General features: G+C 52.2%; 56 protein-coding genes and 2 pseudogenes (2 of these 58 running past the window's edge). 34 read left to right on the forward strand and 24 right to left on the reverse strand.

Annotated elements, in window-relative coordinates; genetic code table 11:
• On the forward strand, positions 1-54 hold the 3' end of the coding sequence (locus DYU11_RS26670; RefSeq protein WP_119670787.1) for a hypothetical protein. It extends 1,299 nt beyond the left edge of the window; only the last 54 of its 1,353 coding nucleotides appear in the window; its start codon lies off the left edge, out of view; it ends in the stop codon at positions 52-54.
• 160 nt (positions 55-214) lie between these two features.
• On the opposite strand, the gene DYU11_RS26675 is transcribed toward DYU11_RS26670, so the two are convergent.
• The 9 genes from DYU11_RS26675 to DYU11_RS33380 form a co-directional block, all read right to left on the reverse strand.
• On the reverse strand, positions 215-1,534 hold the full coding sequence (locus DYU11_RS26675) for an aspartate aminotransferase family protein (RefSeq protein WP_119670788.1): 1,320 nt from the start codon (positions 1,532-1,534) through the stop codon (positions 215-217).
• 31 nt (positions 1,535-1,565) lie between these two features.
• Positions 1,566-2,933: an NAD-dependent succinate-semialdehyde dehydrogenase gene (locus tag DYU11_RS26680; protein WP_119670855.1), complete on the reverse strand. Its 1,368-nt coding sequence runs from the start codon at positions 2,931-2,933 to the stop codon at positions 1,566-1,568.
• Between the two features lie 11 nt (positions 2,934-2,944).
• Positions 2,945-4,417: an aldehyde dehydrogenase family protein gene (locus DYU11_RS26685; RefSeq protein WP_119670789.1), complete on the reverse strand. Its 1,473-nt coding sequence runs from the start codon at positions 4,415-4,417 to the stop codon at positions 2,945-2,947.
• A 96-nt stretch (positions 4,418-4,513) separates the two neighbouring features.
• A complete protein-coding gene (locus tag DYU11_RS26690; RefSeq protein ID WP_199736801.1) occupies positions 4,514-5,620 on the reverse strand; it encodes an ABC transporter ATP-binding protein in 1,107 nt (368 codons plus the stop codon).
• 12 nt (positions 5,621-5,632) lie between these two features.
• Complete coding sequence (locus DYU11_RS26695; protein ID WP_199736803.1) at positions 5,633-6,502, reverse strand: ABC transporter permease; 870 nt, start codon at positions 6,500-6,502, stop codon at positions 5,633-5,635.
• The gene (locus tag DYU11_RS26700) at positions 6,499-7,362 is read right to left on the reverse strand and encodes an ABC transporter permease (RefSeq protein ID WP_119670791.1); all 864 of its coding nucleotides are present in this window, start codon (positions 7,360-7,362) and stop codon (positions 6,499-6,501) included. Before DYU11_RS26700 ends, DYU11_RS26695 begins: the two co-directional genes overlap by 4 nt.
• A 3-nt stretch (positions 7,363-7,365) precedes the next feature.
• A complete protein-coding gene (locus tag DYU11_RS26705) occupies positions 7,366-8,484 on the reverse strand; it encodes an ABC transporter substrate-binding protein (protein WP_119670792.1) in 1,119 nt (372 codons plus the stop codon).
• An 18-nt stretch (positions 8,485-8,502) separates the two neighbouring features.
• Positions 8,503-9,003 carry an Lrp/AsnC family transcriptional regulator gene (locus DYU11_RS26710; RefSeq protein ID WP_119670793.1) on the reverse strand — a complete coding sequence of 167 codons (501 nt, stop codon included), beginning with the start codon at positions 9,001-9,003 and terminating at the stop codon, positions 8,503-8,505.
• Positions 9,004-9,012: 9 nt separating this feature from the next.
• Positions 9,013-9,198 carry a hypothetical protein gene (locus DYU11_RS33380; RefSeq protein ID WP_158600369.1) on the reverse strand — a complete coding sequence of 62 codons (186 nt, stop codon included), beginning with the start codon at positions 9,196-9,198 and terminating at the stop codon, positions 9,013-9,015.
• 118 nt (positions 9,199-9,316) lie between these two features.
• Here DYU11_RS33380 and DYU11_RS26715 point away from each other — a divergent pair, with 118 nt between their 5' ends.
• From DYU11_RS26715 to DYU11_RS26735, 5 genes are all read left to right on the forward strand, one after another.
• A complete protein-coding gene (locus tag DYU11_RS26715; RefSeq protein WP_119670794.1) occupies positions 9,317-11,380 on the forward strand; it encodes an alpha-1,4-glucan--maltose-1-phosphate maltosyltransferase in 2,064 nt (687 codons plus the stop codon).
• 132 nt (positions 11,381-11,512) lie between these two features.
• Positions 11,513-13,180, forward strand: coding sequence for a putative maltokinase (locus DYU11_RS26720; RefSeq protein ID WP_119670795.1), 1,668 nt, complete (start codon positions 11,513-11,515; stop codon positions 13,178-13,180).
• Between the two features lie 282 nt (positions 13,181-13,462).
• Positions 13,463-14,296 carry an SDR family NAD(P)-dependent oxidoreductase gene (locus tag DYU11_RS26725; protein WP_119670796.1) on the forward strand — a complete coding sequence of 278 codons (834 nt, stop codon included), beginning with the start codon at positions 13,463-13,465 and terminating at the stop codon, positions 14,294-14,296.
• A gap of 106 nt (positions 14,297-14,402) precedes the next feature.
• Complete coding sequence (locus DYU11_RS26730) at positions 14,403-15,773, forward strand: M24 family metallopeptidase (RefSeq protein ID WP_119670797.1); 1,371 nt, start codon at positions 14,403-14,405, stop codon at positions 15,771-15,773.
• Positions 15,774-15,902: 129 nt separating this feature from the next.
• A complete protein-coding gene (locus DYU11_RS26735; protein ID WP_158600370.1) occupies positions 15,903-16,352 on the forward strand; it encodes a hypothetical protein in 450 nt (149 codons plus the stop codon).
• A gap of 37 nt (positions 16,353-16,389) precedes the next feature.
• Here DYU11_RS26735 and DYU11_RS26740 read toward each other — a convergent pair whose 3' ends face one another.
• Both DYU11_RS26740 and DYU11_RS33995 read right to left on the reverse strand, forming a co-directional pair.
• Positions 16,390-16,863, reverse strand: coding sequence for an anthrone oxygenase family protein (locus DYU11_RS26740; RefSeq protein WP_119670799.1), 474 nt, complete (start codon positions 16,861-16,863; stop codon positions 16,390-16,392).
• A 128-nt stretch (positions 16,864-16,991) separates the two neighbouring features.
• Positions 16,992-17,261: a hypothetical protein gene (locus DYU11_RS33995; RefSeq protein WP_374756004.1), complete on the reverse strand. Its 270-nt coding sequence runs from the start codon at positions 17,259-17,261 to the stop codon at positions 16,992-16,994.
• A gap of 359 nt (positions 17,262-17,620) precedes the next feature.
• Here DYU11_RS33995 and DYU11_RS26750 point away from each other — a divergent pair, with 359 nt between their 5' ends.
• The 9 genes from DYU11_RS26750 to DYU11_RS26800 all read left to right on the forward strand — a co-directional run bounded on the left by DYU11_RS26750 (position 17,621) and on the right by DYU11_RS26800 (position 25,901).
• On the forward strand, positions 17,621-18,184 hold the full coding sequence (locus tag DYU11_RS26750; protein WP_119670800.1) for a Crp/Fnr family transcriptional regulator: 564 nt from the start codon (positions 17,621-17,623) through the stop codon (positions 18,182-18,184).
• Positions 18,185-18,285: 101 nt separating this feature from the next.
• A complete protein-coding gene (locus DYU11_RS26755) occupies positions 18,286-18,747 on the forward strand; it encodes a RidA family protein (RefSeq protein WP_229366065.1) in 462 nt (153 codons plus the stop codon).
• Between the two features lie 516 nt (positions 18,748-19,263).
• The gene (locus DYU11_RS26760; protein ID WP_158600371.1) at positions 19,264-20,349 is read left to right on the forward strand and encodes a sensor histidine kinase; all 1,086 of its coding nucleotides are present in this window, start codon (positions 19,264-19,266) and stop codon (positions 20,347-20,349) included.
• Positions 20,346-21,098 (forward strand): LytR/AlgR family response regulator transcription factor, encoded by a 753-nt coding sequence (locus DYU11_RS26765; RefSeq protein WP_119670802.1) that lies wholly within the window; start codon positions 20,346-20,348, stop codon positions 21,096-21,098. The genes DYU11_RS26760 and DYU11_RS26765 overlap by 4 nt, the downstream gene beginning before the upstream one ends.
• A gap of 200 nt (positions 21,099-21,298) precedes the next feature.
• Positions 21,299-22,177 (forward strand): hypothetical protein, encoded by an 879-nt coding sequence (locus tag DYU11_RS26770; protein ID WP_147368043.1) that lies wholly within the window; start codon positions 21,299-21,301, stop codon positions 22,175-22,177.
• Between the two features lie 379 nt (positions 22,178-22,556).
• The gene (locus DYU11_RS26775; protein ID WP_119670804.1) at positions 22,557-23,159 is read left to right on the forward strand and encodes a porin family protein; all 603 of its coding nucleotides are present in this window, start codon (positions 22,557-22,559) and stop codon (positions 23,157-23,159) included.
• 198 nt (positions 23,160-23,357) lie between these two features.
• Positions 23,358-23,720 carry a nuclear transport factor 2 family protein gene (locus DYU11_RS26780; protein WP_119670805.1) on the forward strand — a complete coding sequence of 121 codons (363 nt, stop codon included), beginning with the start codon at positions 23,358-23,360 and terminating at the stop codon, positions 23,718-23,720.
• A gap of 5 nt (positions 23,721-23,725) precedes the next feature.
• Positions 23,726-24,769 (forward strand): hypothetical protein, encoded by a 1,044-nt coding sequence (locus DYU11_RS26785; protein WP_119670806.1) that lies wholly within the window; start codon positions 23,726-23,728, stop codon positions 24,767-24,769.
• 706 nt (positions 24,770-25,475) lie between these two features.
• Positions 25,476-25,901 carry a hypothetical protein gene (locus DYU11_RS26800; RefSeq protein WP_119670809.1) on the forward strand — a complete coding sequence of 142 codons (426 nt, stop codon included), beginning with the start codon at positions 25,476-25,478 and terminating at the stop codon, positions 25,899-25,901.
• Between the two features lie 640 nt (positions 25,902-26,541).
• Here the strand turns inward: DYU11_RS26800 and DYU11_RS26805 are convergent.
• From DYU11_RS26805 to DYU11_RS26825, 5 genes and pseudogenes are all read right to left on the reverse strand, one after another.
• Positions 26,542-26,688, reverse strand: a pseudogene (locus tag DYU11_RS26805) (GntR family transcriptional regulator); the annotation flags it as partial.
• A 361-nt stretch (positions 26,689-27,049) separates the two neighbouring features.
• The gene (locus tag DYU11_RS26810) at positions 27,050-28,510 is read right to left on the reverse strand and encodes a TlpA family protein disulfide reductase (RefSeq protein WP_119670810.1); all 1,461 of its coding nucleotides are present in this window, start codon (positions 28,508-28,510) and stop codon (positions 27,050-27,052) included.
• Between the two features lie 179 nt (positions 28,511-28,689).
• Positions 28,690-29,574, reverse strand: a complete 885-nt coding sequence (locus DYU11_RS26815) for an IS3 family transposase (protein ID WP_119670811.1) — start codon at positions 29,572-29,574, stop codon at positions 28,690-28,692.
• A 23-nt stretch (positions 29,575-29,597) separates the two neighbouring features.
• The gene (locus tag DYU11_RS26820) at positions 29,598-29,780 is read right to left on the reverse strand and encodes a hypothetical protein (RefSeq protein WP_119670812.1); all 183 of its coding nucleotides are present in this window, start codon (positions 29,778-29,780) and stop codon (positions 29,598-29,600) included.
• 341 nt (positions 29,781-30,121) lie between these two features.
• Positions 30,122-30,937, reverse strand: a complete 816-nt coding sequence (locus DYU11_RS26825) for a hypothetical protein (RefSeq protein WP_147368044.1) — start codon at positions 30,935-30,937, stop codon at positions 30,122-30,124.
• Between DYU11_RS26825 and DYU11_RS26830 the strand changes: the two are divergent.
• A pseudogene (locus tag DYU11_RS26830) lies at positions 30,869-32,317 on the forward strand (IS1182 family transposase); the annotation flags it as partial. The gene DYU11_RS26825 and the pseudogene DYU11_RS26830 overlap by 69 nt on opposite strands.
• Positions 32,318-32,374: 57 nt before the next feature.
• On the opposite strand, the gene DYU11_RS26835 reads toward DYU11_RS26830, so the two are convergent.
• The gene (locus DYU11_RS26835) at positions 32,375-33,205 is read right to left on the reverse strand and encodes a CvfB family protein (protein WP_119670814.1); all 831 of its coding nucleotides are present in this window, start codon (positions 33,203-33,205) and stop codon (positions 32,375-32,377) included.
• Between the two features lie 242 nt (positions 33,206-33,447).
• Between DYU11_RS26835 and glgB the strand changes: the two genes are divergently transcribed.
• Positions 33,448-35,514, forward strand: coding sequence for a 1,4-alpha-glucan branching protein GlgB (gene glgB / locus DYU11_RS26840; protein WP_119670815.1), 2,067 nt, complete (start codon positions 33,448-33,450; stop codon positions 35,512-35,514).
• Positions 35,515-35,651: 137 nt separating this feature from the next.
• Positions 35,652-36,425: a hypothetical protein gene (locus DYU11_RS26845; protein WP_119670816.1), complete on the forward strand. Its 774-nt coding sequence runs from the start codon at positions 35,652-35,654 to the stop codon at positions 36,423-36,425.
• Between the two features lie 127 nt (positions 36,426-36,552).
• On the opposite strand, the gene DYU11_RS26850 is transcribed toward DYU11_RS26845, so the two are convergent.
• On the reverse strand, positions 36,553-37,515 hold the full coding sequence (locus tag DYU11_RS26850) for an alpha-E domain-containing protein (protein WP_119670817.1): 963 nt from the start codon (positions 37,513-37,515) through the stop codon (positions 36,553-36,555).
• A gap of 139 nt (positions 37,516-37,654) precedes the next feature.
• Positions 37,655-38,329, reverse strand: a complete 675-nt coding sequence (locus DYU11_RS26855) for an HAD family hydrolase (protein ID WP_119670818.1) — start codon at positions 38,327-38,329, stop codon at positions 37,655-37,657.
• Positions 38,330-38,378: 49 nt separating this feature from the next.
• Between DYU11_RS26855 and DYU11_RS26860 the strand changes: the two genes are divergently transcribed.
• The gene (locus DYU11_RS26860) at positions 38,379-39,167 is read left to right on the forward strand and encodes an NIPSNAP family protein (protein ID WP_119670819.1); all 789 of its coding nucleotides are present in this window, start codon (positions 38,379-38,381) and stop codon (positions 39,165-39,167) included.
• Between the two features lie 240 nt (positions 39,168-39,407).
• Here the strand turns inward: DYU11_RS26860 and DYU11_RS26865 are convergent, their stop codons facing one another.
• A complete protein-coding gene (locus tag DYU11_RS26865) occupies positions 39,408-40,721 on the reverse strand; it encodes a hypothetical protein (protein ID WP_147368045.1) in 1,314 nt (437 codons plus the stop codon).
• Positions 40,722-40,870: 149 nt separating this feature from the next.
• Between DYU11_RS26865 and DYU11_RS26870 the strand changes: the two genes are divergently transcribed.
• From DYU11_RS26870 to DYU11_RS26880, 3 genes are all read left to right on the forward strand, one after another.
• Positions 40,871-42,262 (forward strand): Gfo/Idh/MocA family protein, encoded by a 1,392-nt coding sequence (locus DYU11_RS26870; protein ID WP_119670858.1) that lies wholly within the window; start codon positions 40,871-40,873, stop codon positions 42,260-42,262.
• Positions 42,263-42,379: 117 nt separating this feature from the next.
• Positions 42,380-43,306, forward strand: a complete 927-nt coding sequence (locus DYU11_RS26875; RefSeq protein WP_119670821.1) for a sugar phosphate isomerase/epimerase family protein — start codon at positions 42,380-42,382, stop codon at positions 43,304-43,306.
• Positions 43,307-43,794: 488 nt separating this feature from the next.
• Positions 43,795-44,439, forward strand: a complete 645-nt coding sequence (locus tag DYU11_RS26880; protein ID WP_119670859.1) for a carbonic anhydrase — start codon at positions 43,795-43,797, stop codon at positions 44,437-44,439.
• 36 nt (positions 44,440-44,475) lie between these two features.
• On the opposite strand, the gene DYU11_RS26885 is transcribed toward DYU11_RS26880, so the two are convergent.
• A complete protein-coding gene (locus DYU11_RS26885) occupies positions 44,476-46,332 on the reverse strand; it encodes an ABC transporter ATP-binding protein (protein WP_119670822.1) in 1,857 nt (618 codons plus the stop codon).
• A 211-nt stretch (positions 46,333-46,543) separates the two neighbouring features.
• On the opposite strand from DYU11_RS26885, the gene DYU11_RS26890 reads away from it, so the two are divergent.
• The 3 genes from DYU11_RS26890 (at position 46,544) to DYU11_RS26900 (ending at position 49,129) form a co-directional block, all read left to right on the forward strand.
• On the forward strand, positions 46,544-47,917 hold the full coding sequence (locus DYU11_RS26890) for a thioredoxin domain-containing protein (protein WP_119670823.1): 1,374 nt from the start codon (positions 46,544-46,546) through the stop codon (positions 47,915-47,917).
• 191 nt (positions 47,918-48,108) lie between these two features.
• Positions 48,109-48,615, forward strand: a complete 507-nt coding sequence (locus tag DYU11_RS26895) for a low affinity iron permease family protein (RefSeq protein ID WP_119670824.1) — start codon at positions 48,109-48,111, stop codon at positions 48,613-48,615.
• 37 nt (positions 48,616-48,652) lie between these two features.
• A complete protein-coding gene (locus DYU11_RS26900; protein ID WP_119670825.1) occupies positions 48,653-49,129 on the forward strand; it encodes a thioredoxin family protein in 477 nt (158 codons plus the stop codon).
• Here the strand turns inward: DYU11_RS26900 and DYU11_RS26905 are convergent.
• Positions 49,126-50,241 carry an AAA family ATPase gene (locus DYU11_RS26905; RefSeq protein ID WP_119670826.1) on the reverse strand — a complete coding sequence of 372 codons (1,116 nt, stop codon included), beginning with the start codon at positions 50,239-50,241 and terminating at the stop codon, positions 49,126-49,128. The genes DYU11_RS26900 and DYU11_RS26905 overlap by 4 nt on opposite strands.
• A gap of 80 nt (positions 50,242-50,321) precedes the next feature.
• Complete coding sequence (locus tag DYU11_RS26910) at positions 50,322-51,236, reverse strand: PorP/SprF family type IX secretion system membrane protein (RefSeq protein ID WP_119670827.1); 915 nt, start codon at positions 51,234-51,236, stop codon at positions 50,322-50,324.
• Positions 51,237-51,636: 400 nt separating this feature from the next.
• On the opposite strand from DYU11_RS26910, the gene DYU11_RS26915 reads away from it, so the two are divergent.
• The 7 genes from DYU11_RS26915 (at position 51,637) to DYU11_RS26945 (ending at position 55,792) form a co-directional block, all read left to right on the forward strand.
• Positions 51,637-52,974 (forward strand): NAD(P)/FAD-dependent oxidoreductase, encoded by a 1,338-nt coding sequence (locus DYU11_RS26915; RefSeq protein WP_119670828.1) that lies wholly within the window; start codon positions 51,637-51,639, stop codon positions 52,972-52,974.
• 88 nt (positions 52,975-53,062) lie between these two features.
• Positions 53,063-54,016, forward strand: a complete 954-nt coding sequence (locus DYU11_RS26920; RefSeq protein WP_158600372.1) for a type 1 glutamine amidotransferase domain-containing protein — start codon at positions 53,063-53,065, stop codon at positions 54,014-54,016.
• Between the two features lie 35 nt (positions 54,017-54,051).
• Positions 54,052-54,357: a hypothetical protein gene (locus tag DYU11_RS26925; protein WP_119670830.1), complete on the forward strand. Its 306-nt coding sequence runs from the start codon at positions 54,052-54,054 to the stop codon at positions 54,355-54,357.
• Positions 54,312-54,569, forward strand: coding sequence for a hypothetical protein (locus DYU11_RS26930; RefSeq protein ID WP_119670831.1), 258 nt, complete (start codon positions 54,312-54,314; stop codon positions 54,567-54,569). Before DYU11_RS26925 ends, DYU11_RS26930 begins: the two co-directional genes overlap by 46 nt.
• Positions 54,570-54,577: 8 nt before the next feature.
• Positions 54,578-54,907 carry a hypothetical protein gene (locus tag DYU11_RS26935; protein WP_119670832.1) on the forward strand — a complete coding sequence of 110 codons (330 nt, stop codon included), beginning with the start codon at positions 54,578-54,580 and terminating at the stop codon, positions 54,905-54,907.
• A gap of 36 nt (positions 54,908-54,943) precedes the next feature.
• Positions 54,944-55,258 carry a hypothetical protein gene (locus DYU11_RS26940; RefSeq protein ID WP_119670833.1) on the forward strand — a complete coding sequence of 105 codons (315 nt, stop codon included), beginning with the start codon at positions 54,944-54,946 and terminating at the stop codon, positions 55,256-55,258.
• Between the two features lie 3 nt (positions 55,259-55,261).
• On the forward strand, positions 55,262-55,792 hold the full coding sequence (locus tag DYU11_RS26945; protein WP_119670834.1) for a hypothetical protein: 531 nt from the start codon (positions 55,262-55,264) through the stop codon (positions 55,790-55,792).
• A 62-nt stretch (positions 55,793-55,854) separates the two neighbouring features.
• On the opposite strand, the gene DYU11_RS26950 is transcribed toward DYU11_RS26945, so the two are convergent.
• Entirely contained in the window at positions 55,855-56,259 is a 405-nt protein-coding gene (locus tag DYU11_RS26950; protein ID WP_119670835.1) for a globin domain-containing protein, read from the reverse strand.
• A gap of 286 nt (positions 56,260-56,545) precedes the next feature.
• Here DYU11_RS26950 and DYU11_RS26955 point away from each other — a divergent pair, with 286 nt between their 5' ends.
• Both DYU11_RS26955 and DYU11_RS26960 read left to right on the forward strand, forming a co-directional pair.
• A complete protein-coding gene (locus DYU11_RS26955) occupies positions 56,546-57,319 on the forward strand; it encodes a LytR/AlgR family response regulator transcription factor (RefSeq protein WP_119670836.1) in 774 nt (257 codons plus the stop codon).
• Positions 57,304-57,671 carry the beginning of a ligand-binding sensor domain-containing protein gene (locus DYU11_RS26960; protein WP_119670837.1) on the forward strand. 2,674 nt of this gene lie beyond the right edge of the window, so only the first 368 of its 3,042 coding nucleotides appear in the window; it begins with the start codon at positions 57,304-57,306; its stop codon lies beyond the right edge, outside the window. Before DYU11_RS26955 ends, DYU11_RS26960 begins: the two co-directional genes overlap by 16 nt.

A 57,671-nucleotide genomic window follows, 5' to 3' on the forward strand; every position in this document is an offset into this window, starting at 1 on the left:
TCGTTCTCGTTGAAAGACCTGAAAACAGGGAAGGCGTTTGCGGGCAATTTTTAGACTGCCAACGCACGTAGAGAGGGCTTTGGCTTCGTCTATCCAGTTCCCAGTGCGGCATTCGTACGAGCGCCGATCCAGCAGAAATGCCTTCACCAGGTCAGCGAATGCTCACTACAGCTAAACTTCCCGTACGTATTCCTTGTAACCATTTCCTGGGTGCTCACACCCCCGCGAGTACACTCTGCTCCCGGTACAATCGCAGTAATTCCTCGCGCAGAATTCCCAGCCCTTTGTGCAGCAGCTCGTCACTGATCACCAACGGGCTCAGCACCCGAATGACGTTGCCATACACGCCCGCACTGATCAGAAACAGGCCACGCTGGGCACAGGCCCCAACGAGTCGGCTGGTCAGGACGGGATCGGGCTGATTGGGATCGCCGTTTTTAACCAGTTCGAGGCCCACCATCGCGCCCAGACCACGAACGTCGCCGATGGCCGAGCAGTCGCGCTGCAGGTCCTTGAAGAAAGCGTACACCGTTTTGCCCACTTCCTCGCCGAGCCGGTTAATATCGATTTGCTGCATGTATTCGATAGTCGCCAGGGCGCCGGCGCAGGCCACCGGATTACCCGCGTACGTACCGCCGATGGTGCCCGGTTTAGCCTTATCCATAACCTCGGCCTTACCCATGACGCACGCAATGGGAATGCCCGATCCCATCGACTTGGCCCAGGTAGAGATATCCGGCACAACCCCGTAGTGCTCATAAGCCGCCCACCGACCCGTCCGGCCGAAACCCGACTGCACCTCGTCCAGAATGAGCAGGATACCGTATTCGTCGCAAAGCTGGCGAAGGCCCTGCAGGTAGCGTCTGGGCGTTACGTAGAACCCCCCTTCGCCCTGCACCGGCTCCAGAATCACGGCCGCTACGTTCTCCGGTGCCACAACGCTGCTGAGGTACTTGCGGAAGTCGGCCAGTTCCTGCTCCACAAACTCGTCGACATCCAGCCCCCGGCCGTTGTGGTAATAATCCGGGAAAGGAATGCGGTAGACCTCCGGCGCAAACGGCCCACAGCCCAGTTTGTAGCTGACTTTCGACGTGAGCGTCATGCCCATCATCGTCCGGCCGTGGAAACCGCCGGTATAACAGATAATGCCCTGCCGCCCGGTGGCCTGCCGGGCTATCTTGATGGCATTTTCGACGGCTTCGGCTCCGCTGTTAACCATCATTACCTTCGTAGCCTCGCCATGCGGCAAGATTTCTACCAGCTTTTCGGCCAGCAGTACGTACGGCTCATGCGTCAGCAGGTTGAAGAACGTATGCATGAGTTTACCCGCCTGCTCGCTGATCGCCCGCACGACCGGCTCGGGACAATGGCCCGCATTCAGCACACCAATTCCGCCCGAAAAGTCGATGAATTCCCGGCCGTCGTGACTGACAAACGTAGCCCCCTGTGCATACGCAGCGTCGAGGGGGGCGCTCATTACCATCGCCTTCGGAACGACCGCGTTCCGACGTTGGAGAAGTTCCTGTGAGGTCATGGTTGTTGACTGGATAAGTAGCCTGGCCGGGCTATGAATGGCCAATGTACACCGTCTTTGTATGGCAGAAATCCTTGATACCGGCTTCGGAAAGCTCCCGACCGTAGCCGGACTTTTTGACCCCGCCGATCGGCAGGCGCGAATCGGAACGCACAATGGCGTTGACGAACACGCTGCCTACTTCCAGCCGACGGCTCAGCCGGTCTGCTTTGGCCAGATCCTGCGTCCAGATGGCGGCACTCAGGCCATAGCGGGATTGATTCGCCAGCCGGACAGCTTCGGCTTCGTCGGCCACTTCGGTGATGGTCGCCAGCGGGCCGAAGGTTTCTTCGCGAAACACCACCGACTCCGGCGATACGTTGTCCAGCAGCGTCGGCTGGAAATTAGCATCGTGGCGCTCACCACCCGACAGCAACGTAGCACCCTCATCCAGTGCCGTTTGCAGTTGTCGTTCAAGCTGTTCGGCCAGATCGACCCGCGCCAGTGGGCCTATTTTGGTATCATCCTGCGTTGGGTCGCCTTGTTTCATGGCGTCAATCAACGCTTTCACTTTCTCCGTAAAAGCCGCTTTGACCGGTTTTTCGACCAGGAATCGTTTGGCGGCAATGCACACCTGACCGGCATTGCTCATCCGCGACTGCACGGCGGCCTCGGCGGCTTTGTCCAGATCAGCATCGCTTAGAACGATAAGCGCATCGCTGCCGCCCAGCTCCAGCACTGACTTCTTGATGTTCCGTCCCGCCAGACTGGCTACCGTCGAGCCGGCGCGTTCGCTGCCCGTCAGCGTAACCATACCCACGCGGTCGTCGGCCAGCAAGCGCTCTACGGCGTCGACGTCGTTGATCAGCGCCTGGAATACGCCCGCCGGAAAACCCGCAGCCCGATACGCTTCTTCAATCGCCTGCGCACAGCCAAACACGTTCGGCGCGTGCTTCAGCAGCGTTACGTTGCCCGCCATCAGGGCCGGCACCGAGTAGCGGAATACCTGCCAGAACGGAAAATTCCACGGCATAATAGCCAGTACCACTCCCACCGGCTCATACACCACCCGGCTTTCCTGCGCATCGGTCGGGATGCGTTCGGGCTCCAGCAGGCGTTCGGCATTGTCGGCGTAGTAGTCGCACTGTCCGGCGCATTTATCAACCTCACCCAGCGACTCCGACAGGATTTTACCCATCTCGGCCGTAATGCGTTCGGCTAACCGTTGCCGATTTTCGCGCAGGTACGTGCCCAGTTGGTGAAACAGCTCACCCCGTTCAGCAAACGAGCGGTCGGCCCACTCCCGCTGGGTTTCGGTCGCCCGGGCGAGTTTGGCCTCAACCTGCTCCGGCGTTTCTTCGGTGAATTCCTGAATAACGTCGAGCGTGTATGGATTGATGGATTGAAACGTCTTTGGCATAATCACTTTGTTCAAACGTACCAGCCGAGCGGGGCTTCGTCGAGATTGATGTTGATCTGCTTGGTTTCCAGATACGCTTCAATACCATACTTGCCCAGTTCCCGACCGATACCACTTTTCTTATACCCACCCCACGGCATTTCGTTGAAGGTTGGGTGGTAGTTATTGACCCACGTAATGCCCGCCCGGATTTTTTTAATGACCCGGTTGCCCCGGTTGATGTCGCGGGTGAAAACGCCGGCCGCCAGCCCGTATTCGGTATCGTTAGCCAACCGAACGGCCTCCTCCTCCGTATCAAACGGAATAACGGCCAGAACGGGCCCAAAAATCTCTTCACGGGCAATGCGCATGCCGGGGGTCACATCCGTGAAAATGGTGGGTTCAACGAAGTTACCTTTTGCAAACTCCTCGCCTTCCGGCCGTTTCCCCCCGGTGAGCAGCGTTGCACCCTCGGTTTTTCCGATCTCGATGTAGCGCTCTACTTTGTCGCGGTGTTCCGCCGACACCAGCGGACCCATCCGAACGCCTTCGTGCAGGCCATGACCCAGTTTTATGCCCTTCGCAATGGCTGCAACACGCGACACAAACGCGTCGTGCACCGACCGCTCAACCAGCAGCCGCGACCCGGCCGAACAGACCTCACCCTGATTGGCAAAAGCGGCAAACGCTACCCACTCGGCCGCGGTATCCAGATTGGCATCGGCAAAGACCACAACGGGGTTTTTACCGCCCAGTTCCAGCGTTACTTTCTTGATGTTTTTGGCGGCTGCGGTCATGATTTTGCTGCCCGTATCGGTACCGCCCGTGAACGCAATTTTATCTATTTCGGGATGACCCGCCAGCGCGGCCCCGGCCACTTCTCCAACGCCCGTTATGATGTTGACCACACCCGGCGGAAAGCCCACGGCCACAATCAGCCGACCGAGCTCCAACAGGCTTAAGGGCGTCAACTCCGACGGTTTGATCACCAACGTACAGCCAGCCGCCAGCGCCGGAGCCAGCTTCCAGACGGCCATCAGCAGCGGGTAGTTCCAGGGAACAATTTGAGCCGCTACGCCCACCGGCTCCCGCACAACCATGCTCATCATGTTCATCGGTACGGGTACGGTCTCCCCCATGACCTTGGTGGCCAGTCCGGCGTAGTAATCAAAACAGTTGGCCGCGTCGGCTACGTCGGCTTCAGCTTCGGCGAGGGGTTTGCCGCAATTACGGGTATCGAGTTCGGCCAGCATCCCGGCCTGTTCGCGAACGCGGTTGGCCAGGGCCATCAACAGTTGGGCCCGGTGGAGGGCGTTGTCGTCGTTTTTCCAGGAACCGTTGTCAAAAGCCTCGCGGGCCGCCTGCACGGCACGGTCCACATCGGCGGTCGTCGCTTCGGGCACTGTGCCGAGTACTTCCCCATCCGCGGGGTCTGTGATGGTGCGCGTACCGCCGTCAGAAGCGCCAACCCAATGGTTGTTGATAAGCATTTGGTAGGTTCTCATTGCATAAATCAGTTAAACCGTTTGTGGTTCGTAGTTTGATGTTGCTGGCGCGTCCTTGAATTCTGTGAAGGGTAACTACGAACTACGAACCACAAACTATTGTAAAGCCAGGGTCGCTTTTCCGACCGGCCAGTTTAGAAATACGTCGGTATACCCGTCCAGGGCGTTGATGGCGTCGGGTTTTACAGCAATATCGATCGGTGTGTCTGAACCGGTCAGGTTACAGTGAATTTTCCATTGGTTGCCCAGAAACGTCCGGCCAACGACCTGGGCAGGCAAGCTAAACGCATCGGCTGGCCGCTGGCGGTTAATAATGACGTGTTCCGGGCGAATGAACAGTAAAGCCGCTCCCTGCTGCTTAGGTGCCTCCGCAACCGGAATCCTGGTGGAGCCGTAGTGAAACTGCCCGCCCTCGACCGTACCAGACAAGGTGTTGTTCTCGCCAATGAAATCGGCCACGAACTGACTCGCCGGGTGGTCGTACACCGTCTGGGGGGCGTCTAATTGCTCGATAACCCCCCGGTTCATCACCGCGATTCGATCCGACATGGTCAGGGCTTCCTCCTGATCGTGGGTCACAAACACGAACGTAATGCCTAACTGCTGGTGCAGATTTTTCAGCTCGATCTGCATCTGTTTGCGCAGCTTCAGGTCAAGAGCCGCCAACGGTTCGTCCAGCAGCAGAACCTTCGGCCGGTTGACGATGGCCCGCGCCAGCGCAATCCGCTGTTGCTGCCCCCCCGACAGTTCCTTTGGTTTGCGGTCGACAAAGCTTTCCATCCGTACCATCGCCAGCACCTGTTCCACCTCGCGGGCGACCGTCGCTTTGTCAATGCCTTTCTGTTTCAGGCCAAACGCTACGTTCTCCCGCACGGACAGGTGCGGAAACAGGGCGTAGTTCTGGAATACGGTATTGACGTTCCGGCGAAACGGAGGCAGGGCCGTAATGTCGTCGCCGTCGAGCAGCACCTGGCCATGCGTCGGGTTTTCGAAGCCTGCAATGATCCGCAACAAGGTCGTTTTGCCGCAGCCGCTGGGGCCCAGCAATGTCAGGAACTCACCCTGCCGGATGCGGAGGCTAAGCGACGGAATGACGCGGTTCGTACCAAAGTACTTCTCGATGGCTCGTAGTTCAACAATATCGGGCATCGTTGGCGGGTTGGCTGGAACCGTCGAAACGGCGGTTGGTTGGGCAATGGTCATGGTTGTCCTGAATCAGATCGGTTTCGTTTCCCGTTCGCCAAAGCGCACCGACAATACCAGCGTCAGCAGCGAGATCAGAAAAATGAGCGTCGATACGGCGTTCACTTCGGGCGTAATGCCCCGGCGCAGCATGGTATAAATCTCAATCGGCAGCGTATTGTCGCGGGCAATGAGAAAGAACGTCACCGGGATTTCGTCCAGCGACAGCGTAATACTCAGCAAAGCCGCACCAATGATTGCCGTGCGGATGTTGGGCAAAATCACTTTGAAAAACGCCTGCACAGGTGTTGCTCCCAGGTCGGCGGCTGCTTCTTCCAGAAACGGATCGAGTCGTTTCAGCCGGGCATACACCTGCGTCAGGACGATGCAGATCAGGAACGTAGTGTGTCCGATGGCAACGGCTGTCAGCGAGATACGAACCCCGATCAGCGGAAAAAACGACAGCATCGCAACACCCGTCAGAATGCCCGGCAACGTGATCGGCAGCAGAATGACCCGTTCGAAAAAGCGTTTCAGCCGGAACTCGTATTTCTTCATCGCCAGGGCCGCCAGCACACCGATGACCAGGGCCAGCGTCGTGGCGACTACCGCAATCACCAAACTTATCCGCAGCGAATGCAGCAGTGGCTCATTATCGAGCATTGTCCCGTACCACTTCGTTGAGAAGCCCCGCATTGGAAACGAGTTGACCGTATCGGGGTTAAACGAGTACAGCACGACGACCAGCATCGGGAAGTAAATAAACGTCATCACGGCCAGCGCAGCCCCACCGATGGCGATGTCGAGCCCGTTTACCCGGCGGAATGACTTACCCAGGCTCACCTCAGCGCGGTCCGGCGCGTCGGCCGTTAGGTCTTTATCTACGGATTGCGTGTACATCATCGACCGGATTCTAAACTTGAAAACCGCTTCTCCGCCCGCGCCGACATCTCCAGCACTACCAGCACAATCACCAGCAGAATGATACCAATGGCAGATCCCAGCGGCTTATCGTTCGACGTACCGAACATGTTCTGGAAGATGTTGGAAATGAACAGCGTATTAGGCCCGCCCAGCAGGATCGGCGCCAGAAAATCGCCCAGCGACAAGACAAACGCAAACGTAGCCCCCGCAATGATGCCGGGCAGACTCAACGGAAACACCACCTTCCGAAAGGTCGTGAACCGGTTAGCGCCGAGGTCTTTTGAGGCTTCCACCAGTGCCTTTGGTATCTGCTCAAAGGCGGTGTAAATCGGCATCAGGACGAATGGCGTATAGATGTGCACCATGCAGATCACCACCGATACGTCGCTGTAAAGCAGCACACTGATCGGCGCATCGGTCAGGCCGACGTACATCAGCAATGAGTTCAGCACCCCCTCTTCTCCCAGGATAATCTTCCAGGCGTAGGCCCGTACAATGTAGCTCACCCACAACGGCAGAATGATGAGCGTGTAGAGCAGCGTCTTGTTGCGCGTCGCCTTGAAAGCAATGTAATACGCCAGCGGAATGCTCAGCAGCAGACAACAGAGCGTCACCGTCGCCGACAGGGTAAAGGTTTTCCAGAGCGTACCGTAATACAACGGCCCACTAAAAAACCGGCTGTAGGAGTCCAGCGAAAAACCGGGCTGCAACAGGCCAAAATCGTCGACGGTGTAGAAGCTCTGCGTCAGCACCCGGACGTACGGCAGAATCAGAAAGGCCGTCATCCAGAGCACCAACGGCGCAAACAGTAACCAGAACGAAGCGGGAAGCCGTTTCATCGACTAGATAGCGCCACCCTTCACCTCGTTCCAGACCTCGTTGTAGCGCTTCCGCTCCTTGACGTACTGCCAGAAATTCAGCTTGTCGAAGTAGTACTGCGTGTTGTTCATCTGCGTCACCTCCTGTAGCTCCGGCGTCAGGAAGCGCGTAGCGCCGGGGTTCGCCACCGAGTAGTTGGTTACTTCGGCTACTTTAGCCATGTTCTCGGGAGCCGTGATGTAATCGATCCACGCCATAGCCAGGTCCTTATTAGCCGTGTTTTTGGTAATCATCAGCCGGTCGATCCAGCCCGTTGCGCCTTCCTGGGGAATGATGCCTTTCACGTTCATACCCTCTTTTTTCAACGTAGCGGGTGTCAGCGGCCAACCGACGGCCATCACCACTTCCTTGTTTTTCATGAGGTTATCAAGTTCACCGGCCGTTACCCAGTACTTACGCACCTGCGGCTTCAGTTCCATCAGCTTTTTCTTGGCCTCCGCCAGTTGCTGCTCGTTCATCTTGTAGAGACCTCCCTTATCCTGCTTATCGTAACCAAGCATCATACCGGCCAGGTAAAGGCTCGAAATGTCATCCCAAAGCGCGATTTTACCTTTGTACTCGGGTTTAAGAAACTCGTTCCACGATTTGGGTTCGGTCTTCACTACGTCGGCATTGTACACCAGGTAGTCGGGTCCCCAGGTGAAGGGAACGCCGTAAGTTTCGCCGTTTTTCACAACGTCCTGCATCGACCGGAGTTTGTCGGCGAGGCTGTCGTAGTGAGCCACTTTCTTCAGATCGATAGGCTGCACCAGATCGCGCTCCACCAGCGCCTGGGCCATGTCGGGCGAGGGCGTTACGATGTCATACACATCGCCACCACCGGCGGTCAGCTTGGCAATCAGTTCGTCGGACGAGCCGAAGTACGTTCCTTTAACCGTTACGCCGTATTTCTCTTCAAACGCCTTGGTAAACTTAGGATCGGCGTAGCCTTCCCAGCACAGAATATTGAGGGTTTTGCCTTTAAAGTCGGCCGTATTGACGGCCGTTGATTCAGAAGAACCCTCTTTTTTCTCACCGCCACCGCAATTCCAGAGTGTTACGGCGGTAGCCAGCGTCAGGGCCGAAAGCAGCAGTTTTTTCATGGTGTTCGTGTATGGTTTTTAGGGATTATGATTCTGAATCAAAGACAACTCCGGCTGGCCCCATTTGTACACTTTCAGGTACATGATGGTTTCGGTTTTGCGAACGCCCGCAATCGTATGAATGCGCTCGTTCATCAAATCCAGCAAATGGTTGTTGTCGCGGCACATTACGTTGACTTCCAGATCAAACTCACCCGTCCGCATGGCTAAAAAGCTGACTTCGGGTAATTCCGCAATTTGTTTCGCAATCCGCTGTACGCCCTCCACACTGTCTACCTGCACGAGAATACTGGCGTAGGCGTTAAACCCTACCTTGTTCGGATCAACCCGTCCGATGATCTTCAGAATACCCTTTTCAACCAGATTTACGTAACGCTTACTGACCGTACTGACCGCTATACCCAGCCGCCGGGCAATATCGGAAAACGACTCCCGCCCATCACGCTGCAACGACTGCATGAGTTGAAAATCAACCTCATCGGGCTTATAGTTATCATTATCTCCGTTGAACAACTGCATCCGAACGATTTACTGCACAGCAAATAATTTCAAAATTTTTTTGATTGTCAATAACCAAATCGAAAAATTTTCGATACGAGCCTGACAAATAAAAAATTTGTGCGCTTGACCTTGAGCGTACCCTGCGGCTTCAACCCCTTCGACGCCACGGCCGAGGCTCTTGCCGCCCGCGAATGAGCTGACATGCTTCGCCACAGCGCAAGGGCGGCAAAATGGCCGCTGAGTGAAGTCCGTGCTTCTACGCCCGACTTTTTTGTAACATTGTCGGTAGTATTTCGGTATAATTTTCAGTACCAATCGACCAGAAGCTGCGATGAGCACACCAACCACGGCTAAGAAGCCGACTAAAAAACGCGCTCCCCAGTCCAACGCTGAGCTTGCTCTTCAGACCACACTGTCCGGTATTCAGGGGCAGCAACGCGTTGTCATCGAGCACGTGGCACCCGAGATTGACGGCGGGCGCTTTCCCATCAAAGCCGTACCGGGTGATGTTATAGCCGTTGAAGCCGACATTTTTGCGGATGGCCACGACTACCTGGCCGCCCGGCTCCTCTATAAGCACATCGAGGACGGCACCTGGCAGGAAACGGCTATGGCGCTGATCATCAACGACCGCTGGGGCGGTGCTTTTGTGGTGGAGAAACAGGGGCTGTACCACTATACCATCGAAGCGTGGGTCGACCATCCGGCGTCGTGGCAGCACGAGATTCACCTGAAAGTGGCCGACGGGCAGCGCATCACGAGCGAACTCCTGGCCGGAGCAACCTACGTCGAAGGCATGGCGCAGCGGGCTGGCCGACAGGCCGGTAACGCCCATGATGAAGCTGAACTGTATCGAATTGCAACCCTGTTTCGTACCGGCTCGGCCGAAGGCGAGGGCGACAACTACAACGAAGCCGTTTCGTTTGCGGAAAGCGAACAGTTTCTGCACTACGCCCATCTGTACCCGGAACGCCAGTATCCGACCCGCTACGCACCCGAGCTGGCCGTTGATGTGGATCGCCCGCGGGCCGGGTTCAGCACCTGGTACTGCCTGTTTCCGCGGTCGGCTTCGCGCGAGGTAGGCCGCCACGGTACTTTCCGGGATGTTGAAGCGCTGCTGCCGCGCATTTCGGGCATGAGCTTCGACGTATTGTACCTGCCGCCGATTCATCCCATCGGCACGTCGCACCGCAAGGGCAAAAACAATTCGGTCGTGTCGCAGCCGGGCGATCCGGGCGTTCCGTACGGGATCGGCTCGGAGCTGGGCGGGCACGATGCGATTCACCCCGAACTGGGCACACTGGACGATTTCAAGCATCTGATCGCCGTCGCCAAAAACTACGGTATGGAGGTAGCGATGGACCTGGCCATTCAGTGTTCGCCCGATCACCCCTGGGCCAAAGAACACCCCGAATGGTTTAAAAAGCGCCCGGACGGCACAATTCAGTACGCCGAAAATCCGCCGAAGAAGTACCAGGATATTTATCCCGTTTATTTCGAAACCGAAGACTGGCAGAACCTCTGGCTGGAACTCCGGCGCGTACTGCTGCTCTGGGGCGAATGGGGCGTTCGGATGATCCGCGTCGACAACCCGCATACCAAACCATTTGCGTTCTGGGAGTGGATCATCGCCGAAGTAAAGAAAGTGTATCCCGACATGATCTTCCTGTCGGAAGCCTTCACCAAACCCAAGGTGATGCAGGAACTGGCCAAGCGGGGTTTTGCGCATTCATACACGTACTACACCTGGCGCAACAACAAGCAGGAGCTGCAGGAGTACCTGACCGAACTGACGCAGAGCGAGATGAAGTACTACTTCCGCCCGAACTTCTGGCCGACCACCCACGACATCAATCCTTATAGCCTGCAGGGTGGTCATGAGCCGCAGTTCCTGATCCGCTATTTCCTGGCCGCTACGTTGTCGAGTAACTACGGCATCTACGGCCCGTCATTCGAACTGATGGAGCACATCCCGTTCCCGAATAAAGAGGAATACCTGAACTCCGAGAAATACGAAGTTCGCTACTGGGACTGGGACAAAACCAACAAACTGACGTACCTGATTGGCCTGACCAATCGCATCCGGAAAGAAAACCCGGCCTTGCAGAAGACCAGCAACATCACATTCTGTACCGTCAGCGACGATGCCATCATGGCCTACGTGAAAGTGGCCGAAAACAACCGTCTGCTCACGGTGGTCAACACCGACGCCTACAGCCGCCGGGCGGGGATGGTGCAGGTGCCGATCTGGGAGCTGAACATACAGCCGGACCAGCCGTATGTGGTCTACGATCTGCTTACGGGGGCTTACTACACCTGGCGCGGTGAGTGGAACTACGTCGAACTGGACCCCTATACTTTGCCGATGCACCTGTTCCGGATCGACCTGCTGTAGGTGTTCTGGAAAGGGTTTCCATGACGCCCGGCTTCTACAAACCGGGCGTCATGGCTAACAAGGGCCGTGAACCGTTAGTTGTATGTTCAGTTGTTGTGACTTTACACGTATGTGTTTTCCTACTCAATGCTTATGTCCTCTCAGCCCCTAACCTCATCAACTACCTGGTCTACCCTCGCCGATGACGCTACGTTCTGGCCGGCGCTGGCCGATACCCTGTTACCTTCCTACGTCAACACCTGCCGCTGGTTTGCGGGGAAAGCCCGGCATCAGGCCGGTTTTTCGATTCCGGTGGTGCATACGCTCCCCCTTCCAGGCCAGACCGACGAACCCGATTTCGCGTATCTGCTGATTCTGGAAGCCCGCTATACCGACGGCGAGCCGGAGCGGTACCTGCTGCCGGTGTCGTTCGTGGCCGACCATACCGCGCATCAACTGCCGTTTCGGCTGGCCGACGTGCCCGACAAAGGGCGGATTGGTGAGGCCGTGCTGGGCAATTCGCCCGGTGTGCTGATCGACGCTATTTACGACGACCGGTTCCGGCAACTGTTGTTTGCGGCCATCCACGACGACCGGCGTATGCCGCAGCCGGACGGGCAGTTGGTTTTCAACCGCGGGAAAGGACTGGAGGACGGCGATAACACACTGCCGTCGCGGGTGCTGCCGGTCGATTCGAGCAATTCGGCGATGGTATTCGGCGATAAATATTTCATGAAACTATACCGCAAACTCTTCCAGGAAACCAACCCGGAGGTGGAAATGGTGGCGTTTCTGACCGAAGAGGGTGGGTTTACGCATATTCCGGCCTTTGGAGGCAGCATCGTGTGGCAGCGCCCCGACACGGCCGATGTTACACTGGGCATGGTGCAGCGCATGGTACCCAATGACAAGGACAGCTGGATGCAGACCGGCGATTACCTCAATGATTTCCTGTACGCCGTTCCCAACCGGATGTTTGCCATTCGGGAGGATGTGTTTGACCGGGTCGAGCTGCTCGGCAAGCGAACCGGCGAGATGCACTGCAGTCTGTATAAGCCCGGTACTGAGCCGGACTTTGCGCCCGAGCCGTTCACGGACGAGTACCGTACCTTCATTATCCGACGCCTGGAAAGCCTGCTCGAACGCCGGTATGCCCTGCTGGTCGACAATTACACGAAACTCGATCCGCTGGCGCAGCGGCAAGCGTGGGTGTTCATGGAAGCCAAAGAGATGATCGACCAGTTCATCGACGACTTTCGCACACGGCCGCTCAGTTCGCTACGGATTCGGATTCACGGCGACTATCACCTCGGTCAGGTACTGGCAGCGGGCAACGACTTCGTTATCATCGACTTCGAAGGCGAACCCGAAAGCAGCATTTCCGACCGGAAAATCAAACATTCCCCCCTCAAGGACGTAGCCGGGATGATCCGGTCGTACCACTACGCCGTGAGTGCCAAGCTGTTCAACTCTTCGGAAACGGAGGGCATCGATCCGGCGCATTTGCAGCGCGTGTCCGACCGCTGGTTCTACCTGATTCGGGATACGTTTCTGAATGCCTACCTCGATACGTTCGGCACACCACACCCGCTGTTCAAAAACAACAGCGAAGTCAACTTTCTGTTGCTGGTGTATCTCCTCGAAAAGGCCGTATACGAACTTGGCTACGAGATCAGTTACCGGCCTTCGTGGGTCAAGATTCCGCTTAAGGGCATCATCGACGTCATCCGTGAAATCGAGAAAATCCGCCTGAGCGACATGGGCCATGTTGAGGAAATCCCGATGCTCCAGACGGGTTTGCTGACGGACAAGAGTGTATGACGCGCCAAACGTAGTGTAACCGTGAGTTACAGGTAACTGCATAGCCTTTTTTGTCATCCCTTCTGGCGTCGGGATGACAAAAAAAGGCCGGTTTTAATCTTCAGAGAGCCGTCAACAATCCGGTATTTCGGTCAGGTCAGGAGATAGCCTTCCCGTTTTTGACGTATCGTTGGCGCATAATTCACGGGTTTAACGGCCGATGTTTGTAGTTCGGGCCTGAAGTTCGTAGTTTGACAGGCGAGCCCTTCGCCCGGCTCGAACGACAAACGCTACTCTAAACTCATGACACCTTTTGAGAACGCAACCGTTATCATCACCGGGGCTGGTTCCGGCATTGGCCGTCAGCTTACCATCCAGGCCGCAGCCCAGGGCGCTCAGGTTATCGCTACCGATGTGAACGAAGCCGGCCTGGCCGAAACCGCCCGCCTGGCCGGCGACAATGTAGAAACCCAGCCGCTCGACGTATCAGACCCAACCGCCATTCGGCTCTTCGCCGAAGAAACCCTCCCTACCCTCGACGACCGACTGCTGATTCTGGTCAACAACGCAGGGGTAGCCCTGGGCAGCGGGCCGTTTGCCGAAACTGAACTGGATGATTTTGAGTGGCTGCTGAGTATCAACCTGTGGGGTGTTATCCGCATGACCAAAGCGTTTCTGCCTTATCTGATCATGCAGAACGAGGGCCACATCGTCAACGTATCGAGCGTGTTTGGTCTGGCCGGGGTGATGAACCAATCGGCCTACTGCACGGCCAAGTTCGGCGTCCGGGGCTTCACCGACACGCTGCGCATGGAACTGATGGACACCAACATCGGCGTTACGTGCGTACATCCGGGCGGCATCAAAACCAATATTGCCACCAATGCCCGCATCGGCAGGAGCGGCTTCGTGACGGACGCGATGCACAAGCAGGGCGCCGTCAGTTTTGAAAAAGCCGCCCGCACAACCGCCGAAGCAGCCGCCCGCCAGATCTGGGAAGGGGTTCGGCGCAACAAAGCCCGCGTTCTGATTGGGGCCGACGCCCGCCAGATCGACTGGGTAACGCGTATGTTCCCAACCAGCTACGTCGGTATGATTCGCGACCAGATGGAGAAGGCATTTAGTACGGGAGTTTGACGGTTAAGTAGGTTTCAAGTTCAAAGTTTGTATTTTCATGGTTTGAGCCGCGAGCTGTTAAGTCTGACAGCCGCTGAACCTGACTTGTAAACGTTGACCATCCGGCATGACCAAACTACTACACCTTCTTTTCGTCCTCGGCACAACATGGGTTTTTGCCCAGGCACAGCCCCAACCCACCATCCTATCCGAACGGGAACGCGCCCGGGTAGTCGACGACATTCTGGAAGACCGCTTCACGAACCTGCTGCCACAGCTCATGCGTCGCGAAGGCATCGACATGTGGGTGATTATATCGCGGGAATACAACGAGGACCCCGTTCTGAAAACGATGCTGCCGTCGACCTGGCTGTCGGCCCGTCGGCGAACAATCATGGTCTTTTTCGACACCGGCAAGGAGCCGTCGGCCGATGCACCGGGGTCCGTCGAGAAGCTGGCCATTGCCCGCTACGACGTAGGCAATCTGCTCAAAGGCGCGTGGGACATCGACGTGCGGCCGAATCAATGGGACGCCCTGGTAGACATTATCCAGAAACGTAGTCCCAAAAAAATTGGCCTTAACATCTCCAGAAACTACGGTCATGCCGATGGGCTGAGCCATACGGAGTATGATGAATTTATGGCGAAACTGCCCGCCGACTTCCAGAAGCGCATCGTACCGGCCGAACGACTGGCGGTCGGCTGGCTGGAAACCCGAACGGCGAAGGAACTGGCCATCTACCCGCTGATCTGCCGGTTGTCGCACCAGATCGTTCAGGAGGGCTTGTCCGAGCAGGTCATCCAGCCGGGCGTCACCACGACCGACGATGTTGTGTGGTGGTTCCGGCAGCGCATTACGGAACTCGGCCTCGACACCTGGTTCCACCCGACGGTAGACGTACAGCGGGCAGACGACAAGAAGTTCGACCACTTGCGCACGTTTGCCAAGCGGCCTTCGGGCGAAGTGATCATGCCCGGCGACCTGCTGCACGTCGACTTTGGCATTACGTACCTCCGCCTGAACACCGACCAGCAGCAGCACGCTTACGTGCTCCGCCCCGGCGAAACGGAGGTACCAATGGCCATCCAGAATGCGTTTCAGCAGGGGAATCGGCTTCAGGACATTCTCACCGAACGCTTCCAGGCGGGCAAATCCGGCAATCAGTTGTTGAAAGAAGCCCTGGAGCAGGCCCAGAAGGAAGGCATCAAAGGGACAATTTACTCCCACCCCATTGGCGTGCATGGCCACGCGGCCGGCCCGACCATTGGCCTGTGGGATCAGCAGAAAGGCGTTCCCGGCCCCGGCGACTACCCGTTATTCGCCAACACGGCCTACTCGATCGAACTGAATGCTGCGGTTGAGATTCCGGAATGGAAGAAAACCGTCAGGATCATGCTGGAAGAAGATGGTACGTTCGATGGTCAGCGCTTTCAATACATCGACGGCCGCCAGACCGAAATTTACACGATTCCCAGAAAGCTGGGGTATGTGAAGTAGAGCTTGCTCCGATTCAAAACAACGTTTAGCGGCCTCTATATCATTACGTTAACATGGAAGCTATTTAGGATTGCATTCAGAGCGTGTTTTTTGTCATTCCGACGCAGCCGGCCGCCCGGCTGCGTCGGAATGACAAAAACGTCCGCTTCTTATTTTCTTTCCTTGAACCCTATACTGCTTCATGACATGGTAATTAAGCACAAATACAGTGTAGTCGTAATCGTTCTTCTTGGCGTACTCCTGTATTTGAAGCAATGCAATGGATCTTCGTTTGACGTTGACGACGTAGCTAAACGCCATAAATTCACCGTTAAGCCTACTAATTTCACTGTAACCATTGATGCTCCCGCTATCATCAGGGTGAAAGGCCACCTCGACGGCAAAGCAGTGGTCTTCATTCCCAATGGTACTCAAGACAGTAGCGGCCTACCAATTGGTAATGAGTTTTACACGCTGAAACTTCCTTCGGGCACTATCGATAAGCAAATGACCTGCGAAATGATACCGCAGGATTTTCCTTTGATTTACCAGCCAATAACCGCCAGTAAAGGCTCCCTGGTGATTGACGTTACTTTTTAATTGGGCGTTTCAGCAGTTGTAAGCTACGTGTTCACTTTCACTGCGAGAACGCCCACAACGCACAAAGCCAGGCTACGAGTGTCAGCACGCTTCGAACGTAATTGAGCGTAATCCACGCCCTGACCGACCGGCTGACGGTAGTCAGCGGACGGTTGTCCGATTTTTCGAGCCGGATAGCCATCGGAATAAAAAACGCGAACGTACTGACCCGTTCGGCCAGGGCAACCAATGCAGCGGCCAGCCACCAGTCCTGTCTGGGTGACGTTGCCTGCCAGGCCGCGACGAGATTCGCCAGCGTAATCAGCGTGAGCGGCCCCGTGGTGACGAACGCCCAGAATTTTCGGCCGGAGTCTACGGTCCGCATGGCATCCGTGTTGACGCGATAGCCGGTTCCGGCCGACTTAGAAAACCACTGTGGCAGAATGATGCGGGTCTCGTACAGACCCGCGCCGAAAGCCGTACCCAGGTTGATGATAAATAGGAGCAATAGGAGGTCAGCCGTAGTTGTCATACCGTAGTTGTTTACTAGCCAAGCAAGTTTTTTGGCTCAAACCTACGTGCTGGCTACGGCTGCTGCCGGCAAACCAGCGTCAACCCGGCAAAGGCAGGGATGAATTCGGGTTTCCGGGCGATGAATTTTTAAACCAGATGAATTTCATCCGGCTCAATCCGAATTGCCCGCTCTTTGTACAGCGCCCCAATCGCTTTCTTGAACGTCTTTTTGCTCATTTCGAGCGCCCGGTAAATCGCTTCGAAAGTGCTTTCGTCGTTCAGAGGCAGGAAACCGCCTGTATCATGCTCGAAGAAGACGGCTGCTTCGACGGTCAGCACTCTCGCTACATTGACAAGCAGCAGACCGGGATGTATACGATTTTCAGGAAGCTGGCGTATGTAAAGTGACGGCGACACGTCCGGCATTATGTAAGATTGTTCTGCTCTCTTTTCTCTGAAAACCCCATTGGGTACCATTGTAAAGACCAATGCGCTCTATCCGGAAAGTGGAGCCTGGAAAGCGCTTTTCACCCTATCACCGTCGCTTTGTTCAAAAAGGGCGACCGTATGCCTGACCTCCCCGGCCGGTTTAATAGCCTTTCATAGCAATGGTACTAAGCCCTGCGTATTTGTCAAACTGGTATACGCATAATCCCGGATTCACGGTAAGCCGTAAAATGAATAACCCAAAGTTTTATAACTTACGTTGATGCGAGCGTTTAGTCAAGCGATAAGCGCGACGTTAAATGAATGACGGGCTTGTTTTGTGTCTAATAATGGTAGAAAAGTTACGAGAACACATCCAAAAACGAGTACCGCTAACCGATGACGAGTTTGCGTTTGTACTCGCTCATTTTACGCTTAAAACGTATAAAAAGCATCAGTTCCTGATTCAGGAAGGCGAACCGGTAAGGTACGCCTACTTTGTGATCTCGGGGCTTTTAAAGCTGGTCTATACCGACGAAGCAGGCAAGCAGCACATCGTTTCGTTTGCCATGGAGGACTGGTGGGAAACCGATTTTCAGGCCTTCTTTGCCCAAAGCACAGCAACCCTGTCGGTGGAGTGCTTAGAAGACACGGTGGTGTTCTGCCTGTCGCTGGAAAACTATCATAAGTTATGCGACGGTCTGCAAAAGTTTGAACGCTTCTTTCTGCAATTAACCATTGCTGGTTCGATTGCGGCCCAACGACGCATCTTGTCTTTGCTTACTACCAAAGCCAAAGAGCGGTATGAGCAGCTACTCAACCAATATCCTACCTTAATTCAGCGGGTACCCAAGGCTTTACTGGCTTCCTACTTGGGTGTGTCGCGCGAAACCTTGAGTCGCTTTACTGATTAGTGTGATATACATCACGCCATAATTGTGCTATAGGTCACGGTCATACCCTGATCTGTTTCCAACCTTTGCCCTGTAAATTTTACACGGCAGGCATGAAACGCATGGCAACGATTTTAGCCCAAGCGCTTAGATCTACGCTGCCTGCATGGTTACAAACTAAACAAGTAAAGCAAATGGAAACAAGAATCATCAATCCCTGGCAATGGCAAGATCAGCTTAGCTATGTACAAGCTGTAGAAGTAATACAGCCAGTCGGCACGCTCTATGTTTCGGGGCAAGCTGCCGTACACGCGGACGGGCACTCCAGTACCGACGACATGCAAACCCAATTACTTCTGGCGATCCAAAATTTAGAACAAGTTATCAGCGAGGCTGGGTACGAATGCAAGAATATTGTGCGGTTAACGATTTACACCACTTCCCATGAAGAGTTCTGGCCCAACTTTCCTATTTTTCAAAATTGGATAGCCAAGCATGAAATAAAGCAAGCCACTACTTTACTGGAAGTAAAAAGTTTAAATGAAACCTTGAAAGTTGAACTGGAAGCGACGGTAGTTAAATAAGCATTGACACAGCCTGATAACGTCGGATGTAACTAACAAATGGGGTAAATACGTCACGGCCTGTCGATTAACCTCCCCTCTACTACAAATTTAGGACTTGACTATTTTTTGAACTATCGCACTTTAGGCTTACTGTAAGGTTATTCCAATGCCCAGATGTTGATCAATTTTCCGGTTGACATATACAATCAGCCTGTTCAAATAATATAGTTTATCGTCAGTGATTGCCTCAATACATTTGTTACATGATTCGGTTACGGAATGGAGAAAACTGTTTGGCGTGATTGTTTTTAACGAATGGCATGGCCAGAGTAGGCAACTCCTTAGATGTAACATAAATCATTTGAAAGTCAAACTCGAACCAATTGATATGAAAAAGACACTATCAAATTACCTAGTATAAATCCTGTTCATGGCATTATTAGATGTAGGTTCAATCTCCTCTTAATCATGCTTCATGATATCACTGAATGTGTGGTATTCAGTTGATATAAAGTTTTCTTAATGTCTGTAACCATGTTTAAAGCAGCAATAAATTTCTTAAGAGAAAATAACAAGCGGTTGATTGCATTGGCTTTGTTTTCCTTAATTTTTTACGGCTCACTTTTTTTCATGTCGTACGTGGTCAACCCAGCGCAAACCATACGAGATTTAACAAATCAGAGGAGTTTCCCTTTAAATATTCTGGCTTTCGTGATTGAGTCAGTGATTACTCATTACATTTTAATTTTTGAAGTAATACTTCCTGCCATGCGCAAAGAGCGCAGTCGCGGCAAGGTTTTAGTAATCGGGATACTTCTCTTTTTGGTAAAATTTGGCTTCAATTACTATTCCTTTTTAGTTGAGCGCAGGGATCAGGAGCGCAGCAGCACTTTGTCTTCTTCAACCGTTTTGACTGAGAACAGTGTTGTCTGGTTAATACTCATGTCTTATCTGTACGCCCTTGCTATTAGTTTTTCCGCAGCACTACTGGTCGAATGGGTTCAAAAAGGAAAAGAGCGTATCATGCTGGAGAAGCAAAAAACCGAAGCTGAACTTAGCACCCTCAAGCATCAGATCAATCCTCACTTTTTGTTCAATTCGTTGAGTTTTATCTACGGAAAGGTTATTAAACAAGATAAAGAAACGGCCGATTCGGTATTAATGCTGGCTAACATTATGCGGTATGCTTTGGGGAAAAGTACGGGTGTTGACGGCACGGTCAACATTATGGATGAACTGGAGCACATGAAAAATGTCGTTGAGATTAATCAGCGTCGCTATAACCACGAACTGAACATTTTTTATGAAGAACAGATTGACGATCAGTCAATCCGTATTGTGCCACTCGTGCTGATTACGCTGGTTGAAAATGCGTTTAAACACGGCGATTTACATGACCCTGAATATCCTCTGTTTATCAAAGTAGAAACCTCGATGAACGAGTTGTCTTTTGTCATCAGAAACAAAAAAGGGAAAGGCCACAAAGGGTTATCCAATGGCGTGGGTCTGCAAAACATCACTCAGCAGCTAAGTTTGATGTATGGTGAACGTTGTCGATTTTTAGTGGGAGAAGGCGACATGGATTTTAGTGTTTCATTAAACATATCATTTCCTGTATGATCGATTGCATCATAGTTGATGATGAGCAACACGCCATTGATCTGCTAAAAGAACATATTGATAAGGTGCATTTTTTGCGCCTGGTAGGAACGTCTACAAACCCAGTGAAAGGATTAGCAATGATCGCCGATCTCAAGCCCGGCCTTGTGTTTTTAGACGTACAAATGCCCAACCTTTCCGGCCTAGAAATGCTTAAACTTATTGGCAATGATTGTCATGTTATTATGACTACTGCTTATAAGGAATACGCGCTGGAAGGCTTTGAACATGCCGTGGTGGATTACCTGTTGAAACCAATCTCATTTCTCCGGTTTTTGAAAGCAGTTAACCGTTTATGGATCATCCATAATAGTATCCGCCCAGCCAATGAGCAAGATTATTATGTATTTGTAAAAACCGAGCAAAAGGGCAAGTTGCTAAAGATCGATTCTCGCCGGATTACTTACATTGAGAGCTTGAGTAATTATGCAACTATTCACATGGACGACCAGCGAAAGATCACGGCTTATCTTAAATTAAGAGAACTCATTGAGCATCTTTCTCCAATGGGTTTTGTCCGCATCCACAAGTCGTTTATTATTTCACTGAGTCATATAACCGCTATAGAGGGTAATCTGGTACGCATATTGAACGAAACGCAACCCGTTACGATTGGTGAAGCGTATAAAAAAGATTTTTTTGAGTTGATCAATGCTAAACTACTCTCCCTACCACCGGATAATTCAATGAATAGAGACGATTCATTTTGATTCTAGCTAAAGGTATTTATAGTAAATATCTTTTTTGTCTCACGACTACTCTTAGCCGTTACTGGGCATTCATTGAAAACAATGCCTAAAACATCGTAGCAAACAAGACAAATGGCTTGCCAGTCTAATAGCCTTTTTCGAGGCTAAATGCTACCCTATTAGCTAAAAATTAATGTTTAACTTAACAACTTATCAAAATCATGAAACGTGATTGCCTGCTATCAGTCCTAGCACTGATGCTACTCATATTCAGTGGAACAATTACCAATAGTTTTGCGCAGAGCAAAACGGACGCGGTCATTATGCTGGATGGAGAACGAAAAGAAGGGAAAGTCATCGAAATTCAAGCAAACACCGTCAAGTTTAAGTATGCTGGTGAGGAGCTTGAATACGAACTGCCAAAAGAGAAAATTAGTAAAATTCAATTTGCTACCGGCCGCCTTGAGGTGATTAATGAAGCTCCACAAACTGCCGCATCCTCCTCACAACCTGCTCGCTCTGCATCAGCCCGGGCGGACCGCAAAAACAAAATAGCGGTGTTGCCTTTTCTGTTTGTGACCAATGAACCCGGAGTACCATCCGATCAGATGAGCAAACGCTTGCAAGCCAATTGTGCCAGCTCCTTACGGCAGAATACCTCCAACATCATCGTGCAGGACCCGCTGACGACGAATCGGCTATTGGCAAAAAACAACATTGATATGAATGATGCTGCTGCGGTTGACCCTGAAGAGCTGGCAATCGTGCTTGGGGTGGAGTATGTCGTTATGGGTACGGTGGACGTAATGAACAAGGGCACGATCAGTACCGGGAGCGCGGCAACCACTTACAAGGACAAGGCAAGCCAAAACCGGAACAAAAACAGCAGAGACACAAAAGCGTCTGGTAGTGCCGTGACGAGTAACAATACCATTACAAATGCCAATTACGACACCAAGGTTGCCCTGACTATCTATACGGACCACGGAAGCACCTTCTACGACAAGTCCAGAAGTGCGCTTGGTAACCAGATCGATTCGTATTCGAATACGTTGGATTACCTCATCAAGCGTACCCCTTTCGGTACGAAGAGCCGATAATGAAGCCAATCAGACAAGTGGATGCTAAAATGTCCAGGGTTCCAACGGATTCATAAGCCCTTTCGTCCTGATAGTCCTGCTTTGATCACCCGTCATTCTTTTTCAATGAAAATCAGGTTTCAATCTTTCCTGGTGAAGCTTACCAAAACGAGTATCTCCACTACTGCTCCAGAAAATGGGGGCTATCGCCACAGTTTGTTTAGCTGATACAGGCTTTACACGGCGAAATCAGGCTGCTTTTTCCATGGTGTACTTCTAAAACACGCTACTACCAGCATTGACTAATGCCAGGTACTGATTGCGGTAATCGGCCAATCCGCCAATCTATGTCTACTTAATCCGGCCAATTTTTTTTTACACTCAAAACAAAGTTTCTGTTATGAAAACTATCCGAAGTTTCAGTGTCGTATTGGGCTTGTTGCTTATCTCGACATCCGCTTTTTCACAAGTCTCCGCCAATTTTGGTCCTAAGCTTGGCATCACCTACAGCCGGCTTTCATTCTCCGGTGCGGACAGGAAAATCAATAATCGGTATGCCACTGGTTTCCAGGGGGGGGCCTTTCTGCGCATCAATGCTGGCCGGTTTTACCTGCAGCCTGAAGCACTTTTCAACGAAAAGGGCAGCAAGATCTCTTTTGATGCCACTCCGGGCAATAGGATCGATGGAAAGGTAAAACTACAGTCCCTGGATATACCGCTATTGTTGGGGGTTAAGCTTATCGACGGCGAACTAATTAACTTACGGATCATGGCTGGTCCCATGTATTCGCGGCAATTGAAGGATGAGTCGGCCGTCTTGGAGAACCTTTCACCCAACTCACGTATTAAACGGGACCAGTATGGGTACCAGGCCGGGCTGGGGATAGACCTGGCCAACCTCACTCTTGAGGCCAGGTATGAAGGCGGCTTAGAGAAAATAGTCCCTGAGTTAGATGGCCGTCCCGGTTCATTCGCTTTCAGCGTAGGTTTCAAATTACTGTAGTCACCCGTCTGGGCTACTGCTTGAAAGTTAGATCCTAAGTGAGTTTTGGACCCACATTCAGAACTTATTTAGGATCAAATCTTTCCTGAGCCGTTTGGAGCCGCCTACGGCAAGGAGTAATAATGAATCAGCAGACAGGCGGCTCCACTTCATCAGTGTGTCCACTTAAACGTACCATGAGTACTAACACGCATTCCTATGTCAGAGGAAAATAAGGCTGTACTACTAAAAGCAAATGCCTGCGTCGCCCAGGGCGACAACGAAGGATTTCTGTCCTTTTGCACCGACGATTTGTCGTATGACTTTGTCGGCGACAGGACCCTGCAAGGCAAGGAAGCGGTTCGCGCCTACATGAAAGCGCAATACGTAGAACCACCGATGTTCACGGTCGACAATCTGATTGCCGAGGGGGACTATGTTACGGCGATTGGCTCAATCAGCCTCAAGGACGAAACCGGGGAAATGATTGAGTACGCCTACTGCGACGTGTGGCGTTTTCGCCAGGGCAAAATGGCCGAATTGAAAGCTTTCGTTATCAACACCTTTACTAAACAAGAATAAGTGTTATGAAAAATCTTAGATTACTTATGGCAGTTACTGCCTGCTCTTTACTTCTGCTTGCTGCTTGTGAAGAAGAAATAGATGGTCCGGTTTATAATCCGAACCCGGATTTAGCTGAAGTGGATTCAACTACCTGCGTTGACCCTCCTCTACGAAAATGGCTTTTTGATCAATATAAATATGGTTTTGGTAGTCTACCGTTAACTGTCATCGCTACTAATCCGGAGCTGAGCATGGATGCATTACCTCTTAATCACGCTGTGTATTTTGAAAACAGTGCTGTTAACCAATCTTTTGGTCTTAAGGGTGAATATACCAATCAGTTGAATAATAGCTTTAAAGATCTAAAGCGTTTTTGGGGTATCCAGCCGGACAACATCATTATGGTCGCAGCGCATGGTTCCGTGTTGCAAGACAGAAATAAGGTCTTTAAAACGTATAAAGCAATGGGCTATCCTGATGAGAAGGCTAATGACTATACGGATTCTATAGCCACATTACTTAAAACTTATCCGCAGTATCTTAACGGAGATCACCCTGCTTTTACTATTAATCAATATGCCGTCCCGGATACAACCTTTGCGGGTGTTGGGCAATCTCCGGCTAAAATTGTTATTGGTGATGGCAACTTGAAGGGTTTTGAGGGTATTGGGTATAGAGATTTCGCTCCGCAGGCTATTCTGGCCCATGAGGTTGGGCATCATCTTCAATATGATTTGGGTATATTGAAACCAGGTATGAAACTAATCCCGAAAACTGCCCGTCGCGTCGAGTTAATGGCCAATGCATACGCTGCGTACTACTTGTCGCACGCCCGGGAAGCAGCTTTGCAGGGAAAGAGCGTGCAACAAGTCTCGGATTTGTTATCTAATACTGGTGACTGTAGTTTTAAAGGTTCGTCGCACCATGGTACTCCTTCTCAAAACAAGGCAGCCGCCGAATGGGGGTATAACCTGGGGAAAGATGCGCAAAAACAAGGTCATATTTTATCCAGCCGGGAATTTGCGAGACTGTTTGATGCGGAACTACCAAACATTATTAAAAAATAATCTTTCTGATAACTGATAATAGCGAAGAAGGCGGATGCGCATCCGCCTTCTTTGTGGTAACAGAATAAGGTATGTGTCTTAGAAGATGTTGGGAAGTATTATTTGGCTCAAAATTATAATCGATTCAGCATCAAGGCACAACTAGCTCATAAAAGCCATGATTCAGCACTGTTGGCTGTATGCTCGTAATCTTTCGTAATCCTACAATTACGCTTTAACCAGTAGGCTATTCAGGCAACCATTGTGCTTCCATTTAACAAAGTAATGATAAACCGCTTGCGAGTGTGCATAGCAGGCCGGTAAGTTTCGCCACTGGCATCGCACCGGCGAACCGGCCAGGACGCAGAATATAAAAAATGGCATTGCTAACTTGCCGTAGGCAAAGTCGGCGTTTGCGTTGCGTGGGCAAGTGCTTTTCCATAACTTGCCACAGCGCCGGCTGCCCGGTGGGTGTCTGTAAGCTCATTAAATCGAGTGATCATACCGCACCGGCGGACCAGCTTCGTTGTCTAGCAACATAAAGGTAAGCAGACATCTACTTTTTTCATCCTCTTAAAAATTCCCCAACAACTCCTAAAAGCGAGTATTTTACGAAATTTGATGACCGCCAAATCAGTTCGGTTAAATGGCGGACAGATTTTTGCAAAACCACTCTATTTATGAAATAGATTAAAATGAAAAATAAGACCGTTCTGTACTAATAACGATGAAACAAATCATTAAAAAGAAACTTCCTCGTGGATTTCGGCACTTATTTTCAATTAAGGAAATTAGGGACATTCAAGAACAGATTGGTATACGCTTTGACCAAATCAGTTTTGGGCACTCACTAAATTCGGCTACCTATCAGCCAAATCAAGTTATTCAGAGCGCTTTTCATCCTGTTAGTGTCAGTGGATATCTGAATGAGGAAAATTGGCTCTTGCAAATTCATCAGAGTGGATTTCGAGACGAGTTATTACCAGCCGAGTTTAGAGTAGAAACCAAATTCAAAATAGTAGCTTTGTTATCGGCTTATTTGCTAAGAGTTGTCAATTCAAAAGAAACCGACTTTTTAAGAAGACCTCAACTAATGGTTGATGTTAGAATCAGAAATAATCAGGTTGAAATTGCTGTCCGCGAATCTAAATAAATTGTACTCTCAAAAGATATTGAGCTAGAAATCCAACAGACCATTCAGAGTATAATTTATTTACATCTAGTAAATGAGACATCTGTAAGCTGTTGTCCGCCAGCAGTGGCTGTGCCTGAAAGATTACTTATCAGACCATTTCTCTCATACCACAAGGAAGGACCAGCCCCAACCCGTAGGGCATGTCGATCACTTTTTAGCAGGTTATACATGAATGATAGATCAAGTGTAGTCAGTTGAGAACGGTCCCCAAGAAAGAAGAATTGATAGGAATTAAATTGCTGACGAATATATCTATTCGTATAACTGACTCCTGCTTCGGTAATCCATCTACTTTCAGCCAACCTTCTGGTGTAGATCAAGGAATATTTGGTAACCGGCGATTGTGACCGTTGATCAGCTTTTATATAAAGCGCTTCTATTTTAAACTGAACTGAATTCTTGTAGATAATCGTTTGAGCATTACTCCAATAAATGATGAATCAGAATAAAAGGCTGAAAAGTGGCTTCTTCATGTTTTGTTGAGTTTTAGCAGTAGCATTAAAGAGCCTAACGTTACTTCTTGAGCTGTTGTATGTGTTCTCATATGTTCACTTGACCCAAATATATACTAGAATTAGCGTCTAAGAAGCTATCCCTCTCAAATTAGATAAATTCCATCGGGCTCGATTCGGATTGCCCGCTCTTTGTACAGCGCCCCAATCGCTTTCTTGAACGTCTTTTTGCTCATTTCGAGCGCCCGGTAAATCGCTTCGAAAGTGCTTTCGTCGTTCAGAGGCAGGAAACCGCCTGTATCATGCTCGAAGAAGACGGCTGCTTCGACGGCCAGTGCTTTTGCTATATCGCCAGGCAGCAGATAAAGACTTATACCATTCTCAGAACGCTGGCGTATGTGAGTGTAGGTTATGAAAGCCAAGGCACCGTACCAACCACCAGGGTTAGCTAAAACCAAGAAAGCGCTTATTAATTTAAATGAGGCTTTCTAAGAATTTTATCTTTACGTGATGTGAGTTATGCAACGGGTCCGGGAAATGTACAAGGTTTATTTAACTATAGATTTTGTACTTCTTGTAGAATAATAAAAGAAGCGTTAGTGAGCTGATGTATATCTAGGCTTATATAAGTTGAAATAGTTCAGATAGTAATGGTTAGTTACTTCCTGCGGTTATGGCCTTTTCAATTTTCGCGGCAACGCCCTGACTGGGCCGATCAGCGAAGTTTTCGATAATGTTTCCGTCTGGACCAATCAGCACATAATGAGGGTATGTGCTCACTATATATTTTTCAGTCAACGTTTTTGTCCAGGCACGATTAGCATATAAATCAATGGTTTTTAAACCAAACCGTTTCGAGGCTGCTTTCCACTTGGGCAATTGTTGGTCATCGGCGGCTCCCGGAGTACCGATGCAGATACTAACAATTTTAACTGGTTTGCTCTTGAATTGCTCAACCAGTTTGTTTTCATAAGGCATCTCCTTAATGCATCCCCCACAGGTCGTGAACCAGAAACTTAGGTATACTACCTGACCTTTATACTGACTGAGCGTTATCAGAGAATCATTCGCATCGACTAACGCGAAATTGGGGGCTTTGTCACCGGACCGAAGCACTTTCACACTACTACTAGCGCGTTGTTTAATGTAATCGACCAAGTATTGATGTTGAGTAGGAAATTGTTCTTTAAACTTTGTCTCAACCCAATTTGGATTGTCTACTGAGCCGCTTAGCTCCCAGATTTCAAAAAAAGATCCTGCATTTTGCCCTAATTCCTTTTTGGCATAATCAATCAGGGCTTGTAATGAAGGTTTTTGTTCAGATTGACGTATTTCCCAGAAGAGTTGTTCACGTAAGAATCGTAGGTAGTCATACTGGTATATTGCAGTCTGATTATTTACCTTGATTCGTTTTTTAAACGCGTAATATGAAGCCGGAATCACCTGCTTTTTCTTTTGATAGTCGGTCTGGTACCAAACCATATACACCCTAAGCCAAGCGTCTGAATAATTTAGGGCATTTGTTTCGTACGTTTTGAACCAATCGGGTAACGTGTGCTTCTTCTGATAATCCATCCAGAACTGATACTGTTTCTGGTAGGTTTCATCCATCATTTTTTTAAAAGGAACGAGATTGGCAGCCCGCATTCCCTCGTTCATACTAGCTTGCAGAGGATCATCCAGCAATCGCGTCTTGGCTTGATAATACTGTTGAATTTCCTTGTTTTTGCCCTCGAAGGCGACAGATGGCTGATTAGGGTTCTTACCGTGTTTCGCTAAAATGAAAAGATTAACTGTATCACCAGGAGCCCCAACGATCTGATACGTGGAATCGGCAATCGTGATGAACGATTTGCCTACAGTTCTGGATGGGCTATTTAGAAAAATCTCGTTTCGGTTAATTGTTATAGAGTCTCGAACAGAACTTACATCATACTGGGGGAAGCTATGATAGGTATCTAACTTTACAGGAAGAGTTTCAGCTTGTGGCACCGACTTAATGTGCACCGTAAGCACCCCTGCAAGATCCAGTTTCGGAAGCGGTGCCTCTTTAGACTGGGCCACACAGTTGGTTAAACTAAAAACGAGCATGAAAGCAGTCGGTAATGATTTCATTTGAGCTCCAGTTTAAGTGTCGTAACAAAGACTATCAAATTTAAACTAAATATTTAGTTTAGCAGTATTTTTTGTTTAATTCTGATAGAGCAAGTGTTTCTATCACCCTGTATCCGTCCCCTAAATTAATGCACCATATTCCGTATGCTACTGGAATAGGTTTACAAAGGGGGACAAAGTTAGCTCGCAGGCTGGTATTGCACATTTCCGTACCGTATCTTTTTGTAAGGGTACCACTTCAGCCGGTGATAACCTGCTCGATTATGCGCCTGGTCAGGCGTCAGATAGTTCAATGACGCGTGCGGACGCAACGAGTTATACGCTCGGACCGCCTGCTCGACGGCCGCTTCGGCGGCTGCAAACGTAGCGAAGCCCTGCAGCCTGAAGTCTTCCTTCAACGAACGGATCACCCGCTCGGCCAGCGCATTCTCGTTGGGATCACCCGACTCGGTCATACTGATGGTGATCCTGGCCTTACTCAACCGGTCTACATAGGCTCCAGAACAATATTGAACGCCCCGGTCGGAGTGGTGAATCAGAGCGTGGCTGGTTTTGCCACGACTGGAAAGAGCCATCTCCAGAGCCGCTACCGGGCCTTTGGCTTCCAGAGTTCTATGGCATGACCAGCCCACAATCCGGCGCGAGTAAGCATCCATCATCACCGATAGATACGCGAAGCCAAACCCCGCCCGAATGTAGCTCAGATCACTCACCCACACTTGGTTAGGCTGGTCGGGTTTGACATCCTTCACCTGATTGGGATACGTTGCTAAGTCATGTTGGGAATGGGTCGTCCGGACCCGGCAACGCTTTCTGGTTAACAATAACCCGTTCATCTTTAGCAAATTATGCAATTTATCGCGCCCTAGCTTGATTTGATGAGAAGCCAGGAAGTCCAGCATCAATTCATATAATTTAGTCGTTCCCAGGCCCGCAACCTGTCTTCGCAATCGTTTGACTTCAGCCAGTACAATCGCAGCCTGAAAGCCTTGTTTTTCCTCACGCCGGGTAGCCGCATACCAGGCTTGTCGTGTCAGCCCAAACAATCCACATAACTGCTCCATGCCCACCAGGGGATAGCGACGAGTCAGTTGGTCGATGGTTTGGTGCCAGACTTTTTTAAGATCGGGATCTGAAACTGCTTTTCAGCAATTTGGATGGCCGTTTCGAAGGCCTCGGCTTTGCGTTTAAGCAGCTTGTTCTCGGCTTCGGTAGCGGCCAGCCGCTCCTCGAGGGCTTTGACGTAAGCCGGTTGGTTGTGCTTTTTCATGGATTTATAACAGCGATAGGGGTATAAATAAGGCGCTAATCGGTGCTTGAAATACCATCGGTTCAACTGACGTAATTCAGTCAGCGAGATGTGCAGGTAGTGCTGGATGTGGGCAGGCTAAGCGATTTCGGCTCGATAGACTTCAACGACCCTTCGCTTGAACTGAAGCGAATTTCGACTTTTTTTATTTCGTTGTAATACGCTAATATACATAAGCTTACTGATTTAGTGTACACTGAAATCAGTAGCATACGAGTAGTTTTATAACTACCATTATGTTATTCAATTAAAGTGAGAAATCTAGTCAAATGCTCTACTATTCAGTTATTTTAAAAGTCATATTAATTTCGTTCGCAATAATTACCAATAGCTTTTGCGCGAATTGCTGGGTCAACCTCTGAAAATAAAGTAGTTGTTTTGACTTGGTACTTCTGCAACATCAAAAATTCTTCACTCCACTGCTTTGTCTGATACTGAGTATAATCTAAACCTAATTTGCGCATCCATTCCATCGTGATTCGATGATGAACGAAAGCCACATTGAAATGCGTTAACCAGCCCAAGTGCTTAACCTGTTCGTAAGTCGCATATTCTTTATAATAATCTGCTAGTGCCCCTCCCCAATAAACTACCCAAGTTGCATCTTGAGGTATCTTGTCATAGTCAAAAGGCTCATCTGACTGGTTGTTGAGGATTTTAGATTCTGGAAGTAAATGATCAAAGGGAATAAGAGGTAAATAACCTACGGCTTTCCATCGGACTTCACCTTTTCGTTGAGGAGGAGTACCCATAGATAACAGATGACTTGTCAGCAAGTCAAACTGTTGGAAATGCTCAAGTTCAAACTTTTTGAGGGCAACTTCTGAGCGATAATCTAATATCTTCAACAAGAATGACGGTGATACATGACCTAATTGATTGGGGTCAATTGTTTGTACATAAGCATATCCTAATTGATTAGTTAGAGGTACTTCCCACACTAACCCTTGATAGCCGTTTTCTAGCTTCATCGAAAACCGAAATTTGTTGTATAAGTGGCGTGGCTGTTGCAAAAGTAACTCCTTAGGAGAATAGTAGGTTAAAAGCTTATGCTCGGCTATCATCCATCGAATACCTCGCTGGTTAAACTCCTGCCAGCCCACCACTTCTACCTCCAACTGCTACAGGAGGTCGACTTTAGCTTCATCAGACCCCTGTTTGAGCCCTTTTATAGCACCATTGGAAGACCCTCCATCGATCCAGTGGTGTTCGTTAAGCTTCTGCTGGTGGGCCACTTTGAGAACATCACTTCGGATCGTAAACTAATGGACTTGGCTAAACTGCATCTGGGCATCCGCACCTTTGTTGGGTACGGGTTGGAACAGCCCTTGCCCTGCCACAGCACCCTGTCACGGACCCGCCAGCGTATCCCGACTTCGATTTTTGAAACTTGCTTCAGCCACATCGTCGGCTTGTGCGTCCACAAAGGGCTCGTCAGCGGCCACACCCAGGTGATTGATTCAGCTTACATCAAAGCCAATGCGTCCATGAGTCGGCTTAAGCCTAAGCCTGCCGTCTGGTCGTCGGAGGCCAATCCCAGGTTAAGTAAGCCAAACGCCCCTCGGCTAACCGCTTCAGCGGACCGCTTACAGCACATCCACCGGTTTCACAAAAACATCCTGAAAGCAGCGCCTGACAAAGCAGGGCAACTCGTCAGCAATCTCACTCATTATAGTCCGACCGATCCCGATGCCCGCATTGCCTTCAAAACAGGCAAACCCCGCCAGTTAGCCTACATGGCTAATGTGAGCGTAGATGTAGCCCAATATGTAATTACTCATATTGAGGCCGGCCGGGCAGACTGGCGTGATAGCCGGTATCTTTTATCAATTGTCGATACCACACAAGATCGATTGAAAGCGTTTGGCGTTGCCATGAGCAACGTCGTGGCTGATGCTGGTTATTGTTCAGGGGAAAATTATGAACAACTCGAACTCCGAGCACTGACTGGTTTTATTCCTCCCCACGGGAAGTACAAGGTCGAGCGTTCAGATTTTACTTACGATGTCGTCAGCGATAGTTATACCTGCAGTCAGGGTAAACGATTGGCCTTTGATCGACTAGTCGTTGATAAGCAAGGCAATCCCAAGAAGCGTTATCTAGCTAAAGCATCTGATTGTAAGAATTGTCCTCTCAGCAAGCAGTGTAAGGGTAAGAAAGCGAAGGAAAAGCGGTTGCATCACACCTACTACAAAGCTCAGTACGAGCGCATGATAGGTCGGTTATCGAGTCGGTTCGGCAAGCGGATGATGCGCGTGCGGTCGGCGACGGTCGAGCCGGTCTTAGGTAGTCTGATCAACTACTATGGCCTACGTCAAATCAATACTCGAAGCCGTGAAGCCGCAGTTAAGGTAATGTATGTGGCGGCTATGGCCTACAATCTAAAGAAGTACCTACGCTTTACGCCCTGTGAACAAAGCGGAATGGTAATTGCCCTACCAATACCTGATCAATTATCTTTTGTATTGATCTACTTTTGCAACAGCCACTGGCTTTATGTTAACCTACAGCTAATATATGATAAATGTACTGCTTCCGGAAAACCATATTCTCCTTCAAACCAACCGAATTCCATCGGGCTCGATTCGGATTGCCCGCTCTTTGTACAGCGCCCCAATCGCCTTCTTGAACGTCTTTTTGCTCATTTCGAGGGCTCGGTAGATCGCTTCGGGGGCGCTTTCGTCGTTCAGGGGCAGGAAACCGCCTGCCGCTTTCAGCTTGTCCAGGATAAGCTGTGCATTGGGCTCAATGCCTTCATAGCCCGGCTTTTGCAGGGTAACGTCAGCTCGCTTATCAGGGCGGATGGTTTTAATGTACCCCTCCAACCGGTCGCCTACAGTTACGCGTTTGAACAGTTCGTTGGCGTACAGAAGACCCCGGTACTGGTTGTTGATGATGACGTTGTAGCCAAGATCCGTTCGCTCATACACCATCAGGTCCACGGTCTGCCCGGCTTCCAGATCGGAGGCATCGTCGTCGAGAAAGGAGTTGATCCGGCTGGATGCCACCAGCCGCCCCGTATCCCGGTCGAGGTAAAGAAATACGACGTACCGCTGCCCGACCTTCATCGGTAGCTGCTGCTCTTTCAGCGGCACGAGCAGGTCTTTTTCCAGTCCCCAGTCGAGGAACGCGCCGAAATTCGTCACGGATACAACTTCCAGGAAGCCAAATTCATCGCGCTCCACATACGGCCGGCGGGTCGTGGCAACGGGTCGGTCTTCGGAATCGGTGTAGACAAATACGTCGATCATGTCGTCGATCCGCAGCGTTTCCGGTACGTATTTATTGGGCAACAATATGTCGTTCCCGTCCCGATCGCCCAGAAAAACGCCGACGCTGGTTTCCCGCAGCGCCCTTAACCGATTCATTTGTCCAATTCTAATCATGTGGTGTCAACAACAATACGCAGGTCCTGTTTGGCCGCGAACCGGTGCAAAGTTCGCTAATTTCGGCGGTGAATGGTACGTTCGCCTACGCCTTTTCGCGGCTTCCGGCTCTCGAACGGACACCCGGGCCGGCTGCCCGTTCCTCACGAATTTGTAAACAGCTTGCTCAAAATGGGGGTTATCCATTAGGTAGAGGTTTTTCACTATTTTTCCGGACATTTTTGCCGACAGCACTTTACATTATGGCTAAACAAAAACCCGCAACCGACGACGTATCCACCTCGACGCATCCCAAAACGGCCAGTCGGGCCCGCAAGCTCAAAGCAGCCGACGACGCCGTTCAGGCCGCTGTCGTTCACGCCCAGACGACGCCCGAACCGACGGTATGGGAGCAACCAGCCCCTCAATCAGGGATGTATTCCCGCTTTACCGACTTCGACATCTATCTCTTTCGGGAAGGTAAACACACCCGGTTATACGAGAAATTCGGCTGCCACGTGGTGGAGCATAACGGCGTCATCGGAACGTATTTCGCCGTATGGGCACCCTCGGCGAAATACGTATCGGTGATCGGTAATTTCAACACCTGGGACCGGGGTACACACGCCATGAATGTCCGTTGGGACAGTTCGGGAATCTGGGAAATTTTCATTCCGCACATCGGCCGGGGTGAGGTATATAAGTACTTCATCGTTCACGAAAGTGGCCGCGAGCTTGAGAAAGGCGACCCCTACGCCCACCGCTGGGAACTACCCCCGCAGACGGCGTCGGTGGTGTGGGATACCTGGTACGAGTGGAACGATCAGGCGTGGCTGGACAACCGCCGGAAAGCCAACGCGCTCAACGCGCCGATCTCGGTCTATGAAGTGCACCTGTCGTCCTGGCGACGCGACCCGTCGGACCCGGACCGCGAACTGACGTACCTCGAAATTGCCGATGCGCTCGTCCCCTACGTCAAAGACATGGGCTTCACGCACGTCGAGTTCATGCCGGTCATGCAGTACCCGTACGCGCCGTCGTGGGGCTACCAGATCACGGGCTACTACGCGCCCAGCAGCCGTTTTGGTACCCCGCAGGAGTTCATGACCCTGATTGAACGGCTGCACCAGGCCGGCATTGGCGTGTATCTCGACTGGGTGCCTTCGCACTTCCCCGGCGATGCCAACGGGCTGTACGAGTTCGACGGTTCGCACCTGTACGAACACCCCGACCCGCGCAAAGGCTACCACCCCGACTGGAAAAGCTATATTTTCAATTATGGCCGCAACGAAGTCCGTTCGTTTCTGCTGTCGAACGCGCTGTTCTGGCTCGACCGCTTTCACGCTGACGGGCTGCGGGTCGATGCCGTAGCATCGATGCTGTATCTCGACTACTCCCGGAATGCGGGCGAGTGGGAGCCAAACGTATTTGGTGGCCGCGAAAACCTGGAAGCCATCTCACTCTTTAAAGAGATTAACCAGGCCGTTTACCGGGAATTCCCGGATGCGCAAACCGTAGCCGAAGAATCGACGGCCTTTCCCGGCGTATCGCGACCAGTGTTTGCGGGCGGACTGGGCTTCGGTATGAAGTGGATGATGGGCTGGATGAACGACACCCTCCGGTACTTCGAGCGCGACCCGGCTTTCCGCAAGTACCACCAGGACGAATTTACGTTCAGTACCGTCTACGCCTTCACCGAAAACTTTATGCTGCCGCTGTCGCACGATGAGGTGGTGTACGGTAAAAAATCGCTGGTGTATAAAATGCCAGGCGACGAATGGCAGAAGTTTGCGAACCTGCGGCTGCTCTTCAGCTACATGTTTACCCACTCGGGGACCAAACTGCTCTTCATGGGCGGGGAATTCGGCCAAACCCACGAGTGGAAATACGACGTTAGCCTGGACTGGCACCTGCTGGAGTTTGCACCCCACAAAGGCATGGCGGCCTGCGTAAAAGCACTCAACAACCTGTACCGGACAGAGCCGGCACTCTATGAGAAAAACTTTTCGTCGGAAGGGTTCGAGTGGATCGACACCACCGACCGCACGAACAGTGTCCTGACCTACGCCCGCAAGGGAGAACGCCCGGAAGATACGCTGCTGATCGTGCTGAACATGACCCCGGTTCCGCGGCCGGACTACCGCATCGGCGTACCGACGGAAGGCGCCTACCGGGAAATCTTCAACAGCGACGCGCGGGAGTTCTACGGCAGTGGCGTTGTCAACGCTGAGCCGATCCCATCCGAAGCGGAAAAATGGCACGGCCGGGCCCAGTCGATCTGCCTGAACGTACCACCCCTGGGGGCCGTGGTACTGAAAATTAACGACTGACGAACCCGCTCATGTGGTTAATTGGCTGGCGGGAAATGGATGCTACGATAATATTCGTTGCCAGACGCTCCGGCTAACCAATTAACCACACAACCATTTGCCTATCTTTGCCCGCTTGAACGACCTGATACGTTTGCATGAGAAAAATCCTGGTTGCGTTTTTTACCACCATCGCTCTTCACACCTACGCCCAATCGCCCGTTGCCAGTCGTATTCGCAGTGGCTTCGATGTGGGACTTGCTATTAAAAATGACTACTACAATCCTTCGATTACCTACTACCAGCTAATCAACCTCGGCGACCAGCGGCTGTTTTCGCTGGGCTGGACCGGTCGGCTGGGCGCTTTCTACGGCGACAACCTGAACTATTACACCGCCCCGGCCCAACTGACGCGGGGTCAGGCCGGTTTAGGCTCACTGGGCAAACCCCTCATTGTGCAGAACATTGATACGGTCCGGTTCGACTACGTCACGATGACGTCGTTCAACCTGGGCCTGCGGGCGCAGTTCAATCTCGGTCTCGTGGAGGTGGGTGCCAGTGCCGATCTTCTGGGCATTACGCTGCTGCGACGCTACCGGACGGGCCGCTACCGGTCATCGACTGGTGCCTTCTCCACCATTGACTCGCTGAACCGCGAGGTCCAAAGACCGTTTCAGGGGCCGGATGCTTTTCAGGGGTCGAGGCCCCAGCGCTGGAACCTACGGCTGCTGGGTGACAACGACTACGGGATGCTGGCAACCGAAGTGTACGCCCGGATCCGAATCAATCAGCGGTTTGCGGTCAAAGCGGGGTATCAGTGGCTCACGACCGAGATGGTTGTCGACAACCGGGATGTTATTGCCGATAATAATCGGTTCCGCAACCGCACCGGTTTCCCCTACATCGCCCTGACCTTACCGATCTTTCATTGAGTAAAGAGTGAATGAGTGAAAGACTGGGCGGTGAATGAGCGAATTTAGCCAGATACATTCCATTTTCGTTCCGGTGATCCGACTCGACTCTTTCGCTCTTTCACTCATTCACTCTTTCGCTCATTATTCACGCTTCCACTGCTTTCAAGTCGAAGTACGTTTCGAAGATTGCCTTGCCCACTTCGTTGGTACGGAGCTGGAAACGGTCGAGGTACTGGTGCAGGCCCATTTTAAAGATGTCGGCCGGCTCATTGAACTCAATATCGGTGCGGAGTTTACTGATCGTTCGTTCGGCAATGTTGCCAAAGCCGTGGCTGATGTTATTGCCGGAAATCTCATACAGCGAGAGTTCGGCCTGGCGGATGCAGTGGAACACCGCCCGCGGAAACATCTTGTCCAGAATCAGGAATTCCACAATGTTGGTGGGTGTCAGGGTCCGGTACTGCTGGCGGTGCATGTTGTAGGCACTCACCGATTTCAGCACCGCCGACCAGATCATCAGGTCGATAGTCGAGCCTACCGAGTCTGCCTCCGGCATCAGGGTGAAATACTTCACGTCGAGAAACCGCGACGTTTTATCGGCCCGTTCCAGAAAGCGCCCCATCCGCCCGAAATGCCAGGCTTCGTTGCGCGTAATGGTCGCGTCGATAATGCCATACAACAACTGCGTACCATTCCGGATGTCGGTAAAAAAACTCTGCGTGCGGTTCTGGCTCCAATCCTGATGCGGGCCCGTATCGCGTACCATCAGGTAAAACTGATTCAGGTGCTCCCACATCTCCTTTGAAATCACTTCCCGGATGGTGCGGGCGTTTTCGCGGGCATTGCTCAGACACGACACGATCGAATTCGGGTTGCGTTTGTCGAACGTCATGAACTCGATCACATTCTCGCGGGTCGGTTCGGCGTAGAATTGATAGAACAGGGAATTATCGGCGGTAGCGATGAGCAGCGGTTCCCACTGCTGGTCAACGTTGGGGGGCAGATCGAGGGCCAGGTTAAAATTAACGCTCATGAACCGGGCGTAATTTTCGGCCCGTTCCACGTAGCGATGCATCCAGTAAACCGAATTAGCAACACGGCTCAGCATAAGCGGTAGGCAAGAGGGTACGCAACAAAAATAATACGGCGGCTACGTTTCACAAGTGATGTTTTTTTGATTACCATAAAGTACAAAATAATCTTTGTTTAAGCACGTATTCTCCCAAAGGATTGCACTTTTGTCCAAATCAGGTATGTAGCAGGCTCTGCAACCGGGGTACGGTAATCTGGTTGTACGTATCAATGACCAGGTCAGCGTGTCGTGTATCTTTTTCCTGGCCGTTTGTTGTCAGCGCTACCACCCGCATGCCAGCGGCCCGGGCGGCTTCTACCCCCGCCTGCGAATCCTCAAAGACGATGCACCGGGCCGGATCAGCCTTCAGTTTACGGGCAGCTACCTGGAAAATGGCCGGGTCAGGTTTGCCGATTGTTACGTCGCGGTCGCAGACGATTGCGTCGAAATACGCGTCAATCGGTACGTGCCGGAACAGAAACCGGACGTTCATCATCGGCGCCGACGTAGCCAGCGCCGTCGACAGCCCCGCGTCTTTCACCTGCTTCAGGAAAGAAACCAGTCCGCGAATCGGCTTGATCGTCGGCTCGAACAACTGCTGAAACAGCGACTCTTTCTGTTGCTTGAGGGCCGTAATTTTCTGAGGGCTTAACTGGTCGCCCAAAAAATGCTTTAGAATATCGGGGTTCGAACGACCGGCAATGTAGCGCTCAAAATCGTCGTCCGTGATTTTAAGATCAAAACGGGTAAAGAACTGCCGGTAGGCTTCTTTATGCGTTGGATTGCTGTCAATCAACGTACCGTCCATGTCGAAAATCAAGGCCAGCTCCGGCGGTTTTCTGCGAGTCATAGCGTCTTTATCCTGTAACGTATTTATTAAAAACCCTCTCCATTAAACCATGAAGAAAGGCAACCTGACGTTTTTTCTGAGCCTGTTATCGTTAGTAGCCGTGTCGGCCATTACCGCCCTGGCTGCCTCCACGCCCAAAAAACCCAAGAAACCCAGCGACCGACTCTACGAAATGCGGATTTACTACCCAACACCCGGTAATTACGCAGCCATTGTCGATCGCTTCCGGCAGTATACCACCAAGTTGTTCGACAAGCATGGCATGACCAACATCGGCTACTGGACCCCGACCGACACGAGCCGCCAGGAACTGGTTTATATTCTCTCCTACCCCGACCGGGCCGCCCGCGACGCGTCGTGGAAAGCGTTTGGCAGCGACCCCGAATGGAAAGCCGTAGTGGCTAAAACGGAGGCCAACGGCAAAATTGTGGCGCGTGTTGATCAGATCTTCATGAACGAGTCCGACATTTCGCCGGCCATCAAAACCCAGGCGAAGTCGCCCGAGCGGGTTTTTGAACTGCGTACGTACACCGCCACGCCCGGCAACCTGAACAACCTGATCGACCGCTTCCGCAACCACACCATCAAGCTCTTCAGCAAACACGGTATGGAGCATGTTGGTTACTGGACAACGGTTGAAAAGGATCCCGGCACCCAGTCCAAACTGGTTTATATACTGGCGCACCCGAGCGAAGCGGCCGGTAAGCAGCACTTCGATGAGTTCCGTAAAGACCCCAAGTGGGTAAAGGCTAAGGAAGAATCGGAAAAAAACGGCCCGCTGACGGTTAAAGTCGAGTCGGTGTACATGAAACCGACGGATTATTCGCCCATAAAATAAGTCTGGACCTGGATTTATCTGATTTAACGAAATACCCTGATTTTGCTCAGCGTAGGGTGGGCAAAATCAGGGTATTTCGTTACATACTGACTGCGTCTGCTTATTCAGTATCAGGTTGAAAGAGCGATCCGTTATGAAACATAACGTCTTGATTAGGCTACTAACGCAGACCGGATTTATTGATACGCTGCTAACGGTTTGCTTATTTGCGTTTCGACGTAAGCTGTTTTTTATAAGCCCTCAGAAATAGTAGTCAACCAGAAGTGATGCCTGATGCAGATACTGCCAGGTATACCGGGCAGAGACGCCGTATTTCTGCCTGCGCTGCCAGCCAGCCTCAACCAGGCTACCTAAACCACTGCTGGTAAACTTCGCAGGTTCTGCATAACGGACCATTTTGCCTAAATACACGGAAGTAGCCGTTTTTGTGGCATATAAATCAATTGATGAGGTGTAATCGGCCTGCGCAAAGCCGTAATTTAACCGACCGCCAATAAACCAGCTCGCCTTATTTGTGTACCAGTACTTACGGCCTAACAAGCCAATCTGAACAATTGACACTTGCTCTTTGACAGTCCCAACGAATCGAATAGGCTCTTGTTTTGGTACACTGAATATGATATTTGACTGATCTCTATAATTGTATTGATCCGTGAAAGCATTCGTAGTACCCCCTGCCACAAGATCTCGGGTGTACTGTGCAGAGAGGTACGTAATATGCCCACCCCAGGATACGTTTCCCCTTGCCGAGGGTTTTTCCAGCCCGAGCGTTGCTATGTATCCTATGTTTGTTCTGGTCCGGCTTCCCTGATCGCTAAAATCATAATTCGGTGAGCCTCCAAAACTTCCCGACGACTCAACCACCTTGCGGGTGTACAATCCCTTGGTTTCACGAATAGTGGGCGACGGAATAACTACCGTGCTAACGCCAACCTGCGTAAAGAACCTGACGGGCCGACGAATTGAGGCCGGATACACAACGGCCCGGGAACCCGACTGTTGACGAAACCTACAATCATTATACGCTGAAACCGCCCTTGCCAGCGCTTCTCCGTTGAAAGGAAACGGCTGCATTACGTTTGTGCCTTCATTACAGTCGGCCAATACCTGATTAATTACTTTCAGATACTGCTTATTGGTCTTCAAAAACCGCTGGCCCTGAACGACTACCTCTTCTTTAAGCATCGTTAACTCAACGAGCGTATCCCGGGCGGCCAGATAATACCGTTCGCGGCCAAATGGTTTATGATTATCCGTGTAGAATTGAGCGCTTCCTTCAACCAACTTTTGCAAAAATAGCGGCCGACCATCTACTACCTTGCGCTCGAACAGTAAGTCATTAACGCGAAACGCGATCAGGTCCTTTACCTCGTACCGAACAGGCTTTTCTTGACAAGAAGCCTTAAAATGAATGAGCTGGTTTGTAAAATCCAGACGGATACACCCTTTAACCGTGTCCTTGGATGGCAATACGATTGCGGCAGGTGAATAGAATTGGGCATTGACCTGAACAAACAGGTGAGCTAATAAAACAGCCAGTAAACAACTTTTCATGGAGTGGAATTCAATCAGCACAGTACGGTGAGGACTATACAAAATCGTAGCCAAGAGCAATATTATGAAGATTATTGATAAATCTTTTGTACGCCCAATTCTTTAACAAAGCGATCAATAGGCGGTTTTTATATTAGTTGGATGACGTTATGAAAAAAATTGATCACTTAATTAGCCTGCTGCTCGATAAGCCGACGGAAACCGGTGTGTCGCGCAAAGAATTTTTAGCCGTCGCCAGCCGTAGTCTGGCCGTGGGAGTAGCCGGCGGACTAGCCGCATCCTGCAAAACCAGCCAGAACAGCATGGGCTCGTCGGGGACGTACACGTCGTCAAGCGGCAACGTACCAAAGCTGCCGGCCCAGTCGCCCCCGGCCAAAGTGCCCGAAAAAGTAACGGAGCCGATCAAACTCGAAGCCTGGAAGACCGACACCGAGCGCGAATCCGGCCCCACTCCCTCACCGACTCCCCCCGATCAGCGTATTGGCTACGCGCTGGTAGGCCTCGGCCACCTCACGCTCGAAGAACTGCTGCCAGCCTTCAGCGAATGCAAGAAATCGAAGGTGGTGGCGCTGGTGAGCGGTAGTCAGGACAAACTCCGGAAGGTGGCGCAGCAATATGGCATTAAACCGTCAAATCTGTATAGTTACGAGCAGTACGACCGGCTGAAAGACAACCCGGAGGTGCAGGCCATTTACATTGTGCTTCCCAACGGCATGCACGCCGAGTACACCATCCGGGGGGCGCAGGCCGGCAAACATATACTTTGCGAAAAACCGATGGCCAATACGTCGGCGGAGTGCCAGGCCATGATCGATGCCTGTCGGAAAGCCAACCGCAAACTAATGGTGGCCTACCGGATTCAGTACGAGCCGAACAACCGCATGATTCGGGAAATGATCCAATCAAAGCGATTCGGCACCACCAAATTCATCGAAGCATTCAACGTACAGAATTCGGCCAATCCGCAGCACTGGCGGCACATCAAAGCGCTGGCCGGGGGTGGTGCGCTGCCCGACATCGGCCTGTATTGCCTCAATACCATCCGCTACCTGCTGGGCGAAGAGCCTACCGAAGTATTCGGCTATCAGTACAGCACTCCCGGCGACCCGCGCTTCCGGGAAGTGGAAGAGCTGGTGAGCTGGCAGATGCGCTTTCCGAGCGGAGTGGTAGCCAACTGCGGCACCCACTACGGCGTTCACGAATCCCGCCGGTATCGCGTCATGGCCGAACAGGGTTGGATGGGACTCGATCCGGCTTTTGCTTACAGCGGCCTTCAACCGGAAATTTCGTATGCCGAAGGTCAGGTAGAGCACAAGGAATCGCCCAAAATTGCCGAAAAGAACCAGTTTGCCGCCGAGATCGACCATTTCTCGGATTGCATCATGCAGAACAAAACGCCATTTACGCCTGGCGAAGAAGGGTTGCAGGATCACAAAATTATGGAAGCCATCTATCAGTCGGCGCGGGATGGACGACCGGTTAAGCTGGCGGAGATAACCAAAAAAGACGCCTTCCGGGGCGACAAGCCGGAGATGCAGTGAGTCAACGTAGCGGATGGCCCACAGACCGAAGCAGCTTCGGTCTGTGGGCCTCCTGACGAACTAAGGTAGATTTAGTGGTCAGAGCCACTTTATCGGGTATAAACTGCCACTACGTTCATGCCCGTCAGCCGCCGTCAATTCCTCCAGCTTACCGTTGCCTCAGGGGTAGCCACCGCCTTCCGACCAATAGCCGGGCCAGGTGCCGCCCCATCCGTCTGCCTGTTTTCCAAACACTTGCAGTGGATACCGGAGTACAGTCAGTTGGGAACCACCGCGGCCGAACTGGGTTTTGATGGTCTGGACCTGACCGTTCGTAACAACGGCCATGTGCTCCCCGAGCGCGTCACGACAGACCTGCCCAAAGCCATCAAAGCCATTCAGGCGGCAGGGCTGCGGGTGCCGATGATGGCCACGGACATCAACCGCGCCGACGCCACCGCCGAACGGGTGTTATCCATCGCCAGAGAGCACGGTGTACAGCACTACCGGATGGGCTACTACCGCTACGACCTCAACCGACCCATTCAACCGCAGCTGGACGAGTTCAGACGACACCTGAGCGGGCTGGCTACGCTGAACGAACGCATCGGCATCCGGGCCAGCTACCAGAATCACTCGGGGAAAGGATACGTAGGCGGACCGGTCTGGGATCTGGCCTGGCTGCTGGATAGCGTGTCTCCGCAATGGGTTGGCTCGCAGTACGACGTTTTTCACGCTATGATCGAGGGACATAGCTCGTGGGAAGCCGGCTTACGGATGCTGGCTCCGCGCTTCTTTACGATCAACGCCAAAGATTTCCGCTGGGAGATGAAAGGCCGGACAACTGACCACCAAAGCTGTCCGCTGGGCGAAGGCGCGGTGAATTGGCCAGCCTACTTCAAAATGCTCAGCCAACTGAACGTAGCAGTACCTATCTCACTCCACGCCGAATATGCGCTGGGTGGGGCCGAAAACGGCGCCCGCCAGCTAAGCGTATCACCGGACGTAGTGAAAGCGGCCCTGAAGCGGGACGTAGAGCAGTTGAAAGGGTATCTTAAAGCCTGATCACTCCGCTCATAGCCGTTTTATCAGCTCCTTCACTTCGGCCACGGTGTAGGTATCATCGAGCCGATGCCTTTCGAAAACCATAAAATACCGGAACTGAGCGCCTGCCTTGTCGGCTCCCCTGCGAGCCAGACGGTTTTTGGCACCCCTATCGGAGTTGTCGAGGTCGTCGCCTTTGGCAATACAGACCGTTGATATGAGTTAGTTTATGCAGCAACCTGATCAAATTCGTGGCCTGCTACGTACTAAGACAGCAGTCTGTTGCCGCTTCGCACCGTCCATTATGACCGTCGGGGCCTGTAAATCAGAAGATGTTATTTTTAATGCGTTTTTAATTAGTTTTCGGCGTCAACGCTCTTTGCCAGACATAGTCGCACAACATTGAAACCGGGATTGGGTTATACTTAATGACTCGTAACGGCTGCTGCGTCCGTCCCGACTGGCCCGTTGAATTAAACCATCACTCGTATCAACTAATTTTTGTCAACGTGGAACTGTATCAACAGGTTTTCGAAAACAATCAGAAGTGGGTCAATTCCTGCGTGGAAAAAGACCCTGAGTACTTCACCCGCATGGCCAAAGGCCAAAGCCCGGAATTCCTGTACATCGGCTGCTCCGACAGCCGCGTACAGCCCGAAGATTTTATGAGCGTTGAACCCGGCCACATTTTCGTGCACCGGAATATCGCCAACGTGATTCCAAACAACGACATCAGCGCTATTTCGGTTATTCAGTACGCCGTTGAGCACCTCGGTGTCAAACACATCATTGTTTGCGGTCACTACGGCTGCGGTGGTGTTAAGGCGGCCGTATCGCACCAGGATTTCGGTAAGATCAACATCTGGCTCCGGAACATTCAGGACGTGTACCGCCTGCACCGGGAGGAGCTGAATCAGATCACCGACGAAGAAGCCCGTCACCGCCGGCTGGTCGACCTGAACGTACGGGAGCAGTGCCTGAACGTAATGAAGATGTCGTTCGTGCAGCACCGCTACTTCGAGACCCGCGATATTCAGATTCACGGCTGGGTCTACGACATCGAGAACGGGCTGGTGCATGACCTTCAGATCGATATGGAGTCCATGCTGAGCGACCTGGAGCTGTACCGGATTGACGAAACGCAGACTCATTAACACCGAAAAAGCCCCGGTTGAGCCGGGGCTTTTTCGTTACTGATATCCCCGTGCCTGCAGGCCAAACAACTCGGCGTAGCGGCCGTCCTGCTCCAGCAGTTCGTAGTGCGAACCGATTTCGAGGAGTCGCCCGCCTTCCAGCACCAGAATCCGGTCGGCCATGCGTACCGTACTGAAGCGGTGCGAAATGATCACCGACGACCGGCCTTCGGTCAGCTTGGCAAACCGCTGAAACACTTCGTACTCAGCGCGGGCGTCGAGAGCGGCCGTTGGCTCATCGAGAATGATCAACTGGGCATCGCGCATGTAGGCCCGGCCCAGTGCCACTTTCTGCCACTCCCCACCCGACAGTTCAACGCCTTTGTTGAAGCTCCGGCCCAATTGCTGTTCGTACCCGTCAGGCAGCTTGGCAATGACCGTATCGGCCAGACTCCGCTGCGCCGAGGTTTCGATGCGTGGCTGGTTGGTCCGCTCGTCGATGTCGCCCACGGCGATGTTGGTGCCCGCCGACATCTTGAAGCGCGTATAATCCTGAAAAATGACACCAATGTTTCGCCGAAGCTCATCCAGATCGTACTCTCGTAGATCGTGGCCATCGAGCAGGATACGCCCTTCGGCGGGGTCGTAGAGCCGGGCCAGGAGTTTGACGAGCGTCGTCTTACCGGCTCCGTTTTCGCCTACCAAAGCCAGCTTTTCGCCCGCCTGGAGGGTAAACGACAGGTTGCGCAAGGCCCAGCGGTCGGAGTTGGTGTATTTGAAACCGACGTTCTCAAAAACGAACCCTTCGCGGATCGGGCTTGGAAACGGCAGCGGTTTACGATCCACCTGCGAGTGAATCAGCGGCTTGATAGCAAAGTAATCGAACAGGTCCTGCAAATAAATAGCTTCCTGCGTCAGGCTGCTGAACTGAAGCAGAATCCCTTCGAGTGAGGCACGTACCTGTCGGAATGAACCGGCCAGAAACGTCAGGTCACCGAGCGAAATCTGGCCATTGACGGCCCGCGCCACAATCCAGACGTAAGCCCCATAGTAGCCCGCCGTACCGAGTCCGGTGAGCAGCACACCCCAGCCCGCCCGGCTGATGGCGAGTTGTTTGTTCTTCTGAAAGAATTCGTTCGACAACGTACGGAACCGATCAATGAGAAACCCCGACAGGCCAAAAATCTTGACCTCCTTGGCCGTTTCGTCCGACGCACCGACGTAGCGCAGGTAATCGAGTTCGCGCCGTTCGGGCGTCCAGCTCCGCGAGAGTGAATAGCTTCGCTGGTTGAAGTAGTTGTCGCCGATAAACGAGGGCGTAACGGCCACCAGAATCAGCAGGAGCAGCCCCGGGTTGTAAACGGCCAGACCAGCCGCCAGAAAGCCCACCGAAATCAGTTCCTGCACCTGCCCGAACACCCCCGACAGCAGTACCGTCCGGCCGGTGGTTTGTCGGCGGGCCCGTTCGAGTTTATCATAGAACGTAGCGTCTTCAAACTGTTCAAGGTCGAGGGTCGCTGCGTGTTCCATCAGCCGGACCGACGTGCGGTTGGCGAACAGATCGCCCAGCAGACCATCCAGCAGCGACACCGCCCGGCCGATTGCCATCGACAGGATTGCCAGGCCAAACTCAGCCGCCACGAGGGTCCAGAGATAGCTGGTATCATCAAATCCCGGCAGGCGGTTAAGCCGAACCACCTCGTCGATGATCAGCTTACCGACGTAGAGCGTAGCCGCCGGAATAGCGGCCCGAACCAGTCGCAACGCAGCATTGCCGATGAACAGCCCCGGCGAGGTTTCCCAGACCAGCCGGAAGAACGCCGGCAGGTTACCAAGGGCCGCAAACCGTTCGCGCCAGCTCAGTTCTTCCTTCGTATCGGTAGGCACCGCGCCGTTCGGTGGGGATGTGCCCATTCGACCAGCGGGTTGCGTAGATGTATTCTTTGCCATATACAAAGAAGACAAGGGTTACGAAAGATTAGTTCTCCGAAAGTGACTGTGTTTGAGCCGCAAGCAAGCAGTTACATTACTTAATAAATGCGAAACGACTATACTCATAGTTTTGACAGATTTCTTACCTTTCGTAAGCGTTCGCATCGGCACCGTTCTTAATCCTGACTCGCGTATGAACGATTTACTTCGCAGGCTGGGTAGCTTCCTGGCCGGTCCCCGTACAAAGTATAATCCGTTGCCCGGCATTCGGTACTTCTACGGCTCCTGGCAGGACGCTCTGAATGAAGCTGAACGACAGGGCAAGCCTGTTTTTGTTGATTTTGATACTGTTGGCTTCTACCCTCGCCAGGAAATTATCCGTGAAGCCTTTTCGGATACCTCACTGGCTGTCAAGTTCAATGCGGGCTTCGTCAACTACCGGGTCGATGCCCAGCAGGGCGAAGGACTAGCCATTGCCGAGCGTTACCGGGTGCTTTCCTATCCGGTTCCCACTTCTCTCTTTGTTTTGTGGGATGGTAGTGTGTTACATCGGGCGTCCGGTTATAAAGGGATAACGGGTCTGCTGGCCGAAGCCGATAAAGCCCTGGCCCTCGCCAACAAACCCAACCTACGGTCAACGCTAGAACAGACCTACCTGGCGGGCGAACGCGATTTGGTCTTTCTGGCGACCTACCTACAGGAGCGAGCCAATGCCGACATGCCTAGCCATGACGCCCTGACTACCTATCTGTCGCTCGTTCCGGAATTGGATTGGAACACGGATGAAACGGTAGCCCTAATCATCGGCAATTTGACAACGTATGACCAGCGCATCGTTGGCGTCTTGCTGCAAAAGCTTCGTCAACTCCGTGATTCAGACGATAATCCAGCCATTGTACTGCGAAACAAAGTCAGTGAACGCATCCGTCAACTAATCCGAAGCCGGTTTCACCAGGCAATTGCCGAGCATGATGAGCAGGAACTGACCGAGCTTATTGCTGACAACGAGCAGTTATTATATGCCGAGCGGGGCGACTCGCTGTCGAAACAGGAGGTGGATGAGATGACGAACGGGTATCGAAGACGGTTTTACGCCGAGACCAAAAACTTCAACCAATACCGTCCCTTGGCCGAAGCAGAAGCCTGGCGGTTGATGACCATCTCCAAGGAAGCGGTTCGGGAAAAAGACAAGGAAGCGTTTCGAAAATATCTGGAACGAAAAAATAAGCTGGATGAAACAGGCGACCGACCGGATTACTGGAAGTTTGCCGAAGCCATGAGCACCTTAGAATCGCAAGATACGGCGCGTCAGCTTAATCAACTGGTTCGCTACTACGAGGAGCATATGACCGACCCCGACGACCTGGAACAGGCGCTGGTATGGTCGGCCAGGGCGCTGGAATACGACCGCAGCCCCGGCTTTCTGCATACGCACGCCCGCCTGTTGATGAAACTCGGCCGAACGGCAGAAGCCGACCGTATGCTCCATGAAATGTCGAGTCAACAGACGCCCGGTACCCGCGTAGTACACGCTGTGATAAAGAAGCTTAAAGATTATGAGCGATGACCTCGCTGCCCATGTTCTCTGCTACCTTTTCACGACGGAATCCGCCTTAAACTTACAGGGTATACAACGATTTGAGTCGACCTTAAAATCCGCTCAAATTGTTTAAGACAGTCTGAATACTGCGAAAGATTTAGGGAATTGGGTAGACTTGTGTTTATTCGGAAACGTTTCCGAATAAACCGATATCATTCATGAACGATACTAAGTTTGCCGATTATTTTGAGCGCCTGGCCTCGCGGGCTACGAAAGCCACCGGCTCGTCAACTGCATTCCTGCTTGCCCTGCTGACAGTTATTATCTGGCTCGTAACGGGACCACTCTTCAATTACTCAGACACCTGGCAACTGGTCATTAATACCGGAACGACCATAGTTACGTTTCTGATGGTATTTCTGATTCAGAAATCACAGAATAAGGATTCGCTGGCTATGCAGATCAAACTGAATGAGTTGCTCGCCGTGAACCGGAAAGCCAGTAACCGGCTCCTCAACGTCGAGGATCTGACCGAAGCCGACCTGCGGGCACTGCACGAGTTTTTCGGGCGGCTGGCCGAGAAAGCCAAAAACGAAGACAGCCTGTCGGAGTCGCATTCGGTCGAGGAAGCGGAAGAAATTCACCAGGAGAAGCTGGAAGAGAAACGGGATCGGCACAAATCCAAAAAAAACAATTCGCATACCGAGTCCTCAACCAATGGGTAAGGCCATAAGTTAACCGGTGACTACCTACCTTTGGTCTATGAAGCGACTTGCCCTGATGTTCTGTCTCCTGCTGAATTCTGGTCACGCCAGCGAATCAGTCGGCATCCAGTTTTTCAATGGATCGTGGAACGCGGCCCTGGCCGAAGCCCGTCGCCAGCACAAACCCCTGTTTGTCGACTTTCACACGCACTGGTGCCTGCCCTGCCATAAGATGGCCCGGGAAGCGTTTCCGAATCCGACCGTTGGCGAAAAATTCAATACGACCTTCATCAACTACCAGGTAGATGCTGAGATCGGCGAGGGACCGGAACTGGCCCGGCGCTTTGGAGTCAGAAGCTACCCCACGGCACTGTACCTGACCGCCGACGGCGGACTGGTCCACCGGGCGGTCGGATACGCGGGCGTCAATGCCATGCTGACGCAGGTCGATCAGGTGCTGCGGATGCCCGCCATGCGGAAGTTTATACGCAAGCAACGACGGCAGGGTGTTAATCTGAACGACGGATCAAATTAGAATCCAACTTTCAGCGTTTCCATCCGTTCGCCCGAGACGGTCTGCTCTTCGATATTGAAAATATCGGCCAGGGTCATCGGCTCGTTCGTGCGGTGTTCTATACCGAGGTGAGCCAGCAGCATATTCGCCTTATCGGCCGCCAGTTTCCCGAACGCATAATCGACCATCAGGCGCCCTTTGCGGAGCAGCGCCTTGTCGAGCAGGTGTTTACTGGCGTTGAACGTAGCGATCACCTGAATGTGCATGCAATCGGCGAGCAGGCCGTCCGTCAGGTTCAGGATATTCGACACGCTGTTGGTATCGCCACCGGCTTCGCGGGCCTGTAAGATCCGCTCGGCATCTTCGATGATCAGCACGGAGTCCTTGTTGTCCAGCAGAAACGGAATGATCTCAGGCGAGGTCAGGTAGTTGGTCATGTAGGGCGGCAGAATCAGCATATCCTTCCTGACCAGCGAACTAAGGTACTTGATGTAGGTAGTCTTGCCGGTTCCGGGTTCGCCATGTAGCAGAATCAGCCCCTTGCTTTTAGGTTGCGCCAGCAGCGACACCAGCCGCTCGTGAACGGGCGGGAAGTCGTCGTTATAGTGCAGATCCAGATCAATATCGGGCGGCAGGATTTCCACCCGTTCGGTATGCAAACCACCCAGACCACTCTGAATCAGATAGATGTGCGTCTGGTTCTCTTCGTGTACATATTTGTGTTCCTGCACACCATCCAGCAGTGCCCGCGCCGTCGTTTCGTCGCGGAAATAGCCATGCAACCGAAAAAAGCGATCCCCCACAAATTCGGCCTTTAAAACTACTCCGTCATCGTGTTGATAAATGCGCTCGATAATATGCCAGCCCTCGTCGTTGACCCGGGATGAGTGATTGATCGGCAGAAAGCCACGGCCTTCCAGCAATTCCCGGGCCGATGGTCTGAAGTCGTCGTTGAAGTGCAGGTAATTCGGATAGACGCCAAACGTCTGAACGAAATGCGGAGCCAGCGGAAACTCCCGATCCAGATCGCTGGGGATATACAGGTTTTGAATCGTATGCTGATTCTGCGTACGACTACTGGCCGTCAGGTAGCGAAAAGGATCTTGTCCGGAATGCTCAGCGTGAGGTTTCAAGTAATGTCAGGTTACAATTTATCGTACCAAGTTATCCATAAAACGATAAAATGCCTAATTATGACTGACATCCGGCTGCGTCAGTACGAAAATCGCAGGGCGTTGGGTGAAAACCGGAACATGAACTCATGCGTACTGTTCTGAGAGTACGTACTGAAGGGGTTTTCGGGGGTCTGCGAGTAGAACAGGTACCCCACCCGGATCGATGACCCCAGTTGCAGTTCGGCGGTTGCGTGGACGTAGCTCGTCTGGATCAGGCCGGGCGTCTTGTACCGGTAGGCCAGCCCAAGCCCAAACCGCTCGTTGATCCACGCCTTGGCGTTTACGTCGACCCCGAGCGGGCGACCGCTGATTGCCGATACCAGCACCGACGGGATGAGTACTACGTTCTCGGCAACGGCCGTTTTTACCCCCGCCTGGAACATAATCGGCCGGACGCTCTGGTACAGAAACCGGTTCGACAGGTTCAGTGCCTTACCGATAAGTTCGGGAGCCGAGATACCGCCGAAATACCGATCCGACTGGTAATACACCCCAACGCTCAGGCTGCCAACGGCGCGGTTCAGGCTGGATGCACTCGTGAAATCATAGATGGGCAGCACACTCACGCCCCCCTGCACGCCAACGGATAGTTTGGCCAGGGCGGGCATGTTGAACCGATACGCAACGCTGCCGTACGCGCCCGTTGCCTGAAACAGCCCCATCCGGTCGTTGAGGGCCTGAAAGCCCAGCCCGATGGTGCCGTTCGCGATGGCGCCATCGGCCGCAACGCTCTGGGTAATGGGGGCATTGCGCAGGCCAATCCATTTACGCCGGAGCAGCGCCGTCAGGTGAAACGACTCCCGGCTACCCGCCGTAGCCGGATTGATACCCAGCGGATTGACCAGGTACTGCGAGTACAAAACTTCTTTCTGAGCAACGACAGAACCGGTTGCGAGGATCGAGATACTGCCGCCGAGCAGGCAAGCGAACAGAGCTTTTCCGATTGGATGCATACTAAGCCGGGGAACAGGCCGCCAAATTGTAGGCTTTTGGGGTAAAAACCTAATCCAATGTAAGGTTATCCATTCATTTGTTACGTGCGCTGGTCCGCCTGACTCTGCGATGAGCCTTGTCGGTCATACTCTGAACGAAACGTTCATTTACGACTGAATCACCCGTTTATACAACTGGTTAGCCCAAAGCTTCCGTTCGTTCAATAATATGGTGAGCTGATCCGCCAAGACACTACTTTCGAGGGCAATTAGCACATACAACAAATCCTTCTGAACACCATGAAAAATCAATCTTCCTCCCCTGACCGTGTTTATCAGCCTTGGTTTTCCACTGTTTATCAGCCAACAAACGCCCTGACAACGTGGGTGGCGTTCCGTACAGCCTAGCCTGAATAAGAGTATGGAAGCAACGACACACATTGTCCTGCTGGGAGCCGGCTATGTATCCGTAAACGCGTATCGGTCGCTGGCTAAAGCACTCAGACGACAGCTTAAGACGGGTTCCGTAGCCATAACGGTCATTGATCCGCTGGGTTACCATGCGCATCAGGGCTGGACGAGCGAAACGCTGACGGGTATCATTCAGGCTTCTCACCAACGGACTCAACTTACCGACATCATGCCGCAGGCCCGGCTGCTGCTGGGCAAGGCGGATTACATCGACATTGACGACAAGCGCATCTATGTTCACCTGAACGACGGCACCACGCAGTGGGTACCTTACGATCACCTGGTACTCGGAATCGGCGCTTACGACAAACTGGCGCTGACCGGAAGCCAGCAGTATGGCTATCAGGTGAAGGGGCATCAGGCTCTGCTGCGAACTATGGAACGTATCCAGGAACTCGTCTGGCTGGCTTCGACCGAAAGCCCGGCAATGGCCCAACGGCTGCTGACCTTTACGGTAGTCGGCGGAGGGTTTACGGGCGTAGAGATCGCTACCAACCTGGCTGAATACGTCCGCCTGGTGCAGAAACAATACCCTTCGCTACGGGATGCTAACGCCCGAGTCCGACTGATTCACAGCACGAAACATATACTACCTGGTCTCCAGCTTCGCTTTGATCGGCTGGTTCGTTACGCCGAGCGCCAGATCAGACAATACGGTATTGAGGTCATTCCTCAGCGTCGGGTTGTTGAGCTTACGGAAATGGGTGTCAGGCTTGATGACCAATCGTTCTACGAAAGTGGACTGGTCATCACTGCGGTGGGACAAATGCGAAAGGTGCTGCCCGGCACGGAACCGTTCACCCATGATGCCCAGAAACGGGTATATCTCAACAAGTTCTTACAGGTAAAAGGGCAAACAGATGTCTGGGGTGGCGGAGATGCCTGCCGGGTCGAGCACCCGATTCGCCCCGGCGCCTGCCCGTCGAATGCCTTATGGGCAATTCAGCACGGCGTACACATCGGCCGGAACATTGCCCGGACCATCTGCCATAAACCCCTGAAACCGCTTACATATCCGGGCTTAGGACAGGCTGCCAGTCTAGGACTTGGTAAGGGTGTTGCCGAACTGTGCGGCATTCAGTTTACGGGCACCCTGGCGTGGATCATGCGCTGGTTTGTCTTCCATTCGTTCATGCCGTCCCGCCGAACCATGTTCGCCTGTATGAGTGACTGGTTTTATCTGTTACGTACCCAACGCCGGAAAGCCTTACAGCGGCATTCTGTCGAAGCGGGTAAACCGGACTTGCCGGTAGAACAGGCCTCATGGGTAACCTATACCACCGCCTGATTGCTCCGCTTGCTACGTAATGGCGGTTGAGCAGCAGGTTTTTCCCCCTCGATACCCCCCGACGAATCACAGCGACATCCCTACCGCTGTGATTCGTCATTTTGCCCGATCGGGATTCGATTACTACGCTTTTTCACCAGAGCCTCAACGGTTTATGACCGATAGCCGACAACTCGTTCTGGCTTTGACGCGCTTCGAGTCATTTTATTTGGCGTTCCTTTCCGGGCCGTACACCTTTGACGAGATAATCAGAACCATCCGTCACTGGAAAACCATGAAAAAAGCAGGCGTACTCATTTTGTTGCTGGTTAGCGCGCTTTCCGGCTACCCGCAGTCCAGAAAGATTTTGATTGTATCGACCAATGTTGATTCGGTTGGCAGTAAAAAGAGCGGCACATTTCTGATGGAAATCGCGCTGCCATTCAGTGTCTTTCAGAAGAACGGCTATTCGGTGGATATTGTAACGCCCAAAGGCGGTCCGGCGGCCATCTATCAGAGCAGTAAGACCTGGGACGAACTGACGCAGGCGCAGACTAACCCCGCCTACCTGGCGGCCGTTGCCAATACGTACCCGCCCGAAAAAATTCAGCCGTCGGCTTATGCGGCCGTTTACTACCCAGGTGGTCATGGCCAGTTCTTCGATGTGCTGAGCGACGAACGTATCGCCAGACTAGCGGCAGCCATCTACGAAAATGGCGGAGTTGTCGGCTCAGCAGGGCATGGAACGGCCTCGCTCGTTAACATTCAGTTGCGCGATGGTCAGTATTTTGTGAAGGATAAAACCATAACCTGCTTCCCAACCTGGGCCGAAAAAGCCTACATGGATATTTCCCAATATGGGAAACTGCTGCCGCTGGACATGCAGCAGGTCTTAACCCGTCGGGGGGCCAATCTGGTCGTCAGTACGCAGGCAACGAAAGATGATCAGCATCTGACGCACGTTATTGACGCCCGGCATCGGGTTGTGACCGGTACGTTTGCTTCATCGGCCAAGTGGGTAGCTGAAGAAATGCTCAAACTCATCGCTGGCAGTACGAGGTAAGCCGACTCCTCTGCACAGCTAAACAACACATCTTAATGAAACCTTCCACCTGGATCAGCGGCCTGACGATCACCGCCCTTTGCATGGGTTGTTCGTCAGTTGAGCAAGCTGATCAGAACAGCGCCCAAACTACCCACCGGGATACCGTGCTCATCGATGCCGATCGACTGGAGCAGGGCCGGCTATTTGAACCCGTCCGGAACCCATTCACGCGCGACGATGCCGCTAAGTTAGTCGGCGCCGATCGGTTTCGTACAAAACCGATACGCTGGCTACTACCGAAAACGCTTACCTCGTGCTGGTCGGCCGGCTGTATGCCAACGAAACCATTGGCTGGCTGATGACCATCGACCGGACCAACCGGCAGCTCATTGACCAACAGGTTGTTTATTACGATAACGCCGAAGGTATCAGCCAGATTGAGGGTATGTGGTTACCCCGGCAGCAGCAGGCGATCGTACAGACCATCACCTACGACGAGACGGGCACTGAACAGGCCAAACGCGTTACGTATACGGTCCAGCCCGACGGCGAACTGACGCTACTTAACTAATCTGCACCATGACTGACACTATCATTTCACCTAATCAAGCGTACACGGTTGAGTTCAGCAGCTACGAAGTACGCATGAGCCACTGGATTAACCAGCCTTACCTGATCCGGGTTGCCGACAAGCAAACGCTGTTTTCGCTGGCGGGCGATGGATGGTCAGCCTTTACCACAAAATGGGTCGACGAGGCAACTGTTGAGATGGAGGTTGCCAGATATCCGGGGCGTGTATCGTGCACGCTGCGGCTGAATGCGGCTGCCGGCACGGGCACTGCGGCAGGGCCGACTGGTTCGTTTTCAGGTACCCTTACTGATGTACAGCGCTGGGTACTGAGCCTGTAAACTCGTCGATCATTAACCAGTCAGTCTACACGCTATATGAAACTATATACCCTGAATCTCTACGCCATCGGCCTGGTTTTCGGGGCCTGGCTGCTGACCCACCTTGGCTACAGGTTTCTGCCGCCTTCCTGGGATTCAGCCCCTTTTTACACAGGCCTCCTGGTTTATCTGCTGGCCTATCTGGTTATGGGCTGGTCGGCTATCCGGGCCGTCGGGCTGGCGATACGTGGGAACGCACCCTGGGGGAAAAGTCTGCTCCTGGTAGCGGCTACACTTGTGCAATCCTACATCACACTGTTTGGGTTCCTACTGATCTTGGCCGAAGCGTACACTGACTACCCTAAGCATTGAGCTATGCACAACACAACCTACACAACCATTTATGATCTTACGTCTCAATCGGCCATAAGCTGGCGTTCGCTGGTGTTGCCGTTTGGGCTGGCCGTGGCCGCTACGGTCTGCGCTTACTACGCCCGGTCGAGCTTCAGCCGCTTCGGACTTCTGGGCTTTGCCATCATTGCCGTTCTGGTGGCCGTCGTTATTCCGGCCTGGGATTACTATCAGTTGAGCCGGCAAAAACCGCGTATGGTAGAGGGGCCGGTTGCAGACTATCAGGAAAAAGAATGGACCGAACGATACGACGGAAAAAACCACCACTACAGCTACGAGGGCTTCTGGGTAAACACGATTGCATTCAGCTATTTCCGGAACGTCGAGATGGCCGGTTTCACCAACACCGAACCCGTTCAATACCCCATCCGCGACGGATTGCCTGTCAGGATTCATTACATTCCCGAACGGCAGCTTACGGACGGTTCCGTTACCAATCGAATTGTTAAACTGGAAGTAGCCGAACCACACCCTACCCTTCAGTCGCTGCGTTAAACCAAAAGCCGAGGGGGGAGTTGCGACGACCCGCAACTCCCCCCTCGGCTCTATTACCCAGGTTACGCTTTTTCGAGCATAGCCTGCACCAGGGTCTGGTAACAGGCTTCCCAGGCCTGCCGTACCTCATTGTTCCACTGGCTTCCCAACCCCTGTTCGAGGGTCCAGAGCAGCGTGTCTCCCACGGCCGGATAATGTTCCGGTTTAACCCCATACCGCTCATGCCGCTGCGCAAGCTGGGCGATTTCGCCCATTACCTCCTCCGGTCGGTCGATACGCCCTACGATCAGGCTCAGCATATCGACAAACTTGTGATACTGGTTTGTCATCGGCTCCCGGAACATCGGCCGAACGGATGGGTATATCAGAAACAGCCGCCGGTAGAATACATCCCCCAGCAACTGCGGGTCAACGTCGCGCAGCAGTTTCCACGTTCGTTTTACGATACTTATTTCCTGGTGTGTCACAGCAGTATTATCTCATAGTTCAGGTCAAAGAACGAGCGAATGCAGGGGTTCACCAAACATTTCGGCATGGGAGGCTACTTTCGGCGCTTCAACCGTTACCTGGGGCTAACCAACTGCAAAGCGTTTCGGTTGCCGTACGGCGTCCCGGCTGTTACTCCCGGTTAACCGGATGTTATGCGTCATTCATTAGCCAGTTTAAACAATTCATCGCCAAATAGTTGCGAAAACGGGCAATAAATCTCAAAATTTATGTAGCCATTCACGAAGGCGCAACGAACATCCAGCCATGAACGCCCTGATCATTGAAGACGAAAAATTAGTAGCCCTCGAACTGGCCTCCAGCATCGCCGAAGTGGACCCCGCCCTGAACATCATCGGCACGGTTGGCAGCGTCAAAACGGCCATTCGCTGGTTCTCGGAGAATGCCGAACCCGACATCATCTTCGCCGATGTGCAGCTATCCGATGGCGTGAGCTTCCGGATTTTTGAGCAGTTCACGTTATCCTGCCCGATTATTTTCACCACCGCCTACAACGAGTACGCCATTCAGGCCTTCAAGGTCAACGGGATCGACTACCTGCTGAAACCCGTCGACTGGGACGAACTGAAGCAAGCCATCTCGAAAGCGCAATCGGTGATCAAGGCTAAATCGAACCAGGCGTTCGACGTTCAGAAGCTGCTCGACTCGCTGAATATGCCCATTACGGCCAAAACAACGTATAAAGAACATTTTCTGGGAAACGCCCGCAATAGCTGGGTACCCATTCGGGTGGCCGACATTGCTTACTTCACCCGCGACCAGCTTAATTTCATGGTCACGAACGGGAACGAGCGCTACATTGTCGACTACGACACCCTCGATGAAATTGAGGAACTGCTCGACCCCAACCAGTTTTACCGCGCCAACCGCCACTGCATCGTTAACATCAACGCGGTTCAGAGCGTGAAAGGGCTCGCCAACCTCAAGCTAAGTGTCCGGCTGAAGTCGCCCAACCATCAGTTCGATATCGAAATCAGCCGCGACAAAGCGCCGTCCTTCAAAAAATGGCTGGAAAAGTAAGTCTCTGGCGTTGGCTGGTGTGTCTGGGATGGTATTTGGGTGTACTCAACGACCTACAGGCCCAGAGCCGTCCCGGTCAGTTCGAGTTCCGCCACATTCAGGAGGAACACGGCTTGTCGTCGAATACCATTACCAGTTTTCACCAGGATCAGGACGGATTTCTGTGGATCGGCACCATCGATGGCCTGAATCGGTACGACGGCCATCATTTCGTTGTATTCAAGAGCAACCGAAAAGATTCTACCTCACTCCTGCACAACACCATCTATGACCTGTGCGAAGACCAGAACGGCAACATCTGGGCCAGTACGGAAGTAGGCATCAGCCAATACAACAAAGCCACCGGGCGATT

Origin of the sequence: Fibrisoma montanum (genome assembly GCF_003583365.1) — a bacterium.
GTDB lineage: Bacteria > Bacteroidota > Bacteroidia > Cytophagales > Spirosomataceae > Fibrisoma > Fibrisoma montanum.

Coding starts and splice junctions, on each gene's coding strand:
- DYU11_RS26675 (WP_119670788.1), bottom strand. CDS start 1,534: ATGACCTCACAGGAACTTCTCCAACGTCGGAACGCGGTCGTTCCGAAG.
- DYU11_RS26680 (WP_119670855.1), bottom strand. CDS start 2,933: ATGCCAAAGACGTTTCAATCCATCAATCCATACACGCTCGACGTTATT.
- DYU11_RS26685 (WP_119670789.1), bottom strand. CDS start 4,417: ATGAGAACCTACCAAATGCTTATCAACAACCATTGGGTTGGCGCTTCT.
- DYU11_RS26690 (WP_199736801.1), bottom strand. CDS start 5,620: ATGACCATTGCCCAACCAACCGCCGTTTCGACGGTTCCAGCCAACCCG.
- DYU11_RS26695 (WP_199736803.1), bottom strand. CDS start 6,502: ATGATGTACACGCAATCCGTAGATAAAGACCTAACGGCCGACGCGCCG.
- DYU11_RS26700 (WP_119670791.1), bottom strand. CDS start 7,362: ATGAAACGGCTTCCCGCTTCGTTCTGGTTACTGTTTGCGCCGTTGGTG.
- DYU11_RS26705 (WP_119670792.1), bottom strand. CDS start 8,484: ATGAAAAAACTGCTGCTTTCGGCCCTGACGCTGGCTACCGCCGTAACA.
- DYU11_RS26710 (WP_119670793.1), bottom strand. CDS start 9,003: ATGCAGTTGTTCAACGGAGATAATGATAACTATAAGCCCGATGAGGTT.
- DYU11_RS26715 (WP_119670794.1), top strand. CDS start 9,317: ATGAGCACACCAACCACGGCTAAGAAGCCGACTAAAAAACGCGCTCCC.
- DYU11_RS26720 (WP_119670795.1), top strand. CDS start 11,513: ATGTCCTCTCAGCCCCTAACCTCATCAACTACCTGGTCTACCCTCGCC.
- DYU11_RS26725 (WP_119670796.1), top strand. CDS start 13,463: ATGACACCTTTTGAGAACGCAACCGTTATCATCACCGGGGCTGGTTCC.
- DYU11_RS26730 (WP_119670797.1), top strand. CDS start 14,403: ATGACCAAACTACTACACCTTCTTTTCGTCCTCGGCACAACATGGGTT.
- DYU11_RS26735 (WP_158600370.1), top strand. CDS start 15,903: ATGACAAAAACGTCCGCTTCTTATTTTCTTTCCTTGAACCCTATACTG.
- DYU11_RS26740 (WP_119670799.1), bottom strand. CDS start 16,863: ATGACAACTACGGCTGACCTCCTATTGCTCCTATTTATCATCAACCTG.
- DYU11_RS26750 (WP_119670800.1), top strand. CDS start 17,621: ATGGTAGAAAAGTTACGAGAACACATCCAAAAACGAGTACCGCTAACC.
- DYU11_RS26755 (WP_229366065.1), top strand. CDS start 18,286: ATGGCAACGATTTTAGCCCAAGCGCTTAGATCTACGCTGCCTGCATGG.
- DYU11_RS26760 (WP_158600371.1), top strand. CDS start 19,264: ATGTTTAAAGCAGCAATAAATTTCTTAAGAGAAAATAACAAGCGGTTG.
- DYU11_RS26765 (WP_119670802.1), top strand. CDS start 20,346: ATGATCGATTGCATCATAGTTGATGATGAGCAACACGCCATTGATCTG.
- DYU11_RS26770 (WP_147368043.1), top strand. CDS start 21,299: ATGAAACGTGATTGCCTGCTATCAGTCCTAGCACTGATGCTACTCATA.
- DYU11_RS26775 (WP_119670804.1), top strand. CDS start 22,557: ATGAAAACTATCCGAAGTTTCAGTGTCGTATTGGGCTTGTTGCTTATC.
- DYU11_RS26780 (WP_119670805.1), top strand. CDS start 23,358: ATGTCAGAGGAAAATAAGGCTGTACTACTAAAAGCAAATGCCTGCGTC.
- DYU11_RS26785 (WP_119670806.1), top strand. CDS start 23,726: ATGAAAAATCTTAGATTACTTATGGCAGTTACTGCCTGCTCTTTACTT.
- DYU11_RS26800 (WP_119670809.1), top strand. CDS start 25,476: ATGAAACAAATCATTAAAAAGAAACTTCCTCGTGGATTTCGGCACTTA.
- DYU11_RS26810 (WP_119670810.1), bottom strand. CDS start 28,510: ATGAAATCATTACCGACTGCTTTCATGCTCGTTTTTAGTTTAACCAAC.
- DYU11_RS26815 (WP_119670811.1), bottom strand. CDS start 29,574: ATGGAGCAGTTATGTGGATTGTTTGGGCTGACACGACAAGCCTGGTAT.
- DYU11_RS26820 (WP_119670812.1), bottom strand. CDS start 29,780: ATGAAAAAGCACAACCAACCGGCTTACGTCAAAGCCCTCGAGGAGCGG.
- DYU11_RS26835 (WP_119670814.1), bottom strand. CDS start 33,205: ATGATTAGAATTGGACAAATGAATCGGTTAAGGGCGCTGCGGGAAACC.
- glgB (WP_119670815.1), top strand. CDS start 33,448: ATGGCTAAACAAAAACCCGCAACCGACGACGTATCCACCTCGACGCAT.
- DYU11_RS26845 (WP_119670816.1), top strand. CDS start 35,652: ATGAGAAAAATCCTGGTTGCGTTTTTTACCACCATCGCTCTTCACACC.
- DYU11_RS26850 (WP_119670817.1), bottom strand. CDS start 37,515: ATGCTGAGCCGTGTTGCTAATTCGGTTTACTGGATGCATCGCTACGTG.
- DYU11_RS26855 (WP_119670818.1), bottom strand. CDS start 38,329: ATGACTCGCAGAAAACCGCCGGAGCTGGCCTTGATTTTCGACATGGAC.
- DYU11_RS26860 (WP_119670819.1), top strand. CDS start 38,379: ATGAAGAAAGGCAACCTGACGTTTTTTCTGAGCCTGTTATCGTTAGTA.
- DYU11_RS26865 (WP_147368045.1), bottom strand. CDS start 40,721: ATGAAAAGTTGTTTACTGGCTGTTTTATTAGCTCACCTGTTTGTTCAG.
- DYU11_RS26870 (WP_119670858.1), top strand. CDS start 40,871: ATGAAAAAAATTGATCACTTAATTAGCCTGCTGCTCGATAAGCCGACG.
- DYU11_RS26875 (WP_119670821.1), top strand. CDS start 42,380: ATGCCCGTCAGCCGCCGTCAATTCCTCCAGCTTACCGTTGCCTCAGGG.
- DYU11_RS26885 (WP_119670822.1), bottom strand. CDS start 46,332: ATGGGCACATCCCCACCGAACGGCGCGGTGCCTACCGATACGAAGGAA.
- DYU11_RS26890 (WP_119670823.1), top strand. CDS start 46,544: ATGAACGATTTACTTCGCAGGCTGGGTAGCTTCCTGGCCGGTCCCCGT.
- DYU11_RS26895 (WP_119670824.1), top strand. CDS start 48,109: ATGAACGATACTAAGTTTGCCGATTATTTTGAGCGCCTGGCCTCGCGG.
- DYU11_RS26900 (WP_119670825.1), top strand. CDS start 48,653: ATGAAGCGACTTGCCCTGATGTTCTGTCTCCTGCTGAATTCTGGTCAC.
- DYU11_RS26910 (WP_119670827.1), bottom strand. CDS start 51,236: ATGCATCCAATCGGAAAAGCTCTGTTCGCTTGCCTGCTCGGCGGCAGT.
- DYU11_RS26915 (WP_119670828.1), top strand. CDS start 51,637: ATGGAAGCAACGACACACATTGTCCTGCTGGGAGCCGGCTATGTATCC.
- DYU11_RS26925 (WP_119670830.1), top strand. CDS start 54,052: ATGAAACCTTCCACCTGGATCAGCGGCCTGACGATCACCGCCCTTTGC.
- DYU11_RS26935 (WP_119670832.1), top strand. CDS start 54,578: ATGACTGACACTATCATTTCACCTAATCAAGCGTACACGGTTGAGTTC.
- DYU11_RS26940 (WP_119670833.1), top strand. CDS start 54,944: ATGAAACTATATACCCTGAATCTCTACGCCATCGGCCTGGTTTTCGGG.
- DYU11_RS26945 (WP_119670834.1), top strand. CDS start 55,262: ATGCACAACACAACCTACACAACCATTTATGATCTTACGTCTCAATCG.
- DYU11_RS26955 (WP_119670836.1), top strand. CDS start 56,546: ATGAACGCCCTGATCATTGAAGACGAAAAATTAGTAGCCCTCGAACTG.